Origin of the sequence: Tangfeifania diversioriginum (assembly GCF_900141875.1) — a bacterium.
Lineage (GTDB): Bacteria > Bacteroidota > Bacteroidia > Bacteroidales > Prolixibacteraceae > Tangfeifania > Tangfeifania diversioriginum.
The window spans coordinates 1-40,547 of record NZ_FQZE01000035.1 but is presented as its reverse complement, the minus strand read 5'-3'; the positions used below and the strand labels follow the sequence as shown (position 1 = coordinate 40,547).

General features: G+C 41.8%; 31 protein-coding genes. 23 read left to right on the top strand and 8 right to left on the bottom strand.

The genetic code is table 11. From position 1 onward, the window contains the following. Positions 1–161 precede the first annotated feature (161 nt). The gene (locus tag BUC07_RS20595) at positions 162–4,670 is read right to left on the bottom strand and encodes a PAS domain S-box protein (RefSeq protein ID WP_139279633.1); all 4,509 of its coding nucleotides are present in this window, start codon (positions 4,668–4,670) and stop codon (positions 162–164) included. A gap of 285 nt (positions 4,671–4,955) precedes the next feature. On the opposite strand from BUC07_RS20595, the gene BUC07_RS17565 reads away from it, so the two are divergent. Next, positions 4,956–8,864, top strand: a complete 3,909-nt coding sequence (locus BUC07_RS17565) for a PAS domain S-box protein (RefSeq protein ID WP_073172792.1) — start codon at positions 4,956–4,958, stop codon at positions 8,862–8,864. Continuing rightward, positions 8,861–9,994 carry a hybrid sensor histidine kinase/response regulator gene (locus BUC07_RS17560; protein ID WP_083578327.1) on the top strand — a complete coding sequence of 378 codons (1,134 nt, stop codon included), beginning with the start codon at positions 8,861–8,863 and terminating at the stop codon, positions 9,992–9,994. Before BUC07_RS17565 ends, BUC07_RS17560 begins: the two co-directional genes overlap by 4 nt. 72 nt (positions 9,995–10,066) lie before the next feature. Here BUC07_RS17560 and BUC07_RS17555 read toward each other — a convergent pair whose 3' ends face one another. Both BUC07_RS17555 and BUC07_RS17550 read right to left on the bottom strand, forming a co-directional pair. Beyond that, positions 10,067–14,185 (bottom strand): PAS domain S-box protein, encoded by a 4,119-nt coding sequence (locus BUC07_RS17555; RefSeq protein ID WP_073172789.1) that lies wholly within the window; start codon positions 14,183–14,185, stop codon positions 10,067–10,069. Then, entirely contained in the window at positions 14,185–17,457 is a 3,273-nt protein-coding gene (locus BUC07_RS17550) for a PAS domain S-box protein (protein ID WP_073172785.1), read from the bottom strand. The genes BUC07_RS17555 and BUC07_RS17550 overlap by 1 nt, the downstream gene beginning before the upstream one ends. Before the next feature lie 80 nt (positions 17,458–17,537). Here BUC07_RS17550 and BUC07_RS17545 point away from each other — a divergent pair, with 80 nt between their 5' ends. From BUC07_RS17545 to BUC07_RS17515, 7 genes are all read left to right on the top strand, one after another. Continuing rightward, positions 17,538–18,116, top strand: coding sequence for a TetR/AcrR family transcriptional regulator (locus BUC07_RS17545; protein ID WP_073172781.1), 579 nt, complete (start codon positions 17,538–17,540; stop codon positions 18,114–18,116). A gap of 54 nt (positions 18,117–18,170) precedes the next feature. After that, on the top strand, positions 18,171–18,737 hold the full coding sequence (locus BUC07_RS17540) for a carboxymuconolactone decarboxylase family protein (protein WP_073172778.1): 567 nt from the start codon (positions 18,171–18,173) through the stop codon (positions 18,735–18,737). Positions 18,738–18,767: 30 nt separating this feature from the next. Then, positions 18,768–19,265 (top strand): RNA polymerase sigma factor, encoded by a 498-nt coding sequence (locus tag BUC07_RS17535; RefSeq protein WP_073172774.1) that lies wholly within the window; start codon positions 18,768–18,770, stop codon positions 19,263–19,265. 10 nt (positions 19,266–19,275) lie between these two features. Further along, on the top strand, positions 19,276–19,875 hold the full coding sequence (locus BUC07_RS17530) for a peroxiredoxin-like family protein (protein WP_073172770.1): 600 nt from the start codon (positions 19,276–19,278) through the stop codon (positions 19,873–19,875). Between the two features lie 103 nt (positions 19,876–19,978). Then, positions 19,979–20,407, top strand: coding sequence for a DsrE family protein (locus tag BUC07_RS17525; protein ID WP_245792728.1), 429 nt, complete (start codon positions 19,979–19,981; stop codon positions 20,405–20,407). 10 nt (positions 20,408–20,417) lie between these two features. Continuing rightward, positions 20,418–21,572 (top strand): HEAT repeat domain-containing protein, encoded by a 1,155-nt coding sequence (locus BUC07_RS17520; RefSeq protein ID WP_073172764.1) that lies wholly within the window; start codon positions 20,418–20,420, stop codon positions 21,570–21,572. Positions 21,573–21,657: 85 nt separating this feature from the next. Next, entirely contained in the window at positions 21,658–22,098 is a 441-nt protein-coding gene (locus tag BUC07_RS17515; protein WP_073172760.1) for a DUF4395 domain-containing protein, read from the top strand. A gap of 165 nt (positions 22,099–22,263) precedes the next feature. Here the strand turns inward: BUC07_RS17515 and mobC are convergent, their stop codons facing one another. The 3 genes from mobC to mobA are packed head-to-tail and all read right to left on the bottom strand — an operon-like array spanning position 22,264 to position 25,890. Continuing rightward, positions 22,264–24,273 carry a conjugal transfer protein MobC gene (gene mobC / locus BUC07_RS17510; RefSeq protein ID WP_073172757.1) on the bottom strand — a complete coding sequence of 670 codons (2,010 nt, stop codon included), beginning with the start codon at positions 24,271–24,273 and terminating at the stop codon, positions 22,264–22,266. 7 nt (positions 24,274–24,280) lie between these two features. Further along, entirely contained in the window at positions 24,281–25,480 is a 1,200-nt protein-coding gene (mobB, locus tag BUC07_RS17505) for a conjugal transfer protein MobB (protein ID WP_073172754.1), read from the bottom strand. Next, a complete protein-coding gene (gene mobA / locus BUC07_RS17500) occupies positions 25,465–25,890 on the bottom strand; it encodes a conjugal transfer protein MobA (protein WP_073172750.1) in 426 nt (141 codons plus the stop codon). Before mobA ends, mobB begins: the two co-directional genes overlap by 16 nt. Before the next feature lie 698 nt (positions 25,891–26,588). Here mobA and BUC07_RS17490 point away from each other — a divergent pair. From BUC07_RS17490 to traN, 14 genes are all read left to right on the top strand, one after another. After that, on the top strand, positions 26,589–27,338 hold the full coding sequence (locus BUC07_RS17490) for a ParA family protein (protein WP_073172799.1): 750 nt from the start codon (positions 26,589–26,591) through the stop codon (positions 27,336–27,338). 3 nt (positions 27,339–27,341) lie between these two features. Beyond that, positions 27,342–27,707 (top strand): DUF3408 domain-containing protein, encoded by a 366-nt coding sequence (locus BUC07_RS17485; protein WP_073172743.1) that lies wholly within the window; start codon positions 27,342–27,344, stop codon positions 27,705–27,707. A gap of 5 nt (positions 27,708–27,712) precedes the next feature. After that, positions 27,713–28,348 carry a hypothetical protein gene (locus BUC07_RS17480; protein ID WP_139279632.1) on the top strand — a complete coding sequence of 212 codons (636 nt, stop codon included), beginning with the start codon at positions 27,713–27,715 and terminating at the stop codon, positions 28,346–28,348. A 219-nt stretch (positions 28,349–28,567) separates the two neighbouring features. Continuing rightward, the gene (locus tag BUC07_RS17475) at positions 28,568–29,176 is read left to right on the top strand and encodes a DUF6577 family protein (protein WP_217652729.1); all 609 of its coding nucleotides are present in this window, start codon (positions 28,568–28,570) and stop codon (positions 29,174–29,176) included. A 22-nt stretch (positions 29,177–29,198) separates the two neighbouring features. Then, positions 29,199–30,245 carry a nucleotidyl transferase AbiEii/AbiGii toxin family protein gene (locus tag BUC07_RS17470; protein WP_073172737.1) on the top strand — a complete coding sequence of 349 codons (1,047 nt, stop codon included), beginning with the start codon at positions 29,199–29,201 and terminating at the stop codon, positions 30,243–30,245. A gap of 200 nt (positions 30,246–30,445) precedes the next feature. Next, positions 30,446–30,742: a DUF4134 domain-containing protein gene (locus tag BUC07_RS17465; protein ID WP_073172735.1), complete on the top strand. Its 297-nt coding sequence runs from the start codon at positions 30,446–30,448 to the stop codon at positions 30,740–30,742. A 3-nt stretch (positions 30,743–30,745) separates the two neighbouring features. Continuing rightward, positions 30,746–31,063 (top strand): DUF4133 domain-containing protein, encoded by a 318-nt coding sequence (locus BUC07_RS17460; RefSeq protein WP_073172732.1) that lies wholly within the window; start codon positions 30,746–30,748, stop codon positions 31,061–31,063. A gap of 31 nt (positions 31,064–31,094) precedes the next feature. Then, positions 31,095–33,605, top strand: coding sequence for a TraG family conjugative transposon ATPase (locus BUC07_RS17455; protein ID WP_073172729.1), 2,511 nt, complete (start codon positions 31,095–31,097; stop codon positions 33,603–33,605). Positions 33,606–33,623: 18 nt separating this feature from the next. Then, the gene (locus tag BUC07_RS17450) at positions 33,624–34,253 is read left to right on the top strand and encodes a DUF4141 domain-containing protein (protein WP_073172726.1); all 630 of its coding nucleotides are present in this window, start codon (positions 33,624–33,626) and stop codon (positions 34,251–34,253) included. Between the two features lie 11 nt (positions 34,254–34,264). After that, positions 34,265–35,266: a conjugative transposon protein TraJ gene (traJ, locus tag BUC07_RS17445; protein WP_073172724.1), complete on the top strand. Its 1,002-nt coding sequence runs from the start codon at positions 34,265–34,267 to the stop codon at positions 35,264–35,266. Between the two features lie 17 nt (positions 35,267–35,283). Beyond that, positions 35,284–35,907, top strand: coding sequence for a conjugative transposon protein TraK (traK, locus tag BUC07_RS17440; protein ID WP_073172721.1), 624 nt, complete (start codon positions 35,284–35,286; stop codon positions 35,905–35,907). After that, positions 35,879–36,184 (top strand): TraL conjugative transposon family protein, encoded by a 306-nt coding sequence (locus tag BUC07_RS20730; protein ID WP_139279631.1) that lies wholly within the window; start codon positions 35,879–35,881, stop codon positions 36,182–36,184. Before traK ends, BUC07_RS20730 begins: the two co-directional genes overlap by 29 nt. Beyond that, positions 36,165–37,445, top strand: a complete 1,281-nt coding sequence (traM, locus tag BUC07_RS17435; RefSeq protein WP_175552561.1) for a conjugative transposon protein TraM — start codon at positions 36,165–36,167, stop codon at positions 37,443–37,445. The genes BUC07_RS20730 and traM overlap by 20 nt, the downstream gene beginning before the upstream one ends. 33 nt (positions 37,446–37,478) lie before the next feature. Beyond that, on the top strand, positions 37,479–38,360 hold the full coding sequence (traN, locus tag BUC07_RS17430) for a conjugative transposon protein TraN (RefSeq protein ID WP_073172714.1): 882 nt from the start codon (positions 37,479–37,481) through the stop codon (positions 38,358–38,360). Positions 38,361–38,441: 81 nt separating this feature from the next. Here traN and BUC07_RS17425 read toward each other — a convergent pair whose 3' ends face one another. Together BUC07_RS17425 and BUC07_RS20995 are read right to left on the bottom strand one after the other, a co-directional pair. Next, positions 38,442–38,831, bottom strand: coding sequence for a JAB domain-containing protein (locus BUC07_RS17425; protein ID WP_217652728.1), 390 nt, complete (start codon positions 38,829–38,831; stop codon positions 38,442–38,444). A gap of 1,246 nt (positions 38,832–40,077) precedes the next feature. Next, the coding region (locus BUC07_RS20995; RefSeq protein ID WP_217652727.1) for a hypothetical protein at positions 40,078–40,547 on the bottom strand (470 nt) is incomplete at its 5' end.

Genomic DNA, 40,547 nt, shown 5'->3' with positions numbered 1-40,547 from the left:
CGATTTTTAACTGCCGGACAGATTGATATTTAACCATGATGTGCAAACTTTTTCCCTTGAAGTTAATATTTTGTTTGCACTTTGAAGCTAAATTGCGTGACTTTTTTGTATGTAATTTATTGACAATCAATTGTTAATATTGTTTTTCAGCAAACCTTATTTTAAGTATTTTTTGGAATTTCAATAAAAAAAGTTGATCCCTTTCCGGGTGCGCTTTCGGCCCATGTTTTTCCGCCCATTCGCTGCAGCGCTTTGGTTACCATAGCCAGACCGATTCCGGTGCCCTGAAAATCTTCGGTCCGGTGCAAACGCTGGAAGATATCAAAAATGCGATCGTGATATTTCATATCAAAACCAACTCCGTTGTCTTTCACAAACAGAATCCAGGAACCGGATTTTTCTTCAAACCCGATTTCGATAACCGGTTTTGTTTTCACTGTCGAGAATTTTAACGCATTCTCGATAAAATTACGCAAGGCAATGGAAAGTCCGGTAGAGTCGGCGATGACCTGCTTTTCGGGTAGCTCGGTTTTTATTGTCGCCCCGGTTTTTTGAAACTCGCCGGTATAACCTGCCAGTAAGTATTCAACAAAAGGCTTAATATCAATTTCTTCCTGTTTAATCTGGCTGCGCTCTAACCGCGAATAACTGAGCAAATCGTCAATGAGTTGGTTCATTTGCAGGGTGGAACTGCGAATGGTTTTGATAAAATGGGCCGCTTCTTCATTTAGACTACCACCATATTCATCAAGCAGCAATTTGCTGTACCCGTCAATTCCCCGCAACGGAGCTTTCAAATCGTGCGAAACCGAGTAGGTAAATGTTTCCAGCTCTTTGTTTACTGCCTGCAACTGCTCCGTGCGTTTTTTTACCCGTTCTTCCAGTTCGGCATAAAGATTAATGTTTTCGATGGAACGGGCAGCGGAATCGGCCAAAGTTTTCAGTAACTGCATTTCGGTTTCGGTGGGCGTGTAGGTTTCTTTCCAGTAGTTGCCAATAGCACCAATGGGTTCATTGATTATTACCGGAACCATGGCAAGGCTTTTTACAAAAGTGGGACTGTAAACGTCTTTCGGAATGCGCTCATCGCTAAACACATCTTCAATAACTACTGGCTTTTTGTTCTCCATTACCCAGCCGCTGATACAGGAAGTCATCGGAAACTTTTTCCCTTTCCAAAGGGGTTGAATGGCATCTTCGTTCACATAAAAACAGTGGTTGTTTTCCCTGAAAACCAGCGTAGCCCCATCGGCGCCAATGAGTTTCCGGGCCGATTTAGCCACAATTTCCTGAACATTATCGAGTGATTGTACCGCCGACAATTGTTGTATAGACTCAATAAGGATTTCCAGCCGCTGGTTTAATTTTCTGATTTCTTCCTCTTTTCGTTTTTGCTCGTTAATCACCTCGGTGTAAACAATTATTCCGCCAATGGAGCCGTCTGCCTCGTACCAGGGACGGCACTCCCAGCGGGTCCAGTCGAGCGTGCCGTCTTCCCTGTAAAACTTATCTTCATCGGCTCGCGAAACAATTCCTTTCAGGGCTTTTTGATGCACTTTCCGCCATTTTTCAGGAATATCGGGAAATACTTCATAGTGATGTTTGCCAATTACATCCTTTTCCTTCACCCTGTAATCTTTCAAATAGCGTTGACTGACAAATATATAATTCAAATCTTTATCGTGAACAGCCACTGCGGATTGATTGTGCTCAATAATATATTTCATCAAACCATGGGAATGAGAAAGCGCTTGTTCGGCCTGTTTGCGCTCGGTGATGTCCTCACAAAATCCAAGCAGTAAATTATTGGATAGTTTGGTTGCCGCAACCGACCACCAGCGTACAATGCCGGCTTTTGTATAATAACGGAATTCTCCGTAAGCATTTCCTGATTTCTGAATTTCTTCAAAATGCTTTAATCCTTTTTCAACATCTTCAGCAAACAAAATATCAGGAATACGCTTTTGAAGCAATTCCTTTTCCGCATATCCGGTGAGTTCGCATGCAGCGGGGTTTACTTCCACGTATTTCCCTTCATTGCTGGCTAAGAAAATTCCATAAGGAGCCTGCTCGAAATAACTGCGTTTACGTTCTTCGCTTTCTTTCAACAATTTTTCTCCTCTTTTTCTTTCCACCTCTTTCCAAAGCGTATCCATGAGCAGTTGCACCTGCAGTACATCAACTTTTTCGTAATCGTTTTCTTTATTGGCCAAACCGAGGACGGCTACAATCTTATTATCGCTAAAAACCGGAATGGTCATGTACCTGAAAAGCGGGGCATGACCTTCAGGTAGGCCTTTCCTGAGCGGATTCGGCGCCTGAAAATCGTTTACAACTATTTCCTTCCGCTGGCGCACTGCTTCACCCCAAATGCCTGTTTTTTCCAATTGATAAACGGTTTGTTGCTCAGTTACCGAACAAATATCCATTACTCCGTCGGACCAGGTATTCAGTGTGAATTCTTTCTTTTCTTCGCTGTAAAAATAGAGGTAGCCAATTTTGCTTCCCGTTAGTTTAATGGCTTCGTTTAGTGCATAATCGAGGAATTCCTGTATGCCTTCGGTTTGATGCTGAAAAACATTCACCAGGCTTTGCAGCCGGGCTTCATTTTGTTTAATTTTTTCTTCGTTTTTTTTGCGTTCCGTTATGTCCTGCGCCAGTATGGCGATATCTTCTTCCATGGGCACAACAACAAGCCGGAGCCATGTCGGTACCGAAACAACCTCTCCCACATATACTTCTTCCAGTATTTTTGGATTTTCTGAATTTGCCACTTCGATATAAGCCTCAAATACAGATGTACCTTTATGAGCTGGAAAAAGGCCGAGCAGTCGTTTGCCCTTCACCTCTTCGGGATTAGTACCGTTAATACGTGCGATGGTCTGATTTTCGTAAACCCAGGTAAAGTCAACAATTTCATTTTTCTCGTTTCGCAACGGATTTAGAATGGTGAACCCGTCAGGAGAAAAATCCTGTGCAACCTTAAAACGTTCTTCGCTTTTGCGAAGGGCTTCTTCGGCTTGCTTTCGTTCGCTTATGTCGGTAATTATTCCGTGCCAAAGGGTGCTTCCGTCGTCCAGCAGTTCGGGTTTGGCGTTGCAGTAACGCCACCGCAACCCTTGTTTTGGAAGAATTACCCGGAATTCACTTTCGTAATTTGTTTGATGTTGGGCTGATTCGGTAATTGTTTCAACGATGTAATCGTAATCGTCGGGGTGAATGCGGGTAAAAACCGGTGATGCATCTTCCCTGACTTCTTCGGGTGTTACTTCGTAAATATCCCACATTCCCGGGCTGGCATAAGGAAAAGCAGAACTGCCGTCGGAGTAAAGACGGTATTGATATACAACTCCAGGTACCTGTTTTGCGAGGTTATTTAAAAGGTTTAAACTTTTAGTTTGCTCTTCAACCGCTTTTTTCTGTTCCGAAACATCTCTAAACTCAGCCACCCTGACTGTTTTTCCTTTATAGGGAACATTTCGGGCTTCAATTCGTACAGGGAACTCTTTGCCGGATTTATGCAAACATACCGCTTCGTTGGGTTTTTCGTAACCCGTCATCATTTTTTCGTTTACAAATTCGCAACTGCTTTTTGCAATTAAATCCAAAACATTCATTCCTGTTAATTCTTGCTGGGTATATCCGGTAAGTTCAGATAAGCCTTGATTAAAATCAACCAGAATGCCTTTGTCATGAATAATTATGCCACCAAACGAAGCATTGTGCAAGGCTTTAAACCGTTCTTCGCTTTGACGAAGCTCTTTTTCTGCCTGTTTCTGTTCCGAAATATCATGAATAATGGAGTGCAGGTAATCCTTCCCGTCAATTTCTACTTTGCTGCTGTAAATTTCCACATCGCGCACTTCGTCATTGGCCAGCCGGTGTTTAAATTGGAAATAGATACGCTCGCTTTTGCGGGCTTTTTCCATTTCAGTTTTTATTTCAGCGGGAGTAAGGGTGTTGATTTCATCAATACGCATCGTTTCGATCTCGCTGCGTTTCCAGCCATAAAATTTTTCGGCAGCTTTGTTGGCGGCCACAATCCGGTGCGTTTCAGGTTCGATGAGCAGCATCACGGCGAGGCTGTTTTCAAAAATAACCCTAAAACGTTCTTCGCTTTTTCGGATGGCTTCATTCAACTCCATCTGCTCCATTTTCTGATAAGTCATATCACTAATCAGTTGGGTCATATCGAGCAAAAAATCCATTGCTGCCAGAATTTTCTCTTTTGAAACAACGGGTGTTTCTGCCAATACTTTCAGGTAATGCTTTTCATCAAACCCATACTTCTCTGCCTGTTTTTTAAAAAAAGTTACATCGGGTTCTTCAAAAAAGAACTGACCCGAAAACAAATTGGCAATGTGTTCGCCTTTAATTACAATGGGTACCGCCACATCAACCAGGCCATTTAAACATTTATAGAAATGATATTTTTCGCCCGTACCCATTTTATTGGCCAATTCCGTATCGCTAATAGTGCATCTTTGGGAAGTTTCGGGATGTACCCGGTGAAATTGGGTGCAAATCTGCCGCCAACCCGATTTCGACAAGACATTTCCTTCCAGGTCTAAAATAGCCGTAACGAACCCGGTGGTTTTGTTGAACCCTTCAAGTAAGGTGTTTACTTTTTCAAAATCGATTAAATCGGTTATGGCGGAGTGATTTTCCATATCGAAACAGTTTTTACCAGGCCAGGTTGAAATCACCTGCTAAGGTTCTTTAAAATTAAGAAAATCATTGAAAAACAAGAAACAATAAAAAAGAATAATATTCAAGATGTAAAATGGCCAGGCTTTTAAAAAAACTGAAAACTGAAATAAAATCATAAACCCCAATTTTATTCAAAAAAACATTTTAAGCATTAAAAATCAAGTTCAATATGAGCAAAACAGATTTGTTGGTTTCAAAAAAAATGATGACATTTCAACACTTGAGTTCATCATACAAATTTACCTATGCCGGAAAATCAAGTTACGCACCTGAAAAATCTGATTAGCGCTAAACGGGCGATAAGCCAGTTGGTTGTAAAAGAAAAAAAGGAAGGCGCTTTAATCAAAAAAGTCTGCGCCATTTTAGTTGAGAAACGGGGTTATTTAACTGCATGGGCTGCACTGTCTGCTGAAAACGGAAAGTTTCACACTTTTGCCGAGGCAGGCGTTGGCAACGAGTTTAAAAATCTCACAGAAAAACTTAAAAAAGGAGAATTGTGCGGGTGTTGCTCTAAATCGTTCCACCAAAAAAAAGTGGTAGTTACCGCCCGACCCGAAAAGGACTGCCTTGATTGCCCGCTTTCGCAAAAATACACCGACAGAGGCTCCTTTTCCACTCCCCTGATTTATGAAAACCATGTGTTTGGAATTTTTTCCGCTTCAGCGCCCAAAAAATTTGTAAGTGAAAAGGAGGAGCAGGAGTTGTTTCTGGAAGTAGCCGATGATTTAAGTTTTGCCCTGCATTCGCTGGAGCTGGAAAAGAAACGAAGCGCTGCCGAAGAAGCCTTGCGACATGAGCAATTTCTTTTGAATACCCTCATGAACAATTTGCCCGAGCATATTTATTTTAAAAACCGGAAAAGCGAATTTATTCGTATCAACAAGAGCATGTCGAAATTATTCGGGTTGAAAAAACCTGAAGACGCAATTGGCAAAACAGATTTTGATTTTTTTACAGCGAGTCATGCTCAGCCTGCGTATGAAGATGAACAAAAAATAATTCAGTCGGGCAACCCTGTTGTGGGTAAAGAAGAAAAAGAAACCTGGCCCGACGGAACGGTAACCTGGGTTTCATCCACCAAAATGCCCCTAAAAGATAAAGACGGCCAGATTACAGGAACTTTCGGAATTTCAACAGATATTACAGACCGTAAAGAAACCGAACGCCGGTTAATGGAGAGCGAAAACAAATTCAGGAAAATAGGAAATTCGGCGCTTGATGCGGTGATAATGATAAACAGTAACGATGAAGTTGAGTTCTGGAACCCTGCGGCTGAAAAAATGTTTGGTTACACACAGGAAGAAATAAAAGACAAAAAGGTACACGATTTGATAATGCCGCGCAAATACCTGAAGCAACAACAGATAGGCTGGAAAGAATTTTTAGAAACCGGCCAAGGCAATGCAATAGGAAAAGTAGTTGAACTTAGCGCATTACGGGCAAACGGCGAAGAATTTCCGATAGAAATTGCACTGTCCTCAATGAAAATGAATGAAAGCTTTTGGGCGCTTGCAAGCATCCGGGATATTACAGAGCGAAAGGAGACAGAGAAAGCGTTGTTAGAAAGGAAACAACTTGTTGAAAAACTAACCGAAAACATTCCAGGGTTGGTTTATCAGTTCCGGTATTACCCCAGCGGACATTCAAGCATGCCGTATGCCAGTAAAAGCATTGAAACTATTTTTGGTGTAAAACCTGAGGAGGTGAAAGACGATGCAAGTAAGGTTTTTAAGGTAATCCACAAAGATGACCTTCCGGAAGTTATCCGCTCCATAAAAGAATCGTTTGAGAAGCTGACAATTTGGGAAGCAAACTACAGGGTGGTTTTGCCACAAAAAGACGCCAGGTGGCTCAGAGGATTTTCCAAACCCGAAAAATTGCCTGATGGATCGGTGCTTTGGCACGGCTTTATCAGAGATGTAACCGAAACAAAACAGTGGGAGGAAGAGCTAAAACTGCAAAAAGAACAATTTGAACTGGCTGTGAATGGCTCCAACGATGGAATATGGGATTGGAACCTGAAAACCAACGAGCTGTTTTTATCGGCAAAGTGGAAGGATCAACTTGGCTATAAAGAAGATGAGCTTTCAAATGAATTCAGCACGTTTGAAAATCTTATTCTCCCGGAAGATCGCTCCAAAGTAAAAAATTATGTCGGTTCTTACCTTCAGGGCGAACTGGCAGATTACGATATTGAATTCCGGATGCGTCATAAAAATGGCAGCATCCGCTGGATCAATGCACGGGGGGAAGCCTTGCGCGACAAAAACGGGAAACCCTACCGGATGGCTGGTTCTCATACTGATATTACCGGGCGGAAAGAAGCAGAGCATAAATTACAAGATGCTTTTTCGCGGGTTAAAGTTATCATGAATTCGGTACAGGCAGGAATTATACTTGTACGAAAAAAAGACAGGGTGGTGGAAGACATAAATCCTGCCGTTGAAAAAATGCTGGGCATAAAAAAAGAGGATATTGTTGGCTACAAATGCAATAAACATATTTGCCCGAATGAAACAGGCGGTTGTGTTGTTTTTGATAAAGGTAAAAGTTTGGATAATGCCGAACGGTCTGTTAAACATATTTCAGGGAAAATTATTCCGGTTATTAAAAATGCCGTTATCACAAATATTGATGGCGAAGAATACCTGCTCGAGAGTTTTGTGGACATCAGCAAACAAAAGGAAGCGGAAAAAGAACTGGATATTGCACGTTTAGATGCAGAAGCGGCCAACAAAGCCAAATCGGAATTTCTGGCAAATATGAGCCACGAAATTCGCACCCCCATGAATTCGATCCTCGGGTTTAGCGAAGTGATGCTGAATACTACGCACGATGAAAAAAACAGGGGCTATTTAAAAACGATTTTAAACAGCGGAAAAACGCTTCTTTCGTTAATTAACGATATTCTGGATTTATCGAAAATTGAAGCCGGAAGAATGGAAGTATCGCCCGAACCGATGGATATGCGCGTTGTGTTATATGAGATGGAACAGATTTTTACGCAAAAGATTCAGGAAAAGAACCTGGAATTGATAACTTCTGTGGACGAAGATTTTCCATTAAATATCACTTTTGACGAGGTGCGCCTGCGTCAGATTTTGTTGAATATTATTGGCAATGCGGTAAAATTTACTTCCGCCGGATTTGTAAAAACAGAAATTAAAATAGTAACCAAAAAAGATTGTTTTATCGATTTTGAGATTGCCATTTCAGACTCAGGAATTGGAATAGCAGAAGAGGATCAGAAGCGTATTTTTGATTCTTTTAGTCAGCAGTCGGGCCAGGAATCGAGGAATTACGAAGGCACAGGCCTTGGTCTTGCCATCAGCAAAAAACTGTGTGAATTGATGAACGGCAAAATTGGCCTGGAAAGCAAGCCGGGCGAAGGTAGTAAATTTACCATCGCTTTTTCCGATGTAAAATATTCCGATGAATTTATTGAGCAACAGGATATTTACTCTTGGGATGTAAATAATATTGAATTTGAACCTGCAAAAATAATGGTGGTGGACGATGTGCCCTACAACCGCGATCTCGTTCCGTCTTTACTCGAGGGTTACAACTTTACTTTTTATGAAGCCGAAGATGGCAAAAAAGCGTTGGAAGCGGTCGGGGAATATTCACCCGATTTAATACTGATGGACATCAGAATGCCGGGAATGAACGGTTACGAAGCAACCCAAATAATTAAAAAAGACAAAACGCAAAAATCCATTCCCGTTATTGCACTTACCGCCTCCACAATGAAAACCGAAACAGAAAAAATCAACCAACTATTTGATGGCTACTTACGTAAGCCGATACAAAAAAAATCGCTGGTAAACGAATTAATCCGGCATTTGCCTTATAAAGAAGAATCTGTTGAAAATGTTGCTTCGGATTCGGACAACAACAAAAATGCACCGGTTGAAATCGATGCCAAAACAAAAAAAGAGTATCGCGATTTATACTTCGACAGAATTGATGAATTAGAAGGCGGGATGATAATAGAAGAGTTAGAAGATTTTACACAAAAGATTTCTGAATTTGCTGAAAAAAGAAAATTGCCTTTCCTTTTGGAAAAAGCGGGAGAATTGAAAGAAAACATTGCAGATTTTGATTTTGATAAAATTATAAAAAGGTTGGCTGAACTGAAAAAGATAGGGGAATGATTATGAAAAACAAAGACTTAATTCTTATTGTTGACGACCAGCCCAATAACCTGAAAGTAATTTCGAGTGTGCTGGGCGATAAATACTCCATAAGTGTTGCCAATAGCGGGGAGAATGCTTTAAAAATTTTAAATAAAGTTACACCCCAACTCATTTTACTTGATATTATGATGCCCGGAATGAATGGGTTTGAAGTATGTGAAAAATTAAAAGCAAACGAGGGCACGAAAGAAATACCGGTGATATTTTTAACCGCAAAAACAGAAATCAGCGATCTTGTTAAAGGATTCAATTATGGCGCGGTTGATTACATCACCAAACCTTTCAATGCAACTGAAGTAAAAGTAAGGATAAACAATCACCTTAGTTTGGCCCATGCAAAAAGCCAGATAAAAGCGCAAAAAAAGGATTTGCAGGAAAAAAATCGGGCGCTGAAAAAGTTGATGAACGAAAAGGATAAATTTTTCTCCATTATTGCACACGATCTGAAAAGTCCGTTTAGCGGACTTTTGGGAATGCTGGAACTTATGAATGATGAAGGCACTGAACTAACTAAAGAAGAAACAAAGAAATTGCTTCCGGCTTTGCTGAAAAACGCAGAAAATGTATATGCATTGGTCGAAAACCTGCTCGAATGGTCACGGCTTCAGCGAAATGCCCGGGAAGTTAATTCCGAAAAAATTAATCCGCAGGAAGTTGTTAATGAGGTATTGGGTTATCTCGAAGCCACTGCAAACCAGAAACAAATAACCCTGATTAATGAGGTGAATGAAAACCACGCGGTTTTCGCCGACCGGATGATGTTCAATACAATTTTAAGAAACTTGATATCAAATGCACTCAAATTTACCCGGGAGGGTGGAAAAATTACGGTGGCATCCGAAACGGAAGCAGATGGGAAAGTGACTTTTTCTGTAACTGATACCGGAATTGGGATGGACAGCAAAACAATCAACGAAGTTTTCAGCATTGATAAAAATGTATCGACCCCCGGCACAAAAAATGAAAAAGGCACAGGCCTGGGCCTCATTCTTTGCAAAGAATTTATTGAATTGCAAAAGGGTGAAATCCGGATAAAAAGCAAGGTAAATGAAGGAACCTGCATCAGTTTTACACTCCCCAAAAATTGATACGCCATCCGTTTTTAAACAAGGGGTTACAACCCCTTGTTTTGTAACTTGCCCTAAACCCACCCGCTATTTTTACGAAAGATTCTGATTAACCTTTACAAGTAAGTTTTCTTTATGATACGGTTTTGCAATATAATCGTCGCACCCTGCTTCCAGCGCTTTTTCCTTATCGCCCTGCATAGCTTGGGCCGTAATTGCAATAACCGGCAGTTCCGGTTTAAATGATTTGATTTTACGGGTGGCTTCATAGCCGTCCATCACCGGCATTTTTAAATCCATTAATACAAGACCAATTTCCGGATTTTCACGGCACTTTTCAACTGCCTGCTGCCCGTTTTCAACAGAAATATAATGAATCCCCTTACTTTTCAATACAGTTTCCAGATACAATCGATTCATAGAATCATCTTCGGCAATCAGTACTAAGGTGCCGGCGGCAGGTTGTTTCGAATTTCCGGGAGTTTCCTCTTCCGTTTCCTCCGGCGCCCACGGCAGGGTAAAGCTTACTGTAGTTCCTTTTCCTTTTTCCGACTGCAGCGAAATTTCTCCGCCAAGCAATTCCACCAATCCTTTTGAAATGGAAAGGCCAAGTCCGCTACCTTCGTAACCTCGTGTCAATCCAATATCGCCCTGTGTGAAAAAATCGAAAATCGCATCCATTTTTTCCTGTTCAATGCCGGTTCCATTATCCTGAATATAAAATTCAACCTGCTTGTTTTTCAATTGATAACCGAAATGAATCTCTCCATCTTTTGTAAACTTGATGGCATTATCCAACAAATGCGACAGTATCTTTTTCAGCAATTCCGGATCGGTTTCAATTTTTGAAATTTTCGAATTGCCAGTTTCCAACCGAAGTTCCAATCCTTTTTCAGTTGCCTCGGCATTGTATTGTTCATACAGCGTTTGCAGAACTTCATGAAGGCTGAAAAGGGTTTTGTTTACCACCACATTCTTCGACACAATCAGAGAGATGTCCATGAAATCGGTGATGGTATTGGTTAATCGCCTGCTGCTTATTCTTAAAATTTTCAGGAAAGACGCTTTATCATTTTCGTTTATTCCGGGTTGTGCAAGCATTTCACTAAAACCCAGAATCCCATTCAGCGGCGTACGTACTTCGTGCGAAATATTATTCAGAAAAGCTGATTTGAGGCGGTCGGCGGCCTGGGCTCTTTGCTTCTCCGTTTTCAAATCTTCCACAAACCTTTTTCGTTCAATGGCTAAACCAATGGACGGGGCTATAGCTTCCATTATCTTCAGGTCTTCACGAGAAAGAGTTTTTTCTCCTTCGTAATTTTGGATTACCATTATTCCAATGGCCTTTTCATTATCAAAAACCGGGACTCCAATCCAAACTTCCGACGGCGGACCCACCAATTCAACCTCACTGCTTTCAATTAACTCATCATGCAGAGTTTGGTCGATAATCTGTGGTTCTCTTTTTCTGAGAACATACCCCGACAAGGTATTTTTTGCAGGAAAACCATCCACATTTTCGTCCACCGAATCGATCATAAACAAGGTTGAGAACGATTCTTCCAACTCATTGTATAAGGCAATAAATAAATTTTTTGTGTTAATTACTTTGGTTAATTCCGAATAAATTAAATTGAAAAAATCATCGAGGTTTCGTGAGGTTACAACCGCTACCGAAATAGTAAACAGAATTTTCTGTACCTGCTCCATTTTTTTCCGTTCGGTTATGTCTTCTTTTACCCCCACAAAATGGGTAATTTCACCTTCGTTGTTCATCAATGACGAAATGCTGGCGCTTTCCCAATACAGCTCGCCATTTTTCTTTTTGTTCAGGAATTCGCCGTGCCAGTCGTTGCCTGAAAGAATCGTATCCCAAAGCTCTTTATAATAGGATTTTGGATGTTCTCCTGAATTTAAAATCCGGGGATTTTCACCCAGCACATCTTCCTTTTTATAACCGGTTATTTGTGTAAATTTTGGGTTTACATACTCAATATTCCCATCCTTATCTGTAATAACAATGGAATCGGGACTTTGGGTTATCGCACCCGAAAGTTTTCGAAGTTCGCTTTGTGCAGCTTTTCGTTCTGAAATATCGCGCGAAACGCCAAGTATGCCTTTGGGTTTGCCTTCGGAATCGGTTAATACAGAAAGTTTTACCTCGACCCAGATTGCAGTGCCGTCTTTTTTCAAAACTTCCAGTTCTACTATTAACGGTTTGGCAGAAGCATTTCCACTTTTGATGAGGGGAATGTATTTTTCAAAAAGCTGTTTTACTTTTTTGCCGGATGCAGGAGTTAACGTTTCCAAAAGATTCCGGTTTATTACCTCTTCCGGCCGGTAACCGCGCAGGGCATAAATGGCCGGACTGATATAGGTGTAATTCAAATCGAAATCGAATGTAAAAATCACATCGCCCGAGTTTTCGGCCAGCAGCCGGTATTTGGCTTCGCTTTCTAAGAGCGCTTCTTCGGCTTTCAGCTTTTTAATAAAATTTACAACCTGGAGCACAAACGCTTCGATGAGTTCAACATTCAGCGGTTTGGCATTCTTTTTTGTTACCAGGGTGATGTTGCCAAAAACCTTCTCGCTCTCCTGAATCAGGATGCAATAAATTTTATCGATTGATAACAATTTCCTGACTGCTTTTCCAATTTTACCGGAAACCTTATTGTTGAAGAATTCCGGAAAATCCCACTCAACTTCCACCAGTTTTCCGCTGATTAATTTATTATAATATTTTGTACTGATTTCGCCTTCCAGTTTTTTGACATTAAATCCTGTAATCTTTACCAACGCGTCTAACTTATCATGAATTCCTTCTATATGTTTCATTTTCCAGCGATTGGAATCGGTACCATACTCCACCAGAGCAACGATACCTTCATTTTCCATCAGCTCAAAAAGTTTTCGGGAGGTGTATTCATAAATTTCTTGAACGGATGTGAAATTTATTAGATCGAAAGCAGTTTCTGCCAGCAGCCGGTATTTGGTTTCGCTTTCACGCAGCGCATCTTCGGCCAGTTTGCGATCAGTGATATCCTGTAACGTAACCAGCACCATTTGTTTATCTTTGACTGTGATAGCTGTAGTGGATGCCAGAAATGTCATTTTCTGAATTTCATTTTCATTCTTTTGAAAATAGAATGGCGCTTCAACCTGCAAGTGCGTTTCTCCTGTTTCCAGTGTGTTGAGCACAGTATTGCGAATGACGCAATTCTGACAGAATTCTCCGAATCCGCACCCTTGAGGATCGTCCAAGGCATGCATACATCGTAAAGCATCTCCGCCCCGCAACCCGAGCATCTCTTCCACGCTTCGTCCGACAAATTGCGTCGCAAAACCATTCACCTGCTGAATGCGCCTTTCGGAATCCAACACCAGCATTACCAGGGGTGCGTTGCGATAAATAGCAGCAAGTAAAGCCTCCTTATCGCGCAAGGATGTTTCTGCCTTTTTCCGTTCGGTGAAATCGAGGGCAGTGAATATCACTCCTTTGGAAAGGTCGCTTGCATCGATTGCCGTTGAAGCCAAAAGAATATCGAGGATTGTTCCGTCCTTTTTTTGCCAGCGTGTTTCAACCATTCCCGATCCTTGTTTGGCAATCTGTGCGTACTTTTCTTTTCCAACCAACTCAAACTCTTTTTGAGAAGGATATAAAATACGGGCGCTTTTGCCAATAAGTTCCTGCGTTTGATAGCCGGTTATTTCACAAATTTTCGGATTGACTTCAAGCAGAATTCTGCTTTTTGTAAGGCCGATTCCGGTAGGCGCCACCCGAAAAATACTTTGAAGTTTTTCTTCGTGCCGCCGCAATTTTTCTTCAGCTTCTTTTTGGGCTTCTACTTTTTGCAGCGCTTCGTTAACGGCAAACGGCAGTCTTCTCACTTTTTCTTTCAGCACGTAATCATCGGCGCCGGCTTTCATACAGGCTACGGCGATTTCTTCATTCACCGAGCCGGTTAGCAGAATAAAAGGAATGTAATGCGGTTGCGAACGGGCGATTTTTAGCGCGCTCATGCCGTCGAACACGGGCATGGAATAATCCGAAATAATCAAATTGGGCTTGAATTCCGCCAGCGCTTTTTTAAAATCTTCGGCTGTATCGACAACCTGACTAATGAATCTGATTTTTTCTTTCTTCAGCGATCGTTTGGCAATTTCTGCATCGGCTGGCAAATCTTCAACAATAAGAATCTTCAATTCGTCCATTATTTTATCTTGCTGATTTTTACTATTTTTTCCATAAGTTCATCGGTTTTTATGGGTTTGGCAATATAATCGTTACACCCCGCTTCCAGCGCTTTTTGCCTGTCGTCGATCATGGCATAGGCAGTTTGTGCAATAATGACAACCTTTTGGTTTGTTTCCCTGATTTTGCACACGACGTCGAGTCCGTTTATATCTGGTAGCCCGATGTCCATTAAAATAACATCGGGTTTTTGGGTTTCAAAAAGCTGCAAAGCTTCTTTTCCGGTTTCGGCAAACAGCAGTTCCGACGTGTGATTTTTCAGTATCTGGTTAAAATAAAGCCGGCTCACCGAATCGTCTTCCACTACCAGAATTTTGGTATTCATTGTTTCTTCTGGCTTTTCCGGGTTCTCATTGCTTACTTTTTCATCACTTTCTCTCATTGAAAATACGGGTAGCCGAAAACGAAAAACGGAGCCTTTTCCGGGTTCCGATTCCACGGTAATTTCAGTGTCCATTAATTCCAGTAGCTTTTTCACGATTGACAGTCCCAGGCCCGTTCCGCCATAACTACGGGTCGAGCTATCATCGGCCTGGCTAAAGCGGTCGAATATTTTTCCGTGTTTTTCTTTGGGAATTCCGGTACCGGTATCAGCAACAAAAAATTCTGCTTTCCCTTCAATTACTTGCGATATACCAAAAGTAACCGAACCTTCAGATGTGAAACGCAAAGCATTGTCGAGCAAATTGGAAAAAATTTGCATCAGCCGGTTTTCGTCGGTATTTAAAACAAGCGGTGTTTCCGGTTTTTTCACAATTAATTCAACATCTTTTTTTCCTGTGTCAGCCATCTTTTTTTGAAAAATCGAATGGATGGTAGAGAGTGTTTTTGATGCATCAAACGGTTTTTGCTCAATACCGGTTTTCCCGGTTTCGAGCCTCGAAATATCGAGGATGTCGTTGATGATTTTCAATAATCCCTCGGCGCTTTTGTTAATTATGGTTGCAAATTCCTGTTTCTTGGTTTGCGGCAATTCCCCGTCATCGGTTAAAAGGTTCGTAAAACCGAGGATTCCGTTTAGCGGGGTACGTATTTCGTGGCTCATATTAGCCAGGAAAGCTGTTTTCAGCCGTTCGCTCTCTTCAGCTTTTTCTTTTGCAGTTATCAGTTCATTTTGTACCCTTTTGCGCTGAGTGATGTCGGGTGCCATGCTAAGCATTATTCTTTTCCCGCTGCTCAGTTTTCCGAGCGGTGTTGTATAGAAGTTCCAAACCCTTTTTTCGCCCGATTTAGCCGTTATTTCAAACTCGCCGCTTAAAATGGTTTTTTCTTCATCAAACATCCCGGCAACATAATTTTCCACTTCTTCGGCTTTCTTACCGTAAGCCATTTGGGTCCATTCTTTCAGGGTCGGAATTTCATCAATGAAATAACCCGAAAAATGAGTCCATCCCTCGCTCAGGTTTATAACATTCCCGTCCTCGTCGTGCACCATTATCGGAATTGGAGCCAGGAGAACCGCTTTCCGGAAACGTTCTTCGCTCTCTTTCAATTCTTTCTCGGCCAGGGTGCGTGAAGTAATATCCATTACTGTGGATACCATGGTGTTTTGTTCAGTCAGGGGAATGTTTACCGCATTTACAAAACCTTTTGAACCATCACTTCGGCTGATTTGAATATCTTCCCAGTGCATTTTCTGCGGGTCGCCCGATTCAATACCTTCCATAATCATCTGCACTACTTTGCTTCTGTATTCCTGGTCAGGATAAACTTTTTCAAAAAACGAAGGAATATCTTTTATCTCCGATGCTTTCCACCCATAAATTTCTTCAAACCGCCGGTTCATATAAAAGGCCGTTCCTTCATCAATTTTATTAAGTGCAATTCCGATGGGAAGATTATCGAGTACCGTTTGAATAAAACTGTTTTTTTCCTGTAATCCGATTTCAGCATTTTTTCTTTCGGTAATATCAAACATCACACCCCGGATTTTCACAGGCTTGTTTTCCTTCATTTCAACCGCTACCACATCGCGTAACCAAACGTAATCGCCGTCTTTCTTTTTAAACCGGTATTCCAGCGTATGTTGCTCGCCTTTGGCAGCACATGCAAAACAATAATTGGTAGCAGGTTCCCGATCGTCAGGATGCAGGTTGTTTTTCCAGAAATTGAGGTTGGTCCATTCCTCGGGCAACCATCCCAGTTTTTCGGTTACCTGCGGGGCCACATACACCCATTTATCCATGAGGATATCGTATTCCCAGGCAATGGCATGGGTCGATTCAATTAGTTCGCGGTATTGCGCCTCGCTCCGGGCAATTCTTTTCTGATACTCTCTTTCTTCAGTTTGATCGCGAAAAACCAGCACAACACCCGTAATTTCACCCTTTTCATTTTTTATAGGTGCGCCACTGTCGGCAATCGGAATTTCCCGCCCATCTTTCGAAATTAACAGCGTGTGATTTGCCAGTCCAACGATTAAACCACTTTCAAGCACTTTTACAAAAGGGCTCTCCACTTTTTCCCGGGTTTCTTCATTAATTATGCTAAAAATCTGGTCCAGCTTTTTCTCTTTTGCCGCAGCAAATTCCCAGCCGGTAAGTTGTTCTGCAACGGCATTCATCTGGCTGATATTCCCTTTTTTATCGGTACATATTACGGCATCGCCAATGCTTAACAGGGTAGTCCGGTAAAGCGTTTCTGCTTCCCGTATTTTTTGTTCGTTTTTAACATACCGCACAATGAGTTGAAAAAGTTTGGCGATAACGGCAAAAGTTATGGGAAGTACTAATAATACAGGCAGCCAAATAAGCGAAATTACTTCGTACCTTTCATTTCCGGGAAGCAGCAACTGAGATGCCAGCATAACGAGATGTGCAACTACCCCGATTAAAATAAAACGAATGAATTGTATATTTTCCAGTTTGCTCTTGAAAAGCCAGCGAAAAAACAATCCGGTTAAACTGCTAAAAAGAATGGTTGCCAGTCCGGCCCAGATGCCGGAACCTCCCAGGTAAATCCTGTAAGCGCCAGCCATTAAAACCGAAATAAGAGCTGTGTATCCGCCTCCAAACAAACCGGCCAGCGTGAGTACAACCGAACGCCCATCGTAAATCACACCCGGTGAATACGCATAGGGCATCATCATGGCAGCAATGGCCACAGCGCCAAACCAGATTCCCTGTGATACCTGATAAAGAATTTCATTTTGAGGTTTGTACCATTTGATTAACCCATACAATACCGAAAGCGAAATTAGTAATGCAGAGTTTTGGATTAAGTTGACAATCATTGATTTTTTTTTGCAAGTTAGAAAAATAATTTGGACATTTCAAAGCAATTGCTTAGCTTTGTTCATTATTTAGATTCATTATGCCGAGGAATAAAACATACGATGCTGATGTGGTGCTTGAAAAAGCCATGAATGTCTTTTGGGTGCATGGTTACGAAGCCACTTCGGTGCGGCTGCTCGAAAAAGAGATGGGCATTAACCAGTTCTCCATTTATGCATCGTTTAAAAATAAAAAGAACCTGTTTATTAACGCCTTGCGAGCATACCGGGAGTTTGTCATCAAAAACAGATTTCAGGCCTTATTAGAGGAAGGAGCAGGTTTTGCCGAACTTGAAAAATTTCTGCTCAGTGCAGCCACTTCAACGGAAGGCAAGGAAGATAAAAAAGGTTGCCTCGTGGTAAATACTGCTGGCGAACTGGGCTACAAAGATCCTGATGTTACAAGCGAACTGAATCTCTATTACAATTTTATCCGCAATATGATTTTGAAGGTATTGAAAAATGCCGTCAAAAAAGGTGAAATTCCTGCAAATACAGATATTGAAAAACAGGCCGGCTTTTTCCTCGGTGTAATGCAGGGGATTTCGGTTGCAGGCAAAACAATGGAGAAGCACCTTTTACAAGACTTTATTGAAGTAGCATTGAAACAAATCAGATAAATTTTTTTAACTATTTTCTAAGCGAATGCTTGGATAAAAATAAAAGTAATAATTATGACACAATTTAAATTACACACACTGGAAACAGCGCCTGAAGGTGCGAAAGAAATTCTGGAGGAAGCACAAAAACAAAACGGATTTATTCCGAATTTGTACAAAATCATGGCCGAATCGCCTGAAGTTTTAAAAGCATACACACAAATGAATCAGCTCTTTACTGAAACTTCCTTCAGTCAGACTGAGAAAAATATTGTCTGGCTAACTGTAAGCTACAACAACAGTTGCCACTATTGCATGACTATCCACTCCATGGTGGCAAAAATGTTTAAACTATCGGATGAAATGATTGAAGCACTTCGCACGGGAAAGCCACTTAATGATTCCAAGTTGCAGGCACTGAGAAAATTCACCGATACAATGGTAGAAAAACGCGGCTGGGCTTCGGAAGAAGAACTTCAGGAGTTTCTAAATGCCGGCTACTCGCGCAAAAATGCACTGGAACTTGTTGTTGGAATCGGGCAAAAAATCATCAGCAACTATGTGAATCACATTTCGCATACTCCAATCGATGAACAGATTAAAGATTTTAAATGGGAAGCAACATCTGAAAAAACGGAATAAAAAAGAATGATGAATTAAAAATAATGCGCCATGACTCAAATCCAATTCAATACTCAATTGCATGGATTGCACGATGAATTATATTATTATGCTTTAAAACTCACCACGAACAGAGAAAAAGCAAAAGACCTCATTCAGGAAACATTTTTGAAAGCGATCTCTTACCGGGCCAAATACAGGCATGATAAAAATTTCAAAGGTTGGGTTTTCACCATAATGAGGAATACTTTTATAAATAATTACAGAAGGGATTCAAAAGGGATAAATATAAATCCAACTAGCGGAGAAACCTCATTTTTGGAGTTTGCAGACACAAGACCTTCACCATCGGCAGATAGTTATGCAAATGTTAATGATATTTACAGATGCATCAATTCGTTATCAAAAGCATACCGTATCCCATTCAATTTGTTTTTGAAAGGGTATAAATACAACGAAATTGCCGATGAGCTTGCATTGCCGATGGGAACAGTAAAAAGCAGAATATTTTTTGCGCGCAAGAAAATACAAAAAGCTTTAATAGATTAAAATTATTAGAATGAAAAAATTATTAGTGATTTTCTTATTTGCCGGGCTTGCAACTTTTGCAGCTTCAGCCCAGTTGCCTGAAAAGGCCGAAGACATCTCACCACTATTGATTGGTGAAAAAATTCCAGATGTTGCCCTGAAAGCAACTGACGGCAGTAATCAGCAGTTGCACGACATTTTGGGGCAAAAACCCACTGTATTGTTGTTTTATCGGGGCGGCTGGTGTCCTTATTGCAATGCGCACCTGGCCGAAATCAGGGATGCAGAAAGCGAAGTATTGAAACTGGGCTACCAGATTGTTGCAGTTAGTCCCGATTCTCCTAAGAATCTGAATGAAACAGATGAAAAGCAAAACCTGGGCTACAGCCTCTATTCCGATGCCGGCGGAGAACTCACCAAAGCAATTGGAATTGCATTCAAAGCTCCTGAAAAGTATTCGGGAATGTTGTCTGAAAAATCGGATGGACAAAACAAAGGATTCCTTCCGGTTCCGGCAGTATTTATTGTTGATACTTCCGGAAATATTCAGTTCGAATACATCAACCCGGATTTCAAAACCCGGTTGAGCGCCGGAATGCTGCTTGCCGTTTTAAATGAATTGAAAAAATAAAGAAGTTTCCCGCAGATCGCGCAGATACACGCAGATAATAATTTACGCTTCAAACAAAAATTCTGCGGAAATCAGCGAAATCAGCGGGACAAAATAAATGATTATGAAAACCAACATCTTATTAACCATTTTTACTGCAATCCTATTCATTGGCACAACAAAAGTTATGGCACAACAGGAAAAACCTGCGAATACCACAGACAAACTCGTAATAGTGTGGACCAGCGATGATCCATATGTTGCCGAACGAGTGGCATTGATGTACACACACGCCGCAAAAACTGCCGGGTGGTTCAGCGAAGTTACTTTAATTATCTGGGGGCCGTCGGCAAAACTGACCGCCGAGAACCTGAAAATCCAGAAAAAACTGAAAGCCATGCAAAAGGACGGTGTTGAAATTCAGGCCTGTATTGCCTGTGCCGGCGCTTACGATGTGGTGGAAGACCTGAAAAACCTCGACTTTGAGGTGAAAGGAATGGGCAAACCTTTAACCGATTACCTGAAGAGCGATGCCAAAGTCTTGACATTTTAAAATTTTATAAATGAGACGAACAGCAATTTTACTTTTGCTAATCCAGTTTTTTATACCCGTGGAAAGCAAGGCCGAAGAAAATAAGAAAAATATTGCAGAAATTTTCAATGAACTTGCAGCGCATCCTTTTCATCCGCTGAACGATGGAAACTCGATGACGGTTGACAAAACATTAAAAAAAGACGGCATTGCCGATTTAAACAATACCGATTGGGAAGTTCGCACCGTAGCTGTACGTGATTTGGTCAGGGAAGGAAAAAAACAAACCGCCGAAATTAAAAAAGGGTTGTTTCACCCGTCGCTTTACGTGCGGCAGGTTGCTGCCAAAGCGCTGGGCATTTTAAGGGCAACCGATGCCATCACCGAACTGGAAGAAGTAGTTAAAAACGACAGCATTGCGGTGGTCCGTTCGCAGGCGGTTATCGCACTTGGGCAGATGGAATCCCGTCAGTCGTTAAGTTTATTGAAAAAGTCAGCCAAAGAAGATCCTTCGAAAGATGTGCGCCACCAGTGCGAGCTGGCCATTTACCAGATTGAAAACCAAATGGGTGTCACCCAAAAAAATCTGAAGGCCTGGCAGGCGCTCGACGAATCGACTTTTGAAACCGTAAAAACCGGCGATGTTGCTCCGGTTTTCAATCTGGAAGATACAGATGGAAAAACATGGCAATTGTCTTCATTCAACAATAAAAAATGGGTGGCGCTGATTTGGGTTTTTGCCGACTGGTGCCCGGTGTGCCACGGAGAGTTTCACGATTTGATTGAAATGAAAGAAGAATTCGAAAATGAAGGTGTGCAGGTTTTTACCCTCGAAATGCATGATATGTATCGCGGGAGGGTAATGGTGGGCAAAGAGCTGGAACCGGAATACTGGTTTGCTGAAGCATCTTATAAAGAAGCCTACACCAAAAAAATTTGGTGGCCCCACCTGCTCGATCGCGCAGGCGCTTACGGCGCACAATTTGGAGCCGATCCAATGGCTTTTGCGGTTCATGCCGAATACATTAACCGGCCAACAACGGTTATTATCGATCCGGAGGGAATCGTCCGGTTTGTCTATCCCGGAACTTTCTGGGGCGACCGTCCCACCATAGATGAAACTTTGGAAATGATTAAAAATGAACAGTTTGATTTTGAGCACCCAAAAAGGCTCACCAAACAATAAATAATTCAATTGAAGATTGTCAGGTTTAAGCCGAGAATCCGACTAAAAAAATAAACAACAACTATTAACAAAAAAGATTACAAAAATGAAAACGTATGCAATTTGCCCCATTTCAGATAAACGGATTAACGAACGGGTAGCCCGGGTAAACGGGGCTTTCACTGTATTACTTCTGTTACTATTCGGTTTTACCGGACACTGGTATATACTGGCCTTTCTAATGGTTGACTTTTTAATGCGCAGCGGAAATCTTTCCAGGTTCAGCCCGGTAGGTTTTTCATCGCGAAATATTATAAAATTAATGTCGGTAGAAGAATTGCTTATTAACGCCGGACCAAAAATTTTTGCAGCTCGTATCGGACTAATTTTTAGCGCAGTTATTTTGTTTGCATCAGTAACCGGAATGCATTTTACGGCCCTGGCTTTTACTTTCGTACTCGGTCTGTTTTCCTTTCTGGAAGCTGCGTTTGGAATTTGTGTTGCCTGCAAAATATACCCGTTTGTGTACCGGCTTTTATATCAATGAATACATTTAATTTACAGAATTTGAAGCTAGTTATTTGAAGCTGTTTTTATATTTCTCCTAATTGTAGTTTCAGTAACTTTAATTCGATTTATACTTCTGGTGAGATGGTGAGCAAACTGAAACTGCTTTTGGTTAAAAAAATGTTTCTGAAGTCTAAACAAATATTTATTTGCCCCCTTTTACTAAATGCGCCAGCCCCGGGTCATTTTGAATGCGCTGCATTTCGCTTTCCACAATTGAGATGACTTCATTTTTTACCTGTTTGTAGTTGTCATGTATCTCCCGTTCCAAAATATCCTGTCCGTGTTTGTCGGTGAAATCAACAATAGCAGGGATTGGTTTATATCTGGCCATTTCCCGTTTTACCCTTTCATTATCTATAACTATCTCAGCATGAAAAATCTTTTGTTCTATTCGCTCGTCAAAATTGTCTGACACTGCACCGACAAACACCCCTTGTGTGAGGTTGCTGATTTTGGATGCCGGGATAATGCTGTCTAACTGGGTATTAATGGAAGTGGTTTTGTCTTGGCGGCTAATGGTCATACTCTGGCGTTTTTGCAGGATTTTTCCGAAACGTTCGGAAAGCACCCGGGCGGTTTCACCTACTACCTGGCCCAAAAAAATATTCCCGACCGTGTTCTGGATAACTTTACTTTCTTTATCGCCATAATCGCGGGTCAACTGGCTGTAATCCTGGAAGCCCAGGCAAACCGCTACCTTATTACTCCGTGCTGTGGCAATCAGGTTATCAAGCCCCCTGAAATAAATCGTCGGCAATTCATCTATAATCACGGAACTTTTTAACCGATGTTTTTTGTTTATCAGTTTTACTATCCGGGAGTTGTACAGCCCCAGCGCGGCACTGTAAATATTCTGCCGGTCAGGGTTGTTGCCCACACAAAGTATCTTTGGTTCTTTGGGGTTATTAATATCAAGGGTAAAATCATCGCCCGTCATCACCCAATAGAGCTGTGGTGAAATCATCCTTGATAGCGGGATTTTGGCGCTGGCAATCTGCCCCTGCAACTGGTCTTGCGCCCCACCTTCCCAGGCATCCATAAAGGGAGATAAATAGTTTTCCAATTCCGGGTATGAGGTCAGGATTGTAAAGGTATCTGCATATTTTTTATTCAGGAACTCAATGGCATGGGGAAAGGTGCAGTACTTCCCGTCTTTATAAATTTTTAGAAACCAGATGATGGCTGCCAAAAGGATAATCGGCGATTCCACAAAAAAGTCGCCCTGCTTTTGAATCCAGGTACGGTTCAGGTTCAACATGATGGTATAAGCACTTTCCCAGGCATCCGATATGTCCGTCATGAATGTGGGGTTAATGGGATTGCAACGGTGGCTTTTACGTGGGTCGTCAAAATTTATCACGTAGTATTTGGGCTTAATTTCATAACCATCCAAATGAGTCAGTAAGTGGTTGTAAGCAATTTCACTTAGGTCTGGGAATTTGTAATCGTAGATATACATAGCAAAGCCCTTTTCAATCTGTTGTTTGATGTAGTTGTTGACCACGGCATAAGACTTCCCGCTACCCGGTGTGCCCAGCACAATAGAAGCCCGGAAAGGGTTGACCACGTTAATCCATCCCCGGCGCTTTTTCCCTTTGTAAACAAAGTGTGTTGGCAGGTTTACTGAGTATTCGTTTTCCATCAGCCGTTGTTCCTGCATAAAGGATTCGTTTTCGCTGTTAAAAACATCATCCATCAGGTTATTTTTCAGCAGGCGGCTTATCCATGTCCCTGCAACCAATATCAGGATAAAACCTGCAGAAGTGGACATGATATACAAAGCCGATTTACTTGTAACTTGCAAAGGTAATTCCAGTATCCACCAGTTCAGGTAATACAGTGCCACACCAAAACCCAGACTGATATTTATTTTTGTCCAGGTGATTTTTTCGGCTTTAACTCCTTTTGTACCGAGGCATGATAACGCCAGCAGAAGGTTGGCAAATAACTTTGTGTAAAGCGGCGATGAAAATAGCCCTGTTGATTGCTGAAAGTTCATCAGTATTTTGTCAACAACTTCAATGTTCAGGTTTTGGCCGGATACCATTTCATAACAAAACCAGTAAATATGGGCAACTACGAGCAAAATACCGACTGCCCTTATAAAATCGATGATTTTGCCCAATGCCCTTAAATCGTCTTCCTGTGCCATATTTTTTTTATTTTCGTTTTCTTTTTCGTTTCATTTTGCGGATAAAAGCTTCTTCTTCATAATTTTCGCCCTGCCCTGTGAAATCAATAAATGAGAAGATGCCGTTTGCAGGCTCTTTTTCATTATCCCGAATTTCAGAATTTTCACCAGGAGTATTTTTGGTAGTATCCTGTCCGAATTTTTCATTGAGGGCATTGGCTGAAAACGCCTTGCCATAGCGGGAACCGTTAAGCGCCGTATGCTGATTGTGGTCGATGAAAGTAACACCGTATATGCGCCCGCCCTGGTTTTCCCTGAACACCAAATCAATGCCATGTTTTTGGAGTTGTTGTGTAAATTGTCCTCTTGTTTTTGAAATTGCCATGGCAGAATCAATAATCGTTCGTGTCGCTTCCGTTAATTTGTTCTTTTTGATGTTTTGGGCGTTATATCCGCAGCGTTTTTTCAGGTTTTCTGCCCCCACTTGTTTGCCAATAAGCGATGCTTTAACAGGCAGACCTTTTTTTCTCCCTTTCTTATCCAAAGCGAAATAAACAATACCGTGATGTGGTTTACCCTCAAATTCGCCTTTGACTTCTTCCAGACCAATATTGTACAGCGACAAAAGTGTTTTGTATTCCCCAATGCTTTGAAAACGGTACGACCCTGCCAGTTCTTTGGTCAGGTTGGCAATCTGCTTTTTGATATTTCCGTTTTTATAATCCACTTTTGGAAGTTGCGGTGTTTTACAGCGGCTTTGCTTGTCCGCAGGATGTAGCCCGTATTTTTGTTCCAGTTCGCGAGTGATTTCTTTACTTCGCCGATACTCAAATTTATCGTTGATTTTTTTGCCGTTTTCGTCCACCCTCAGCGATACAATGTGGATATGGTGGCGGTCAATATCTTCATGTTTATACACCACAAAAGGCTGGTTCCCGTAACCCATTTTATCCAGATATTCCTGTGCAATAGCAGAAAGTTGTTCGTCACTAAGGTTATCATCCGGGTGTGGGTTCAGTGAAATATGGACAACATGCTTTTCCGTTTTGATGTCTTTGGGCAGGTGGTTTTCAAAACTTCGCATACAAAAAGCCAGGGTAAGTGATTTATCCGTTGGCAAAAGCACCTTGTTCGAACAAAGGACTTTGGCTTCCCCCGCATCCACCTTCTCCTGGTTATAAGACAAAGCCCCGAAAAGTGAACTGCCTATGTTTATTTTTGCAACCATTGTTGTTCGTATTTCCGGGTGAGTTCGATGATTTGCCCGTTCAGGCGGATAAATTCAATGGTCAGTTTCTCCAATTTGTAGAGTGCAGCCAGTGCCTTTTTCTCGGTAAAATGGGTGTTCAATGCTTTTACCACCTGGTTATAATTGACCCCGACAGCACGGAACTGGCTGTAAAACGTGCTCAATTTGCTGTAATAATCCTGTTCAGCTTTGTTGATTTGGATTACTTTGAATGTTTCATCAAAAACACGGGCGGCAATAAAATGGGCTTTTGTCTTCATCCCCGATTTTTCAAACAGTGCCAGAAAACGGGCATTGTCCACCGCATTGAACCTGACCGTGTAGTTTGCCACCACCGGGTTTGCTTTGGGCTTACGCCCGCCTTTGTATTTTCTTTCAGCTTTACTCATTCTTCTATTTTTAAATTTTAGCGACTTCGGAGCCAAAAAAGCCGGACTTCTGGGGACGGATGTTTTGAGCCACCGAAAATATTTCGGGAGGCTCAAAACACACCTTGCTATTTGCCGACGCAAATATTCCTTCACTATCGTTCGGTTGGTAATTCCCGACAAAAGTCCAATGTTTCCGACTTTCATTCATTGCCGCAAAAGTAAAACAGGTTAAAATTCTATGAAATAGACAAATACAGACAAAGCAGGACAGTTTGACCATAGCCTGGCAGGAGGCGATTTTTTTGGTTTTGTTTGTGGTTGTATTTGTGTTTGTAACTGGATAAACAGGTTGGAAAATGGTTGGTTAAATGTGCTTTTTGCCGGGCAAATGAACAGGTGGATAATTGTACAAATACATATTTACGCGTTTGCAGAAGTACATAAATGTGCAATTGCTTAATTCTGGAAACGCATAGTTATCCGGGCAGATAATCGAACGTAAAGACAGGCAAAGAAATATCCTGATAACCGCACACAAAAACAGTGAATTAAAGGAGCGGTAGAATAATCTTTTACACGAATAAAGGAATGTATGAATAAATATCTGCCTGATGGAATTAACGCTTGTTGAAATACACATTTACAACGATAAATACTCAGCCAAATATTGAAATATTTATTTAAAAACGTAAACATTTAAAGCAATGGAAAGACAAATGAACAAACCATTATTTATGGCTTATGCCACCCAAAAAGGCGGCGTAGGAAAAACAACTTTTACCGTATTAACGGCAAGTTACCTACATTACGAAAAGGATTTGACCGTATTGGTAGTGGATTGTGATTACCCTCAGTACAGTATCCTGCAAATGCGGGAACGGGAAATAGAAACCGTATCAAAGGACAGGCAGCTAAAAGCCCTTGCTTATGAACAGTTCACACGGTTGGATAAAAAAGCTTATCCCATTTTAAAAGCTTCGGCTGAATCAGCCATAAGTATCGTTGAAGAGTTCCTGGAACAAACAAAGGTAGTAATTGACCTTGTGTTGTTTGATGTCCCGGGAACCGTTAACACCTCGGGGATGTATAAATTACTGTCTGAAATGGATGTATTTCTTGTGCCTATAAGCGCTGACCGCGTGGTGCTGGAAAGCAGTCTTAATTTCGCAAAGGCCATTGGTGAAATGATTAAAGCCAATCCTCAAAAACAGTTGTACCTGTTCTGGAACCTTGTCGATAAGCGGGAGAAAACGGCTTTGTATGATATTTACTCCAAAGGTGTTGCAAGTTTGAAATTGCCCTTGTTAAAAACCAGGGTCCCCGATACCAAACGTTACCGAAAAGAAATACTTGGCGCCGGGCAACGCCCGTTCCGCTCCACACTGTTTCCTCCGGACAGACAAATAGCCAAAGGGAGCAATATTACAGAATTGATTGATGAAGTTACAGAAACCCTGAAATTATAAGCTATGAAAGAAGTTGATGATAACGAATTTATGAAAATGGTAGCTTCGGGTGGTGACAAGCCGACTAAAGACAAGAACCGTCCACCTGTGAATGCTTTACGAAAAGGGAAAGATGCCACAGCTCCTGGTAATAAAACATCCGATTATATCAGTTCATTTATTCAAAGGGGAAGCGAGGGTGAAAAAAGCACTATATATCTTAGTAAAGAACTGATTAGCCAGCTCAAAAATATAATGGCAACCATCGGCGGAGACAAAGCTACTTTGGGCGGTTATGTGGAAGCCATTATTGCATCACATTTTGAGCAGTACAAAGACGAAATTATCCGGCTTTTTAACGAGAACATCAAACAACCTTTTCAATCATGATAAGTATGGTTGATATTGCAGGGATTGTAATTGTGGCATTTTGCATCTTTTCGGCAGGATATTTCTTGTTGAATGGCACGAAAGGCGTAAAGACGCAGGAAACCGAAGCTGAAACACCAGAAAATAACGAAAGTATTGTTGGTATAAGCAAAACCCGGTTGGGACAATATGTCGATGGTTCCATCCAGAGGAGTGTCAACAAACGTCGTGTCATTCCACCGGAAGATATAGAGCAGGTTTTCTACACACGAGAAGAAGCCCTGCTAAATATTGACGTGGACATAGAACCCTTATATCAACCAAACGAGGAAGAAAATGAAGGGGATGAGCTTCCATTTGACGATACGGAACTTGTCCCCGTGTTGGCAACAGGGGCAAGTTTTGACGACCTGTCCGAAATGTCAGAAGCCATACAATCGCACCTGCATGAATTATCACAGGCACACATTGTAAAAGCTGCTAAAATAATCAGAACGGTAAATGAAACCGACCTGCTTAAACAGCTTATAAGCCAAGTGGAAGGCGGAGAACAAAAAGTTGCCAGTATCCTGGACAGGTGCGAGGCTGAGTTGAAAACATCAGCTAGGCAGGAATCCGAAACTGATGATGCAGAGGGGTTTGATTTAGGGAAATATTTGTGAGGTTTTTGCGGAAGGGCATAGATATAAGTTTGGCAAATAGATATGTTTTTTGCCAGTTTTATAAAGAATAGTGCTACATTTGCAACAAAAACAATTTTGGCTAAAACACTGGAACAGCATATTAACCATTACTTCCGGGAAAGTGAAAGGCTTTCCAAACAAAAGCTTGTCTCATCAATAAAGGAAGATTTTCCTCATTGGTCTGATAATACGATTAACATGTATTTATCAAAGTTGAAAAAAGAGGGAAAAATCAGCACCCCTTCAAAGGGAATTTATGAGTTGGGAAGCATATCCCTGTTCAATCCTGAAGTTTCGGGCTCTTTAAAAAAAATATACAACAAAATAAAACTGGAGTTTCCCTTCATAACTTATTGTGTATGGGACAGCGCCTGGCTGAACGATTTGATGCAACACCAGCCATTTAAACATTATTTGGTGGTTGAAGTGGAAAAAGATGCTTCCGAACACGTTTTCGGGTTTCTTAATGAAACGCTCAAAAATGTTTTTCTGAATCCAAATGAAGAAATATTTAACCGATATATCCAAAATCTGGATGATGTTGTTATTGTCAAAAATCTGGTTTCAGAAGCTCCTTTAATAGAAACACACAAAATAGTCATTCCGGCTTTGGAAAAACTTTTGGTTGACATGTTGGCTGATACAAACCTCTTTTCTGCACAGCAAAACGAAACAAGGTTTATTATGAAGACAGCAATGGAGAAGTTTGCAATAAACAAATTGAAGATGAAACGTTATGCCCTTCGCAGGAATAGGGAGAGTGAAGTTGAAAAACTGATAAATATAGGTTTGGCAAAAAAAGACTAATTATGCCAAAATTATACATGCAATGATAGATAAAAAATCACATACAATAGAATGGATTACCAGCCTGAGAGGCAGGTTGGGGAAACGCATTGACCCAAAACTGATTGAAAAAGTAATTTATGCGCTGACCTTTCTGGAACAACTGCGGCAGAACGGTTTGGAATTTGTTTTTAAAGGAGGGACCGCATTGCTGTTGGCAACTGAGACCCCAAAACGATTTTCGATAGATATTGATGTTATTACCTTGGAGCACGAAAGCAAAATCAGGGACATTCTCGATAAGATATGCGGATTGGATATGTTTATCCGCTGGGAAGACGACAACGACAGGAAACATACCCCCGGCGCACCGGTCGGGCATTTCAAAATGTTTTATAAAAGTGTTGTTGATGGGCGAGAAGAACCGGTTTTGCTGGATTTATTGTACGCCCCTAACCCGTATCCCCAAACACGGGAATACCCTTTAAAACACAGTTGGCTGGCAACTTCAGGTGAGAATACAATGGTTGTTTTGCCTACGTTTGAAGCAATCCTGGGGGATAAACTAACCGCATTTGCACCAAAAACAACCGGTATCCTGTACTCCAAGAACCGTCCTGTGGAAATCATAAAACAGCTATACGATATTGCGTTTCTGTTTGACAGGATAACCGACCTTGATGTAGTCAGGAACAGTTATTCAAAAGTAGTTCAGGAAGAAATTGGCTACCGAAACCTGGAAATAAATACAGATGAAGTATTAAAGGACACCAGAGAAACCTGTTATACACTCGTCGAAAGGAACTTAAAATCGGACGAATTCAATCACCTGCAACTTGGAATTAAAAACTTTACAAATTTTACGATTGAGCGTTTTGCAATAGATGAAGCCATAACAGCTGCAGCGAAAGTGGCCTACCTGACTACCTTATTAAATAACGGGAAAAACCAAAAAATAGAAAGGTTTAAAAATCCGTTGGAAATCAGGGAATGGCTCATAGAAGGCCAGGAATTCAACAAGCTCAACAAATTAAAAAAGACCAATGCCGAAGCTTTCTTTTATTGGCATAAGAGCTTGAGCAAAGCTTAAAATAAAAGGATTACAAAGAACTTTTTACCCAAACCATTTTTTCTTTTATCATCTGCTTATCTGTTTCCACTTCCCTCGGACAAAAAACGACAAGTAGGGACACCTTAACCACACCCAAAGAATGCCTTTCAATTTAACCATAGGTTTGCGCAAGTATTAACCGCCGGGGCAGGTTTTGCCCGGCATAAAATTGCAAACAAATGGTAAAAAAAGTAATCTCATTTTTCGTATTTCTCCTCTCGTGGGTCAGCCTTATGGCCCAGGGGGATGGTAGCGCCGGTATTGCGGAAGCTACACAGATGGTCACCTCGTACTTTGACCCGGCCACTAAATTGATTTATGCCATTGGCGCCGTTGTCGGCCTAATTGGAGGCGTAAAAGTTTACAACAAATTTTCCAGCGGGGACCCGGACACTTCAAAAGTTGCAGCTTCGTGGTTCGGGGCGTGTATTTTCCTGATTGTGGCAGCCACCATTTTAAGGTCGTTTTTCCTGTAAGCCATGGCAGAATTCACAATTAACAAAGGCATAAACAAGCCTGTCGAATTTAAGGGGCTGAAAAGCCAGTACCTGTTCATCTTTGCCGGTGGGCTGCTCGGTATCATCATCCTTTTTATGGTGATGTACATGAGCGGTGTGCCACAAACCGTATGTATCGGGTTCGCTGTAATTACAGCCCCGTTGCTTATCTGGCAAACTTTTTCCCTTAACAGGAAATATGGCACACACGGGCTGATGAAACTACAGTCTGTAAAACGTTACCCCCGCAGGTTAATAAACCGGCGAAGGGTACTGAAACTGCTAAGCCGTGCCAGGTAAAAACAATCACCTTAAAATTACATTCATCCAAATGAGAAGTATTTTAAAAAAAAGTACACTGGAACAAAAATTCCCGCTGCTGGCGGTAGAAAACGGGTGTATCCTTTCTAAAGACGCGGATATTACTGTTGTCTTCAGGGTACGCCTGCCCGAGCTCTTTACTGTCAGCGCTGCGGGATATGAAACACTACACTCTGCGTGGTGCAAGGCCCTGAAAGTACTACCCGATTATTCAATTGTCTTGAAACAGGACTGGTTCTGTAAGGAAAATTATGCTCCGGAAATACCGGAGTCAAAAGAAATATCCTTCCTTTCACGAAGTTTCCAGAGGCATTTTAACGAACGCCCTTTCCTGAACCACTACTGCTATCTGATGCTGACAAAAACGACCAAAGAACGGTCAAGGCAGCAAAGCACGTTTAACAGCCTTGCCCGCGGGTTCATCGTCCCCAAAGAGGTTAGCGACAAAGAAACTGCAAACCGGTTCCTGGATGCGGTAAGCCAGTTTGAACGCATCATAAACGATTGCGGAATAATGAAATTGGAACGGCTTTCCACGGCGGAGATTGCCGGGACGGAAAAAGAGAGCGGCATTATCGAAAAATACCTTGCCCTTACCCAGTACAACAATCCGGAATTAAAGGATATGCGTATCGACCCCGCAGAAATGCATATCGGGGACAATGCCCTTTGTTTGCACACCCTTTCGAATGTGGGCGATTTGCCGGGGAAAGTAGCCACAGACTGCCGGTATGAACGTCTCTCAACTGACAGGAGCAGTTGCCGCCTGTCTTTTGCATCACCCGTAGGGCTGCTTTTATCCTGTAACCACATCTATAACCAGTTTGTGTTTATTGACAACCATGAGGAAAACCTGAAACGGTTTGAAAAGATGGGGCGCAACATGCAATCACTGGCCCGGTACGGACGGGGCAACCTTGTGAACAAGGAATGGATTGATTTGTACCTGAACGAAGCGCACGCCCGGGGGCTGGTTTCCGTACGCGCCCACTTTAACGTGATGGCGTGGTCTGACAACCCGCAGGAACTAAAAATGATAAAAAACAATGTGGGCTCACAAATCTCCCTAATGGGGTGCCAGCCGCGCCACAACACCGTAGATGTCCCGACCCTTTACTGGTCGGGCATCCCCGGCAATGCAGCAGACTTTCCGGCAGAGGAAAGCTTTTATACATTCATCGAACAAGCCTGTTGCTTTTTTACAGGGGAAACCAATTACCAAAGTTCCCCGTCGCCGTTCGGGATTAAAATGGTCGACCGGAATACCGGGAAACCATTGCACGTGGATATTTCCGATTTGCCGATGAAAAAAGGGATTATCACCAACCGGAACAAGTTTATCCTTGGCCCGTCAGGAAGCGGGAAATCCTTTTTTACCAATCACATGGTCAGGCAATATTTTGAACAGGACACGCATATTTTACTCGTGGATACCGGGAACAGCTATAAAGGGTTGTGTGATTTAATCCGCTATAAAACGAAGGGCGAAGACGGGGTTTATTTTACCTATACCGAAGACAGCCCGGTTGCTTTTAACCCGTTTTATACCGATGACCGGGTGTTTGACATTGAAAAAAGGGAATCCATCAAAACACTTATCCTGACCCTTTGGAAAAAAGACAGCGAAGTTCCTACCCGGGCGGAAGAAGTAGCTTTGTCCAATGCTGTGAACAGCTTTATCCGGCTTATAAAGAAAGACATCGGTACCATTCCCTCATTTAATACCTTTTATGAATTTGTCAGGGAGGATTACCGGAAAGAACTGCATTCAAAAAATGTCCGCGAAAAGGATTTTGACGTGGATAATTTCCTGAACGTACTCGAACCCTATTACAAAGGGGGCGAATATGATTTTCTGCTGAACTCGGACAAGCAACTGGATTTGCTCAACAAACGTTTTATCGTGTTTGAGCTGGACAATATCCGCGACCACAAGGTACTGCTCCCTATTGTGACCATTATCATCATGGAAACTTTCATTAATAAAATGAGGAGATTGAAAGGTATCCGCAAGATGATATTGATTGAAGAATGTTGGAAGGCACTGACTTCTGCCAACATGAGCGAGTACATCCGGTACCTGTTTAAAACCGTCCGAAAATACTTCGGCGAAGCTGTAGTGGTCACCCAGGAAGTAGATGACATTATCAGTTCTCCCATTGTAAAGGAAAGTATTATCAATAATTCGGATTGCAAAATACTGCTTGACCAACGCAAGTATATGAACAAGTTTGATGCGATACAGGAACTGCTTGGGCTTACCGAAAAAGAACGTGACCAGATTCTGTCCATCAACATGGACAATGACCCCAGCCGGAAATACAAGGAAGTATGGATTGGATTGGGCGGGGTTCAATCTGCCGTCTATGCCACAGAAGTTTCTGCGCAGGAATATTTTACATACACAACCGAAGAAACTGAAAAGCTCGAACTCACCCGCCTGACTGAAAAGCTGGGCGGGAACATTGAAATGGCCATCAAACAACTGGCTGAAAGCAAACAAGAAACTTTTGCACATTAACAACTAAAACATAATAGTATGAGAACAAGATTAATAATAGCAGGACTGCTTATCGTGCTTGGCACAACCGGGCTGAAAGCACAGTTTGTCGTTACTGACCCTTTAAGTATTGCGCAAGGTGTTATCAATTCTGCCAACGAAATTGTGCAGACTTCAAGCACGGTTTCCAACGTAATAAAAAATTTTCAGGAAGTGAAAAAGGTTTACCAGCAGGGGAAGGAGTATTATGACAAACTTAAAGCCGTGAACGACCTTGTAAAAGACGCCTATAAAGTGCAACAAACGTTAATTATGATTGGTGAAATTTCCGATATCTACGTCAGCTCTTTTGAGTTGATGTTACAGGATGAATATTACACCGCAGAGGAGCTGGGAGCAATTGCATTTGGATATACCAAACTATTGGAGGAAGGGGCAGCTACCCTCAAAGAGATGAAAGATGTCATCAACAGTACCGGCCTTTCCATGACCGATAAAGAGCGAATGGATATTGTTGACCGGTGCTATAACGCAGTGAAACATTACCGGAACCTCACCCGGTACTATACCAACAAGAATATTTCCATCTCCCTTATCCGGGCAGAGCAGGAAGGTGATAAAGCCCGGATATTGGCGCTTTACGGGAATGCAGAAGACCGGTACTGGTAAAATTTAAGCCTATGGATACATTTGATAATTTACACCAGGCACTACGGGTGCTTTATACCGAAATGATGCCCCTTTGTTCGGATATGACCGCAGTGGCCAAAGGCATTGCCGGGCTGGGCGCCTTGTTTTACGTAGCTTACCGGGTATGGCAGTCGCTTGCACGGGCGGAACCGATTGACGTTTACCCGCTGCTCCGCCCTTTTGCCATTGGCCTGTGCATCCTGTTTTTTCCCACCATTGTGCTTGGAACAATGAATGCGGTGTTAAGCCCAATCGTGAGGGGGACAAACAGCATACTGGAATCACAGGTGCTTGACCTGGAAAAATTGAAAAAGGACAAGGACACGATTGAACGGGAGAAAATGCTGAGGAACCCGGACGAAGCCTACTTAGTGAGCGATGAAGCATTTGATAAGGCCATCGATGAACTGGGATGGGGACCAAAAGACCTTGTTACCATCGCCGGAATGTATGCCGAGCGAAGTTGGTACAACCTGAAAAAGTCTATTCAGGAGGCTTTTCTCAATCTGTTGGAACTTATATTCCAGGCTGCCGCTTTGGTAATAGACTGTCTGCGGACTTTCTTCTTAATTGTACTGTCCATCCTCGGGCCAATCGCATTTGCATTCAGCGTTTATGACGGTTTTCAGAACACCCTCGTTACCTGGCTTACGCGGTACATCAGTATTTATCTCTGGCTACCGGTGGCCGATATTTTTTCTTCCGTACTGGCTAAGCTTCAGGCATTGATGATTCAAAAGGATATTGCAGAGATGGCTGCCGACCCAAACTATATCCCGCAGGGAACTGACGGGGTGTATATAACCTTTATGCTTATTGGCATTGTCGGGTACTTTACCATCCCCAGTGTGGCCGGGTGGATTGTACAGGCCGGTGGAATGGGGAATTATGGCCGCAATGTGAACCAAGCGGCAACTAAAGGCGCTGCATTTGTCGGTGGGGCGGCAGGGGCGGCTGCCGGGAATATTGCAGGGAAAATATTAAAACAATAAACGAATCATTTATAACTATGGAGTTTAAACCTTTAAAGAATATCGAGAGCAGTTTTAAGCTGATACGACTGTTCGCCATCATCTTTGTTTGCGCCAGTACAGTTGTTACTGTTTATGCAGTCTGGAGTTCGTACAGCTATGCTGAGGCCCAGCGTCAAAAAATTTATGTGCTCGACCAGGGTAAATCCCTGATACTGGCCCTTTCGCAGGATTTGGCGCAAAACCGGCCCGTGGAGGCCAAAGACCATGTCAGGCGTTTTCATGAACTGTTTTTTACACTTTCGCCTGATAAGGATGCCATTGAACACAACATCAACCGGGCCCTTTACCTTTCGGACAAAAGCGCTTTTACCAATTATAAAGATTTGGTAGAAAGCGGGTACTATAACCGGGTAATTTCAGGTAACGTCACCCAACGGATATGGATTGACAGCATTTCCTGCAACTTCAGCAATTATCCTTATGAAGCTACGGTTTATGCTCGGCAGCACATTATTCGGGAAACTACGGTTACGGAGCGCAGGCTGGTTACTTCCTGCCGGTTGCGCAATACTTCGCGCAGCGATAATAACCCGCACGGGTTTATCATTGAAAACTTCAATATAAAAGAAAATGAAGACATGTCAACATGGGACAGATAGTATTCCTGTAAAGGATGGAATATCCGGTATCAGGACCGCTTTTCAGTGCAGGTTAAAGAACGCTTGTCAAAAACTTACCCAAAAGCAACGCAGGGTTACCGTTTGGGCTTTGCTTATTGGGTTTACCGTTTTGGTTTTTGTTGCCGTTTCGGATATTTTCAGAAATGGGGCAAAGCTTTCAGAACCAAAGCATATTGTTCCATTAAAAATACTGGATGTTAGTTCAAAAGACACGGTTTTACATAAAATTACAAACAATGAAAGAGAACAACAATAAAACGGGGCAGCGCAAAGTGCTGCCCCCGGAACAACTGCAAAAGCGCAAAAAGATGGTCATTTTCCCGCTCATGTTCGCGGCTTTCGCAGTGGCAATGTATTTTATTTTTATGCCTTCATCTCAGGAAGGAGATGAAAAGCAAGGGCTGAACACCGATTTACCGATACCAAAAAACGAAATCATCGGGGACAAAAAAACTGCCTACGAGATGGAACTTTTCGAGCAAAAGAAAAACTGGCAAACATTGTCCCTCGAAGATTACGGCATTAAGCCTGACACGGTAAAAAGCAGGATTATCACGAGTAGTACCGGGGGTTATACCTCACAAAAAGCGCCGGAATCTTCCATTCGTTCATCGGCTGAAGCTTACAAAAAAGTCAGCAGCGACCTAAACACCTTTTACAACGAGCAGCAGGTAAGCTCGCGGGAAAAAGAACTGGAAAAGCAGGTTGAAATGTTACAGGACGAATTGGAAGAAAAAGAAAACACGGACAGTGTCAGCCGGGTGGACCAACAGCTCAAATTAATGGAGGAAAGTTACAAGATGGCTGCCAAATATATGCCACAGGGACAGGTACAACAATTGGAGCAACATCAGGATCAGGATTTAGTACCGGAACCTCTCCTGAAAGAATCCAGGAACATTGTCCCGGTTGCTAAATTGGGAATCAATGAAACAAGCGCCCTTCTGCAACAAGTGGAAGATTCCGTTTTTTTGAACAGATATTCCCAACCTGTGAATACCGGCTTTTACACGGCAGGTGGGAACCTTGTTAAGGTTTCCCCAAATACAGTTAAAGCCTGTATCCATAATGACCAGGTAATTGTTTCAGGCCAAAATGTAAAAATACGTTTGCTGGAACCAGTAAAGGCAGGTGGGATAATCGTCCCTGTGAACGAAATGGTTACCGGGATTGCTGTTATCCAAGGCGAACGGTTGAATATTACCATCAGTTCACTGGAATACAGGGGCAGGATAATCCCGGTGGAAATTTCGGTATATGATACGGACGGGCAGTCGGGAATTTTTATTCCCGGCTCTGTGGAAACCACAGCCCTGAAAGAGGTTGCCGCTTCAATGGGACAAGGGGCAGGGACGAGCATCAGCATTAACCAGGGGACAACAGCCGGGCAGCAACTGGCTGCCGATGTGGGCCGGGGTTTTATACAGGGGGCTTCGCAGTATGTTTCAAAAAAACTTCGGACACCTAAAGTCACCATTAAAGCCGGACACCGCCTGTTGTTAATGCCTTCCAATTAAAAATCAAATTATTTAACTCAAAAATCCATCAACATGAAACAGTTATTTTTCACATTTGTATTTTTTGCAACCGTGACATTATCACCGTTTGCCCAAAACAGTTTTACAAAAGTTATCTCAAAAGACAGGGTAATCCCGTCGTATTACATGGAGGTGACTTTTGACAAAACCGTTCATTTGATTTTTCCTTCGGGTGTTACTTATATCGACCTGGGTTCATCCAGCATTATTGCCGATAAAGCGGATGGTGCTGAAAATGTGGTCAGGGTAAAAGCAGCCATTAAAGGTTTTAAAGAAGAAACCAACTTTTCGGTGATTACCGATGAAGGCAGTTTTTATTCATTTATTGTGAATTATTCAGAAAACCCGGAAAAGTTAAATATTGAAATGAAAGATTTTCTTCACAATGAAAAATTGGGCAATGAGCCGGAAAATTCAGTCGAAGTTTATCTTTCTGAATTAGGAAACGAGTCGCCCCAAGCTGTTCAAATGGCAATGGAAAAAATCTATAAAACGAACCGAAAGAAGGTCAAACATGTAAATAGCAAACAGTTTGGCATTGAATTCCAATTCCGTGGAATTTTCAGCCACAACGGCTTGTTGTTTTTACATACTGAAATTAAGAATACCACTGACATTCCCTTTGATATTGATTTTCTTGTTTTCAAAATAGTCGATAAAAGGGTGATTAAACGAATGGCTATACAGGAAACTGTGATAGAACCTGTACGGGCTTACAATTACCTGACCTCAGTAAAGGGAAAAGAAGCAGAAAGTACCGTTTTTACATTTCGGAAATTTACTATCCCTGATAAAAAACAACTGGTTGTTGAGCTGTTCGAAAAGAATGGGGGAAGGCACCAGCGGTTTGTGGTGAAGAACGGGGATTTAGTGAAAGCTCAACCATGCAGATAACTGTGACCGTATCTTTTCCTTTTTGTGGGGTTAACACGAAAGGCAACTGCCGGGTTGCCTTTCGTTAATTTATAGGGGACGCTACATTTCCCCTTTATCAGCGAGCGAATAAAATGATTCACTGGTGAAAATAATGTGGTCTAAAACAGGAAGGTCAAGTATTTTACCAATTTCAACAATTTTTTTTGTAATCTTGAAATCTGCATCACTTGCCACCAGGTTACCGCTCGGGTGGTTGTGCATGAGCACTATTGAGCTTGAGTTACATTTTAGGGCAGTTTGAAATATCAGCTTTGGGTCAACAACAACTCCTGACAAACCGCCAGTGAACATGTTTGAGATTCCAAGTACGCGGTTTGCCCTCGATAAAAGCAATATTTTAAACGATTCGCGGTGGTCGATATCTATAATCCAGGAAGGATAAACCAAATCATATACATCTTTTGAGCAAGTGATTTGGGGTAAATCCATTAGTTTTGATTTACGGGAGTATGAAACTGTAATTTCATTAAGCGAAAATAAATTAGTCATTGAAGTTACCCATGCCTTTGGGATTTATTTGGGCTTCCGGCACGCCATTAAATTTTGGCGTACCCCATTGAGCCTGACGGATACTTGTCAAGGGTGCATGTCAGTTTGTTTTTCGTTCCTCAAAACAAACTGAACGCATCCAAAGGACGGCTGACAATATAAAACGAACAATATCAGCCGCCCTTGACTTTTCCGGACGGCGATGAATAACTTGGCCAAAAGTTTAATGGATTGTATTAGTAAGGTAGGCTTTAAGGATTATCTCTAATGAATTACCTCTTGTTAACTTTAAAAAGGCACAAGGGACAGGTAAGCTGGAAAATGATTAAATTGTTACATATTTATGTAATTTCAACTCTAATAAACAAGATGTTACTTATTTAAAGAACAGGGACAAATTCCTTATCGTCCGTATTGGAAATGCAATCAATCCGGCAAACAAGGAAAAGACCGCCATTATAACGAAATAAAGCAGCCATCCCAGCACCGGCAGAAAAAGAAATATCTGTGGCGTTATTCGTGTTAGGGTTTTCCATCCGGCCACAATGCCAAGCCCCATATAAATTAAGAAAAAATGGCTTTCCCAGAAACTGTCAGGGGTTTTATAAGTATCATTGACCAGCAGGTCAAGGATAATGCCTACGGGCAAACCTATTAAAAGAGTCAAGATTACCTCAGTTACAGCTGCCCTTTTTTGCTTTTGCCGGGAAACCGAAAAACAATCCGGGCAAATTGGTTTTGAAAACTTATTGGTACAATCAACGCACAATCCTTTGCCACAAACCTGGCATTGTGATACGGCACTTTCGGATGGATGGTTAATGCAGTTCATTGACAATTGAAAACTATTAAGTGGTTTAAAGTTACATAAAATCTTTCTATACCAAAGAAATTAATGAATCCTGAGATAGTTATTTTTCTTCGTTTTGATAGTTAAAGTTTGAGTTTCTTCTTCTGTGTCTCTGCGTTCATAAAACTCAATACAGCATCATAATCTTCAACCAAAAAGTTCGATACTTCTCCGGTTGGGTTCACTTAGTCAATTTGGCTTCACAGAGGTATGATTTGTCTTCATTCCTCTGTTTTTATTTAAATTCAGTTCCAATAATCCTATTCACGAAATATTTTCATATCAGATATTTCTTTATTCGACAAAAGTGAGTTGAAATGAAACAATCTACTTTTGTTAAAAATGGATTTTATAACAAATATCCCATAGAGCTCCCATCACATTTCCTTTTTCAATAGCACTGGTTGATTCGTTGTAGAAATACCCGGATTCTCCTGTGTAAAGACCAATGTTCAGTCCTTTTAATGCAATTTCGTGAGAGACTTTTCTGCGGTTTATCCGGTAACTAACCGTGAGGTCTCCACTTATAAAAGGGTCGTATTGTTTACTGAAAGCTTTTGAATCATCCAGCTTTATTTCATGGCTTATTTCTGACAGTATTTCATCAATAGGCGTATAACGTTCTCCACCCTGGCAAGTCAACCTTAAATTCAGTCCAAAGCGGTTATTTTTGCTCCGCCCGGCGAGCCACTCTTTTCCCCACACACCATTAAAAGTAAAAAACCACGCCCAGAGGACGTGGCTTTGGGATAACCCCTGGAAGGGGATGAAAATACCTTTACCCTCAGAGAAGGTAAAAGCTTGTT

Bases quoted from the DNA above. Each gene is read 5' to 3' on its own strand.
- BUC07_RS20595 (WP_139279633.1), bottom strand. From the start codon at position 4,670: ATGGAAAATCACTCCGCCATAACCGATTTAATCGATTTTGAAAAAGTA.
- BUC07_RS17565 (WP_073172792.1), top strand. From the start codon at position 4,956: ATGCCGGAAAATCAAGTTACGCACCTGAAAAATCTGATTAGCGCTAAA.
- BUC07_RS17560 (WP_083578327.1), top strand. From the start codon at position 8,861: ATGATTATGAAAAACAAAGACTTAATTCTTATTGTTGACGACCAGCCC.
- BUC07_RS17555 (WP_073172789.1), bottom strand. From the start codon at position 14,185: ATGGACGAATTGAAGATTCTTATTGTTGAAGATTTGCCAGCCGATGCA.
- BUC07_RS17550 (WP_073172785.1), bottom strand. From the start codon at position 17,457: ATGATTGTCAACTTAATCCAAAACTCTGCATTACTAATTTCGCTTTCG.
- BUC07_RS17545 (WP_073172781.1), top strand. From the start codon at position 17,538: ATGCCGAGGAATAAAACATACGATGCTGATGTGGTGCTTGAAAAAGCC.
- BUC07_RS17540 (WP_073172778.1), top strand. From the start codon at position 18,171: ATGACACAATTTAAATTACACACACTGGAAACAGCGCCTGAAGGTGCG.
- BUC07_RS17535 (WP_073172774.1), top strand. From the start codon at position 18,768: ATGACTCAAATCCAATTCAATACTCAATTGCATGGATTGCACGATGAA.
- BUC07_RS17530 (WP_073172770.1), top strand. From the start codon at position 19,276: ATGAAAAAATTATTAGTGATTTTCTTATTTGCCGGGCTTGCAACTTTT.
- BUC07_RS17525 (WP_245792728.1), top strand. From the start codon at position 19,979: ATGAAAACCAACATCTTATTAACCATTTTTACTGCAATCCTATTCATT.
- BUC07_RS17520 (WP_073172764.1), top strand. From the start codon at position 20,418: ATGAGACGAACAGCAATTTTACTTTTGCTAATCCAGTTTTTTATACCC.
- BUC07_RS17515 (WP_073172760.1), top strand. From the start codon at position 21,658: ATGAAAACGTATGCAATTTGCCCCATTTCAGATAAACGGATTAACGAA.
- mobC (WP_073172757.1), bottom strand. From the start codon at position 24,273: ATGGCACAGGAAGACGATTTAAGGGCATTGGGCAAAATCATCGATTTT.
- mobB (WP_073172754.1), bottom strand. From the start codon at position 25,480: ATGGTTGCAAAAATAAACATAGGCAGTTCACTTTTCGGGGCTTTGTCT.
- mobA (WP_073172750.1), bottom strand. From the start codon at position 25,890: ATGAGTAAAGCTGAAAGAAAATACAAAGGCGGGCGTAAGCCCAAAGCA.
- BUC07_RS17490 (WP_073172799.1), top strand. From the start codon at position 26,589: ATGAACAAACCATTATTTATGGCTTATGCCACCCAAAAAGGCGGCGTA.
- BUC07_RS17485 (WP_073172743.1), top strand. From the start codon at position 27,342: ATGAAAGAAGTTGATGATAACGAATTTATGAAAATGGTAGCTTCGGGT.
- BUC07_RS17480 (WP_139279632.1), top strand. From the start codon at position 27,713: ATGGTTGATATTGCAGGGATTGTAATTGTGGCATTTTGCATCTTTTCG.
- BUC07_RS17475 (WP_217652729.1), top strand. From the start codon at position 28,568: ATGTATTTATCAAAGTTGAAAAAAGAGGGAAAAATCAGCACCCCTTCA.
- BUC07_RS17470 (WP_073172737.1), top strand. From the start codon at position 29,199: ATGATAGATAAAAAATCACATACAATAGAATGGATTACCAGCCTGAGA.
- BUC07_RS17465 (WP_073172735.1), top strand. From the start codon at position 30,446: ATGGTAAAAAAAGTAATCTCATTTTTCGTATTTCTCCTCTCGTGGGTC.
- BUC07_RS17460 (WP_073172732.1), top strand. From the start codon at position 30,746: ATGGCAGAATTCACAATTAACAAAGGCATAAACAAGCCTGTCGAATTT.
- BUC07_RS17455 (WP_073172729.1), top strand. From the start codon at position 31,095: ATGAGAAGTATTTTAAAAAAAAGTACACTGGAACAAAAATTCCCGCTG.
- BUC07_RS17450 (WP_073172726.1), top strand. From the start codon at position 33,624: ATGAGAACAAGATTAATAATAGCAGGACTGCTTATCGTGCTTGGCACA.
- traJ (WP_073172724.1), top strand. From the start codon at position 34,265: ATGGATACATTTGATAATTTACACCAGGCACTACGGGTGCTTTATACC.
- traK (WP_073172721.1), top strand. From the start codon at position 35,284: ATGGAGTTTAAACCTTTAAAGAATATCGAGAGCAGTTTTAAGCTGATA.
- BUC07_RS20730 (WP_139279631.1), top strand. From the start codon at position 35,879: ATGAAGACATGTCAACATGGGACAGATAGTATTCCTGTAAAGGATGGA.
- traM (WP_175552561.1), top strand. From the start codon at position 36,165: ATGAAAGAGAACAACAATAAAACGGGGCAGCGCAAAGTGCTGCCCCCG.
- traN (WP_073172714.1), top strand. From the start codon at position 37,479: ATGAAACAGTTATTTTTCACATTTGTATTTTTTGCAACCGTGACATTA.
- BUC07_RS17425 (WP_217652728.1), bottom strand. From the start codon at position 38,831: ATGGATTTACCCCAAATCACTTGCTCAAAAGATGTATATGATTTGGTT.